We start from the raw sequence: 57671 nt of genomic DNA on the forward strand, positions 1-57671 counted from the left end.
ATCTCCCCCTCTCCCCATCTCCCCCTCTCCCCATCTCCCCATCTCCCCATCTCCCCATCTCCCCATCTCCCCCTCTCATCTTCCGCCCTGGATAATGATGTATGCGCCCCAAACAGCAGCAGCAAAAGCCAAAATCGCAGACCAAATCGGATGTCCGCTATCACTGACTTTCCCTTCTTGACTGCGAAGAGTTTCCAGGTCGATCGCCACAGTAGCACCTCGGCGCAGCCAACCAGTCGCCACAACGGGTTTTCCGATCAAATCGATCGGGCGAGTCGTCTGTTTGATCAAAAATGGGTATAAAGAACCGATCGGGCCAATCCTCGAAACATAGTGCAACCTCACCAAACCCGTCGCCGTTTGCAAGATCAAATCTTGTCCCAGCCAATTCTCAATACCAGCCCTACCCAAAAGTTGCCCGGAAAGCTGCACAGGTTGAGCATCGACGGGCCAAGTCTCAGAATTTGACAAAATCTCCGGTAAACTCGGTGAAGTGGTTTCTTGTGGCGTAATGTCGGGGAAAAAATAGTTAATCCGGATCAAAGTACCGAGACAAAATCCGATCGGCAAACAGCCCCAAAAGATCGATCGATCGCCCAAAAGCCAATCGAGTTGCCAAATACTCGTCTTGGAAAACAGCCAGCCAACCATCCACAGCAGCCCGACAATCCCCAAACCCATCGGAATCCCAAAAAACGGCGCACCCTGTAAAAATAGTGTTGAGTCTTTAAATTCGAGTATTGATTTAAGAGACAATTTTGCTTTCTTGGGTTGTTCCGGCGACAGACTCGCCAAATCCAACTCAGTCTCCAGTTTCCAGAATTGAGCGTAGAGTTCCAATAGCTTGAAACGCTCTCCCAGCAAAGGATGCGCGCTGTTAATTGTCAACCAAGTGCGGTGAGGATTGGTGACATCCCACAGCAAAATTTGTGCTAGTGGCGCGCGTAATGCAGCACCACCAAGGGTTACAGCTTGTGCGACGCCGACGGGTAACAATAAATCGAAACTTTCGAGGAAAAAGCTTGTTTGTTTTTGCTGTTCAATATTTGCAGCAATCCCAATCGCAATTTTAGCGATAGCCCGCGTCAAACCGTTGGGATTGCCGGTAATTTCTGCTGAAGTTCGATCGCTAAAATACACTCTACGGCGCGACAACCACAACATCGGCCAGCGCAACAACTTATAAATCCCGTAACTAATAGCAGAAATTGCAGCGGTTATAAATCTGACAGCAGAACGCAAAAAGTCGATCGTCATTAAATCACACAACCGCTCGCCCCAGTAAGCAGTCTGCCAATATATAAGGTAAGGAATCTGAATCACCAACATCGCCAGCGACATCGGCGCAAAATCCCAGTGAGAAATATGGGCTAATTCCCGCGCGAAAATAGTAGCAATTTCATCATCCGTCAATTGATCTAACAGCCCTTGACTGACAGCAATCCGAGCAAAACGGGGCAAACAGCCGTAACTGAAAGCCACAGGAACATTTACTGGTAATAGTTTCAGCACCGGTACCGGCATATTTTGCTTGGTACAAAAACTTCGCAGTACGCGGCTAGCTTCCTTGCTGTGTTTGGATAAAACTGATCCGCGCAGGGTTTCGATGCCGCAAAATAGTTTCAGCAGCGCGTCTGTCAGCCAGGGAGAGGAGGCCAAAAGCAATCCGAAAACAAACTGGAGGAAGGGAGTTGGATCGCGGTAAAAAAGCTGAATCGGCTGGAAAATTGGCAATCTAGTAAATATGAAAAGCTGAACTAATAGAGAATTAGTGTTTGTCAGCAGGAATTGTAGGACAAATCGGGCTAGGAAAAATAGGGCGATCGCACTTGCAAAAGCTTCGATCCGAAACTCCAGCAACTTCAGCGGTTTGAGGGGACGCGGGTTTTTCGCGGTGCGCGCTGCTTCGCGCCAAGTTAGTTGGTAAGTATCTGTTGGGGAACCGGGACTATTTTCGTCGCTAGTTTCTGTATCGGGTGTGGTTTCTGTGGATATTGCCGGTTTGGGGGGTGGAGGTGGCGGTGAAATATGTGGCGATTTGGTGTTTCCTGGCGTGGCAGTCGGCTCTAAGGGTGAAAATCCGGTTTTTTGGTCTGCGGTTGGTCGTAGCGTAGCGGGGCGTAAGCCATCGCCCTTAACCATTTTTTTCGCTGATTCCGTTGCTGAATTGAAGGCGACAAAGCCTGTTTTTGGGGGAGTTTCCGGGGGTTTTGGGGGGCGAGGTGGGGTTAATTCGGTTAAAGTGCGATCGGCCCAGGTTTTGATTTGGGTGTTGGGGATTTTGGTGAGGGATGTGCACAGGGCGATCGCGCTTTGGAGATTTCCGGTTGCTTTGTACGCCGCCACTAACCCCATTTGGGCGCGGATTCCGGGCGGTTGATTTGCTGCGGTTTGGCTGACGGATTCTAAAAGGGCGATCGCGCTTTGGTAATCTTTTTGTTTCAAAGCCGCTAACCCAGCCTCTAGAGACTGTTTCAGAGATGAATCCGCCGAATTTTGATTGTTTGGAGATGCCATAACTGTGATTGCGCTTGTGTCTTGTCTAAGATAACCTCACCCAAAGGCAATTCGGCAACTATAGCCTTTCTCATAAAAATGAGTCGTACGGTGCGTCGCCTCGCGAAAAATCCCTGGATGCGATCGAGAATTTCATAGCGACGCACCGGGAAAACAGGACTCGCAAAACAAACAACACTTAATTTGTAGGATTACTTTTTGCAACTGGCATAAGGTGCGTCAGAATTGGTGTATGCAAAACAATTAGGTTTTGCCGTCTGACGCACCCTACTCCTTTATCTATGATCTCAAACTTTGCTTTCTAGCAAGATCGCACTTTAGAGGTCGGCTCCAACGCATTGTTAGACTGTCTTTACTTTGCATATTTCAACGTGCCCTCCTTCAAAAACTTGAACCATAAGTTGAAAGCCTTCCATCAATGACATTCCAACAAGAGGTTCTGAATCAGCTTCATCGATTGGGATAGTTATATAATCTCCATCCCAAACCAAAACTGCTTCATAGACATTAAAAACGCATTCGCTACCATCACCAAGAATAGCTCGTCCTCGTCTTTTCCATTTCAGATTTAATCGAGCAATTAGGTCTGGTGGTAATGAAAGCCAACCATTAAAACCCGTATCGATAATTGCCTCTTGATTGTAAACTTTACCCTCAGAATCAGATATCGAAAGCGTGATAATTGCTTCAAAATCACCATTAACGACTCCTGCGATCATACTAATCTCTTGGTTCGTCCACCAAATCGACGAACGTGTCGAGAGCCAATACGCACAATCCAGATTTGAGCGTCTGGGTGGCGAGTTTCAAGGCGATCGCAAGCAGCTATTTCACGCGCATCAACTTCAAAGTCTCCTGATTCGAGGTCGATCGCCACAATCTTTCCGTGATTACCTGCTTCAACTTGTGGACGTATTTGGGTTTGATAGATGAGATCGCCACGTTGAGCGAATTCTTCTTTACTATAGCGAGGCTGACGGACTGCCATAATTGTGATTCCTCTTTAAACCGCTACGTCCTTAGACATTATAATCGACAGACAAGCAAGTCTAAATATTGTATACGTCCAAACAACAATAAGGTGCGTTACATTTCATTAACGCACCCTACAAGATTAGCGATCGCACTAAGGGTTCGCAATGACATTAGCAGATTAATCCATAAACCACCACCAAACCCCAACAAATATGCCCATTGACGACGAAGACTTTGAAAGCCAATCGATCGCAGACGATCGCAAACTGCAACTTTTCACCGACAGACACGAATTTACGCGCCGATTTGCCTTTTATTTAAACGAAGACCAGCCCCGCGAACAAATTTTGTATTTTTACGGAGATGGAGGAAACGGCAAATCCTTGCTGTTAAAACACTTGCAGTTTCACTGCTGCAAAAAATTCCCCCCGCAGGTGTGGCAAGAATTGCGGGAAATCCCAGAAGCAAAAGCCGCCCAAGTTGCCGATTTTGTCCGCTACGCAAAACCCAAAACCTACACTCCCATACCCGTAGTGCGGCACGACTTCGGCTTGATACCGATTAAGGAAGATAAACCGCAAGATAGATTTTACGGTTTGCTGATGCTGCGGCGCAATCTGGCAGAATCAGCCAAGAAATATAAATTTAAATTTCCTAATTATGATTTTGCTTGCTTTTGGTATTTGCTCAACAAGGGCGAGTCTGACGCAACTCTCAATCAACTTTTCCCCAACGATTTGATTGACTTTTTGACACCTGTAGTGGAAACCTTTGCCGGATTTCCCGTGGTGTCGCAAGTTGCAGCGGGGCTGAAATTGATTGATAAATTCGGCGGCATTAAGCGCACGATGAAATTAATTCAAACGCGCCTTGGTGTCAGCGATGAAAAAGCAGATGAAATTCGCCGTAAAGATATTGATATTGAGTTAATCGACTGTTTGCCGAAATTGTTTGCGGCTGATTTGAATGCGGCAATGGCTGGGAAACATAAACCAGATCGCCTGGTGATGCTGTTTGATACCCACGAGAAGTTGTGGGATGAGAAACGGAATTCCCAGGGTGAAAAGTTTTGGTATCAAGATGAGTGGTTTCGGCGGTTGCTGAGGGCATTGGATTACAAATTGGGGATTGTGGTTGCTGTGGCGGGGCGTGATTCCCCAGTGGCACAATTGCGGTGGCCCACTGCGTCGAGGTTTCCAATTCCTGAACATTATATCGATGCACAATTGGTTTGGCATTTGTCTCCGGCTGATGCTAAGGACTATTTGCATAAAGTGGAGATTGATCTGCCGGATTTGGCGGATGCTGTGATTAAATATGCCAGCGTTAATCCTGATGAGAGTTGGGAGAATTTGCAGGTGCATCCGTTTTATTTGGGTTTGTGCGCGGATGTGGTGTTGGCTGAAAGGCGCAGGGGGATTGAGTTGCTGTCGTCGGATTTTGCGCGGATTCCGAAGTTGGAACATAAGACGGCGGAGTTGACGGATCGTTTGTTGATGTATGTGGATCGCGAAGTGCGATCGGCTGTGCATTCTTTGAGTGCTTGTCGCGCTTTTGATGAGGATTTGTACATGAGATTGGGAGCAGGTTGTCACTTCCAGGCTAGCAGTGCAAATTTTGAGATTTTGACGAGTTTTTCGTTTGTGTGGAAATCGGAAAAATGGGGGGATAATTGGTATCGGATTCACGATTTATTGCGGCGCTTGGATGCGGATAGGGATAATGAGAAAACTCGCAGGGCTCATGGAGTTTTAGAGGGGCATTATCGGGAATTGGGGAATAAGGCTGAGGCGATTTATCATGCTAATCGCTTGGATTGGGAGCGGGGTGTGAAGGAATGGGTAGAGGTGTTTAATGGAGCTTTGAACAAGAGTCGTTATGGGGAATGTGAGTCGCTGCTGGAAGTTAGGAGTGTGTTGTGGATAAAAAGCGATTTTTGGCTTGGTATCATTTCAGAATCAGAGGGAAATTATTATGTTCAGTTGGCTCGACGCGCAGAGGCAAAACAGGAATATTTAGAGGCAATTGAAGCTTACGATGGCCAACTCATCCTAGCTCCCGATAATAAAGCTACGATCAACAACAAAGGGATAGCGCTAAAATGTTTGGGTGAGTTACAGGCAGAGCTAAGTGAATTTGAGGCGGCAAAACTATCTTACTCTGAGGCGATCGCTGCCTGCAATTCAGCTTTACAAATTGCACCGGATGATAACTCAGCTCTCAACAACAAAGGGAATGCGCTACAAAGTCTGGGTAATTTACAGGCAGGGTTAACTGATTTTGAGGCAGCCAAACTATCTTACTTTGATGCGATTGCTGCCTTTGATTCTGCTTTAAAAATTATATCGGATGATATCTCAGCTCTGAACAACAAAGGGAATGCGCTGACAAGTCTGGGCGAGTTACAAACCCAGCTAAGTGAATTTGAGGCTGCCAAACTTTCTTTTTCAGAGGCGATTGCTGCCTTGAATTCTGCTTTACGAATTGCACCCGATTCTAACTATGCTCTCAACACCAAAGGGGGTGCGCTGGCAAGTCTGGGTGATTTGCAGGCAAAGCTAACTGAGTTTGAATCTGCAAAACTTTCTTTCACAGAGGCGATCGCTGCCTATAATTATGCTTTACAAATTGCACCGAATGACAACAGATTTTTTAACAACAAAGGGCTTGCGCTGCTAAGACTGGGTGAGTTACAAGCACAGCTAAGTGAGTTGGAGGGTGCAAAACTATCTTACTCTGAGGCGATCGCTGCCTGCAATTCAGCTTTAAACATTGCACCGGATAATATCAGTGCTCTCAACAACAAAGGGTTCGCGCTGCAAAGTCTGGGTGAGTTACACTCACAGCTACATGAATTTGAGGCGGCAAAACTTTCTTTTTCAGAGGCTATCCTTGTCTACAATTTAGCTTTCAACATTGCACCGGATCACAGATTTTTTAACAACAAAGGGATTGCGCTGCGAGCTCTGGGTGATTTACAGGCAGGGCTAAGTGAGTTTGGGAGGGCAAAACTATCTTACTTTGATGCGATCGCTGCCTTTGATTCTGTTTTAGGAATTTCACCGCGTTATAACTATGCTCTCAACAACAAAGGGGTTGCAATGAAAAATCTGGGTGATTTGCACGCACAGCTCACTGATTTTGAGGCGGCAAAACTTTCTTACTCAGAGGCGATCGCTGCCTATGATTCTGCTTTAGGAATTGCAGCGGATTATATCTTAGCTCTCAACAACAAAGGGATTGCGCTGATCGCTCTGGGTAATTTGCAATCAAACTTATCTGAGAAACAGGAAGCACTCAAGAATTGGCAACAGGCACTGGAAATATTTAATCGCTCGTTAGGCATTGCTCCTAACAACGATCGCCTTCGCAATAACCGTGATGTGCTGCAAGAATTTCTCGATAATTTGGGTGAGGATACTGCCAGCAGTTAGCTTGATGGGAAAGAGTGAATCAGACAAAGAAACCGGGTTTTTTCCCAAATCTGCGAATCACCACCAAGTATTCAAGGGAAAAACCCGGTTTCTGGCCACCCCTGCGTAAGTCCTAAATTTGCTAAAATAGACCCAGAAAATATCAAAATATCAAAAACATGAACGATAATTTGGGTGAAAATACTTGATGTAATATCGTGTTATATCGATCGCAATTCCTGTAGGGGCGGGTTCACCAACAATCGAAGATTCACATCGCAAATATTCATAAACCCGCCCCCACCCAACCAACCAACCCCGATCGCATAAAATGTTTATTGGTATTTGCGTTGAGAGGGGGCGGGTTTTTAAGATTGTCAATTATTGGCCGATATTGTTGGCTCACGGGCCCCTACAATATTGCTTAATCACTAACAAAACTTACCCACTCCGACAAAGAAACCGGGTTTTTTCCCAAATCTGCGAATCACCACCAATATTGTCATACAAACCCGGTTTCTGGCCACCCGCGCCAGACTTACCCACTCCGACAAAGAAACCGGGTTTTTCCCCAAATCTGCGAATCACAACGAAGTATTCTCGAAAAAACCCGGTTTCTGGCCACCCATGCACGACTTACGCACTCCGACAAAGAAACCGGGTTTTTTCCAAAATCTGCGAATCACCACCAACATTGTCATAAAAACCCGGTTTCTGGCCACCCATGCAAAACTTACCCACTCCGACAAAGAAACCGGGTTTTTTCCCAAATCTGCGAATTTTGTATCATTGTGAATTAACATGATATGGATAACTGCTGAATATAATTGATAACTTCATCTTTACTAATTATTTCAGAAGTTGGCACACAATAAGAAGGGTAAATATAATGAGTTTCACCTGTCGCTGCTGTTTTGCGTTTGTCTATTTTTGTACCATACCTATCTGGATAAATAATCCACTTTGTACTGGGACGTGTTGGCGTTATTGCTCCCCAAGCTGTTTTGGTATTTCGACAGTACCAGATAACTACTGCTGGCGAGTTTACCCATTGTTTACTTTCTACTTCACCGCACATCCAACCTTTATAACCGGGCGGTATTTGTCGAATCGGATCTGTAATACGGTGAAACACTGTTTTTACAGATATCCAAAAAATTTTCTTGCCTAAATCATCATACACAGGAATATCTTCGTCAGTATTAAACTGAGTAACAAAAGACTCTCCTGCATTAATTCCCCGTTTCCTCAGTCCATTGCGAATAAGTGTTACAGCATAATCTCCTTCAGCTAAAAATTCTTTCCAAGTCATAAATACTTAATCATACTTTTTCCTTAAAATATTATCATCAAAACTCATCTAACATTTCCTTATTTATGTCAGGCGAGGAATTTTTGATTTGATTCATTTGTTCTTTCACCATTTCTATTAAAAGATCGTTGCAGTATTCAGCAATTTCTGGATAGTTGTCTGCCATCTCTTCTAAAGGTGTTACCACACACGGGTCGCTAATATCTATACCCAATTCCATCCACTTCCTAGTTTGCTCCACAGCTTTATTTACCACCCCTTCTACTCCGGGTAGGTAGTTACTTATCTCCTCTAAGGAATTTAATTTGGAACTTTCCTCTACAGAAATAGAAAGATTTTCTAGTTGCTTTTTCTTAAGTATTTGAAGGTCTTGATCTTGTTCAAATACGGAAAGAAGTGAAGATGCTTCAGATTTGAGAATTTTCCTATGAGGAATCAATAAACTTTTTACTAAAAAGTAAGCAATATCTGCAATAAATTTTCGAGCCTCAAGCGGAATATGATCCCAATAATTAGTAGCAACTTCTCGAAATAGCTGATATGCTCTAATATAATGTACGTACCTATCTATGGGATCTTTTGTAGTTTTATTCCCACCTAAAATCATCAAGTTAAAAGCCTCAAAAGACATTTGAAGAGCCTTTAATTCATTGCTAAAATCTTTGATTATATTGTTTACTTTTTCATCTGAATCAACTTTTTGATAATTGTTGGCTATATCAAGTAGGAGTTCATGCGCTTCTTGAAACTTCTTTGAAATCAGAAATGGATCTTTAGAATTGAAACCTTCATCTACTAAACGATTTATTTCATCTATTTTGATATAAACTTTCAAATTTAAAGTGTAAAATTCAGAAGTAACAAATTCCGCTTCAAACTTTTGCCGAGCTTCCTCTATTTCGCTTTTAAAACTAGAGCTGAAAGCTTCAAATCTATCCAAAACAAACTGTGTCATAGCATTTAACCTCGCAGCAGTTGGCTGACTTGCACTAATCAAAGTTAGTTTACTTGCATTCTATCACAACCACACGAATAGTGCATCAAAGACTGATCGCACTTCCCGTACCTCCTCCAAGACTTAAAAACAGAAAGTCCGCCTGTGCGGACTTCGTTTGTCTAGCGCCACACATCAGTCTCACAGACTAATCACTCCAAATTCAACACACAATAAGGATAACGAGTCGTCACACAAACTACTGGCCCCACATAAAAACCCGGTTTCTGGCCACCCGCGCCAGACTTAACGCACTCCGACAAAGAAACCGGGTTTTTTCCCAAATTTGCGAATCACCACCAAATATTCAAGGGAAAAACCCGGTTTCTGGCCACCCGCGCGTCAGTCCTAAATTTGCTAAAATATCCCCATAAAATATCAAAATATCAAAAATATGAACGAATCCCAAATACCGCAAATACCTTGGCTACCCTTAAGCCGAGAAGCGCACAAACTATCAGTTACCGACAGATTAGCTCTAGTCAATGCGATTGTTGAGTCCATCAGACGGGAACTAAAACCCCCACAATCTTTACCAGATAACTTCGTGGAACCCATGACGGGGCTAGCAAAAACTGATGCACTACCGCTAACAAATACCGAAGTTAAAATTAGATTGCACCCCGATCGCCAAGGTGCAGCCAAGCGACTCAGAGGACTAGCCAAAACAGATATGCCACCGCCTACAGATGCAGAAGTTGCACTCATGTTAGAAGAACGTTTGGTGGAGAAGTACCTAAAATGAAGGTATTAGTAGACACCAATATTATCCTCGATAGTTTGCTAGAGCGAGAACCATTTGTAGAGGATGCTGATGCTTTATTTGAGGCGATTGAAAATGAGGAAATAGATGGATATGTAACAGCAACAACCTTAACAAATATCTTCTACATTGTCAGAAGACAAACTCGCAGCCTCGATCGCGCTAGGCAAGCTATTTCTGAAACACTAGCATTAATGAAAGTCTCAGCCGTCGATCGCGAGGTTTTGGAAATAGCATTTGCATCTAATTTAACCGATTTTGAGGATGCCGTACAGTTAGCTTGTGCGCTGTCAGATAACCTGGAGGCGATCGTCACCCGCGATGCAGAAGATTTCGTCGGTGCTACCTTATCAATTCTATCACCTAGAGAGTTATTAAAACGTTTGGAATAATATTAGCAGGATTTACGCACTCCGACAAAGAAACCGGGTTTTTTACCAAATCTGCGAATCACAACGAAGTATTCTGGAAAAAACCCGGTTTCTGGCCACGCGCGCAATCCTGGACGCACTGCGACAAAGAAACCCGGTATTTCCCCCAAATCTGCCAATCACAACGAGTATTCTCGAAAAAACCCGGTTTCTGGCCACCCGCGCGTAAGTCCTAAATTTGCTCAGAAGGACTCAACCTCTCAGCTTACCTTCCCGGCGGTGTACCATCAGCCGATCGCACTCGCCCGGTCTTATTTGTTTTGATGCGGGATTGGATAGTTATAATATGAGAATCAATTCAACAAGTGCGATCGAACCCGCTATCATCAGCCGAAAACTTGCACTCAAGGATAATTATGCTGAACAATCTTCAACAAGATCACCAACAAGACATACAGACTATTACTCAGGTTTTGGCAAAAATCACCAGTCGCACGCCGGATCAGATTAAACCCTTACTAGATGCGATGCTCAAACGGCTAATAGAATCTCAACAACCTCCATTTTACGAAACAGCTACTACAACAGAATGGTTAATAGCATTTCAAGAATGGGTTGACAGTCATCGTAGCCTAAACCTCCCCAATCTTTCAGATGAAGCTATTAGCCGAGAGAGCATTTATGGAGACAGAGGTTAAATGCCATTCCTCCTCGATACAAACATACTGCTGCGTAGCGTCGATAGCACACACCCAATGAATCCTGATGCTGTCAATGCCATCATTACTTTGCGTAATCGCGGGGAACAACTTTATATCGTACCCCAAAATTTGATAGAGTTTTGGAACGTCTGCACCCGCCCAATCCAGAGAAATGGATTAGGACGTACTGCAACAGAAGCAGAGGCAGAAATTAATCGCTTAAAACAGATTTTTCCTCTTTTGTTGGATACAGAAGCAATTTACCAAGAATGGGAGCGACTGGTGATCACATATAAGGTTATAGGTGTCAACGTTCATGATGCGCGGCTAGTTGCGGCTATGATCGTTCATGGTTTAACCCATATCCTAACTTTTAATATTACTGACTTTGCTCGTTATTCAGAAATTACGGCTGTTAATCCCCCAACTTTAAAGATGTAGACGGCGGTTGAAACCGCGTCTACACAAACGATGTCCGGATGGTGCGCGGACTAAAGAAAATAACGTAATTTCAACGGAATTTCAACTATCGTGTTTTCTTCAACCCGCGGAGGCGGGTTTTGTTTGTGTCGCCGCGAATTCCATTCGCCCGGTGTAGGGTTTCCCTACTCCGCGCTAACGGCCAAACCAGAAACCACAGGCGCGATCGCATTTAGCTTCAAAACAGGATGCTCACCTTCCACCTGACGGCAATTCCAGTCATTCCTAAACAACAAAACCGGCCGCCCCCAACTATCCTTCACCGTCACAGTATTAAACAACCGCCCAACCTTAGCCAGCGCATCCCAACCGCCATCAACCCAACGAGCTACACTATAAGGCAACATTTCGATCGCAGTTTCCACATTATATTCCGACTGCATTCGGAACTGCACAACCTCAAATTGCAACTGTCCCACAGCCGCCAAAATCGGATCCCGTTTCGACTCATCCACCGAATACATAATTTGCACAGCGCCCTCTTCCTGCAACTCCGAAACACCTTTGCGGAACTGCTTAAACTTAGAAGGATTCGGATTTCTCAAAACAGCAAAAAGTTCCGGCGAAAAACAGGGAATCCCTTCATATTCCAGCTTTTGACCAGTGTAAATAGTATCCCCGATCGCAAAAACCCCCGGATTGTTCAAACCAATCACATCACCCGGATACGCAACCTCGATCGACTCCCGATCCTGAGCAAATAACTTTTGAGGCCTTGACAAACGCACCGTTTTACCAGTCCGAGCGTGAGTCACGTTCATATCCTTTTCAAACTTACCCGTACAAACCCGAATAAACGCCACGCGATCGCGATGTCGCGGGTCCATATTCGCTTGCAACTTAAACACAAACCCGGTAAAATCTTCATAAGTTGGCGGAAGTTCCCCGACGCTGCTGTTGCGGGCGATCGGCTTCATCGCGTAATCTAAAAACGCATCTAAAAACAGTTCAACCCCAAAATTGCTCATCGCGCTACCAAAGAAAACCGGAGTCATTTTCCCAGCCCGAACTAAATCTAAATCGAGTTCAGTTCCTAACTCATCCAGCAGTTCCAACTCTTCTTTAAGCTGATAGTAAAGGTCTTGTTCCAACAAATCCTCAATCCGCGGATCGCCCAATTCAATTACTGTATCCACAGCCGCGCGAGAACCGTGTTTAGTCCGCTCGAATAAGTGAATTTTGCGCCCTCTGCGATCGAAAACACCCTTAAAGCGATCGCCCGTACCGATCGGCCAATTCACCGCATAAGTCTGCAACCCCAATTCCTTCTCAATTTCGTCCAATAAATCCAAAGGATCTCTGCTAGGGCGATCGAGCTTATTAAAGAAAGTAAATATAGGCAAACGTCGCAGCTTACAAACTTCAAATAACTTGCGAGTTTGCGGTTCCAAACCCTTAGCAGCATCCTCAAGCATCACCGCATTATCAGCCGCCGCCAGAGTGCGATAAGTATCTTCACTAAAATCTTGGTGTCCCGGAGTATCGAGCAGATTAATGTGATAATTTTGATACTCAAACTGCAACACAGTAGAAGTAATCGAAATTCCCCGCTGCTGTTCCATCGCCATCCAGTCAGAGGTAGCGTGTCGCTGAGCTCGCCGCGCTTTCACAGAACCTGCTTCGTGAATCGCACCTCCGTAAAGCAGCAGCTTTTCTGTCAAAGTAGTTTTCCCCGCGTCGGGGTGAGAGATAATCGCAAAGTTGCGCCGGCGCTCAACAGCAGCTAGCAGTTCAGTTTCGAGTTCTGTTGTCATCACAAATTAGGTAGGGGAATCATCACCCGATCGCCATTATAGCCTGTGCTACAGTTGCTATTAAAGGTAAAATTATCGGTAAAGTCAAGGAATAAAACTAATATGTACGACTCCGACAAGCGGAAGCTGCTATCACTGGTGTGTCACGGGGCAATTTTTTTCAGTACCTTAGTGTTCTCGATCGGAGCGCCGATCGCTGTATTGTTAGTATCAGATGACCCCGTTGTCAAAGAAAACGCCACAGAAGCCATCAATTTTCACCTGAATGTATGGCTGTACAGCACCGTGATTGTGGTGTTAACTGTCGTCACTTTTGGGCTTGCAGGCTTTATCCTCGTGCCGCTAGGTTATCTCCTGCACTGGGGACTGACAATTATGGCTATCCTCCACGTTTTGCAAGATCCTAACCAACCTTATCGGTACCCTTTTATTTTCCGAATAGTTTAGACAGCAAATCGCTCTTCACCATCGATTTAAACAACCCGATTTCTTGTAGAAACCGGGTTTTTAATTGTTTGATAGAAGAAGGAAGAAGGAAGAGAAAAGAAGGAAGAAGGAAGAAAAGAAACGGTTTTAGCTTAGCAATTCGTAAGGAAGAAAAGAAACGGTTTTAGCAATTCGTAAGGCGCAGTACGCATTTTACGGGAGAAAAATTGTGCCTACCTAATTGCCGCTCGAATAAAACACAATTCCCAATTCCCAATTCCCAATTCCCAATTCCCAATTCCCAATTCCCAACTTTCATCGCATTTCAGCAACTCTAGCAGTCTCTGTCGGTGGCATAACCGCTTCTTTAGCATTCAACTTTATATTCAACTCACGAATCCGGCGCGACAGCAAGCGAATAATATTAACAGCAATTCCCGGCGTTTCATCGATCGCATCATAGAGCTGCATTTGAGTCAGCATCAAACACTCCGATTGTTCCAGAGTAGAAATAGAAGCCGATCGAGGTTCCGCATCAAACAGCGACATTTCCCCGAAACAAGCCCCGGCTTTCAACTGTGCCAAATCCCGATCGCCTATATGCACCCGCACCGTACCCGATACCAAGATATAGAGCGATCGACCTTCCTGTCCTTCCGTAAAAATCCTATGCTTAGAAGGAAACGAAAGTTCATCCATCACCGATGCTAGACGCACGAGAAAATCATCCCGCAGTTCCTTAAAAATGGGAACTTCCCTGACAAACAATAGGCGTTCGACGCTGGTTAACATAATGCGATGCAGTGATTAATTTAAACTTTCAAAGGAGAAGAAAAAGGGGAGAGGGGGAGAGTGGGAGAGGGGGAGAGTGGGAGAGGGGGAGAGTGGGAGAGGGGGAGAGTGAGGAGTTGTTCTTGTTTTTTCCCTCTTTCTTCTTCCCTTTTCTTTCTTCCCTCTTCCCTTTTCTTTCTTCCCTCTTCCTTCTTCCTTCTTCCCTCTTCCTTCTTCCTTCAGAATGATAACTTTACCTTTTTGTGCTATTCCCCAACTCTGCCATCATCTCTTCAACTTGAGCTGATACCAAATTATCCGGGTCATTTTGCAGCCTCGGCAACAATTCGAGCAAAGCCCGCGGCGAAGCTATTTTCAAATAGGCTAACACTGCTTCGCGCACAAAGCCCGTCGGGTGTTGCAGACAGACAAGAGTTTGTTGGGCGGTAAGACTCCAACGCGCTTCCCTCGCCAAGTGAAAGCAGCAGGCTAAGGCCCAATCCGAAAGGAAATGGCGCAATTCTAGCAAGCGGCGCAAACGATCGCTAGGGGATAGAGGTTTGTACACCATCAATTCGGAGAGATTGCTCAACTTCTCTGTTTCTGAGTGCTGATCCAACAAATTAATCAGCGATCGCTTCTTAGCGATATCCACAGTATTGTCGAGAATTTCCAATCCCCTAGCCACCAAAGAAGGTTGGCCAGAAGCAATGTTGAAAGCAGCAGCTTGTACGGTGTCCAACGCATAAAGAAACTTCATCAGCAAAAAACATCGCTCCTTAGCATCAGCTTCCAGCCCAGCCAAAGCCCGCTGCAACAATTGAGCCGTATCGTTATCCTTCGCAGGTGCGGGGCTATTTACATCTCGCTCTGAGAAATTGCTGTAGGTTGTTACCCCAGACAAATCTACCAGAGCCGCATAAATTTGACCGATAAACATCAACTCCTGTTCGATGAGAGTTTCCAATCCGCTGCGGCCAATGCGGTCTAGAACCCCTTCTATCCCCGCTTCCGAGGGCATTTTCAATAGGATGCGGAGGATGTTGCGCCTGGTAGTTCCCCAAGCCGTCATCAAATTGCTGACTAAAATGTCGATCGCCTCCACAGTCCCAATTTGACCGAGAGCCGTCCAAGCTTGCAATCTGACCAAATCCGACTTGTGGATGTCCTCAGCTAAATAGACGAGCAAAGGAATCGCATCATTGTGAAGTTTGACGATCGCCTGCAAAGCCGCTTCCCTAGTCGATTTGTAACCGAGTCCGCGCAGCAGCGAAGGATAATATTCTTCCGAATGAGTAGAAGAAATCACATCTAACAGAGCACAGCGCACTCGCAGAGATTCATCTTGCAACAGATTGGGAATATACAGCCGCAGTCCTTGCAAATAATCAGCCTCTCCTAGAGCCCGCGTCCCCATCACCCGTTCTCGTTCCAGCTTGTGGGTGAGCATTTGGCGCAGCGTATTAGTAGCTTCTGCCTTTTGCTGGCGATCGCCCCTTCTCATAATTAAAGCAGCCGCCGTACCTCGTACCACCGGATCGACGATCGGCTGCAAATAAGGCCGCAAGCTGTCAATATTCGGTTCAGCCTCCGTCAGCCAGATGTAGCGCAAAGCCAAAGCTAGCACCTCCGGCGGCAAAGATTGCTCCGACAGTGCGCGGACAGCTTCTAAATATTCCGGGTTCGGATGTTGCAGCATGGTTTCCAAGCTCTGGCGCTGCAAAGCCGAAGGCAAAACTTCCAGGATAGGCGCCAAAACTTCTCCGACATTTTTCGGGTCAATTTGCGTCAGCAGTTCTATGCAGGAGCGCTTTTCATCTTCGCCCCCCGGCTTTTCCAGAGTTTCCACCACTGCGCGTTTGAGAGCTTTCAGGTCAACGTCGGTGACGCCCAAGCGCCCTCGTTCCGCACTTTTGACCAACAAACCCACGTATTGAGAGCGGATCAGCCAGACTACAAACAGCCACACCAAAGCCAAAAGTACGATCACGCCAATAAATATCAAACTTTGGTTGTCGTGAAATAGCTTGTCCTTTTCGTCTTGGTGGGGCAGTATCTTGTCTGTCACCCACAGCATAATCAGGATGCCAACTCCTGTCACTCCGCAGGACAGAGGTTCGCCCACACCGTTGACTAGAGTTTGAATACCCGATCGAATATTGTCAGGAATCGGTTGGAATAAAACCGGGCTCACAGTTTCCAACAGCGTGTAGTGCAGCAGTTCGTCCAGAAATCTCAGCAATATCAGTCCGATGAACACAGAGACTAGCTGGCCCAGAGATGCTCCTATCGTCAGCACGCCGAGGATCGCGATACCCGCCGGCAAAATCATCGCCGTCACAAATACACCGATTCGTTCTACCAAGCGACTGGAAGCAAACCACTGAGTCGCGACTTGAAACAGACCTTGTATACCTTCGTAAATCCCCAAAAAGCTAGCAATCCAGCTAGCTCCATTGGCACCGTCCGAAGGGTTTTGGTATTCTAGCTGGCTGTAGAATTGAAAATCTACCAACACATAGAGGACTTCTGCAAGGACGAAAAAACTGACTAGAGGTATGGCATATTTTTGCAGAGGGCCTGTAACTTTGCGGGCGGTAAATTCTTGTTGGTCGTCTTCGTCCTCGTCATCTGTCCAGTGAGCCGTTTCCGGGAATGCTTGGCGGTATTTTTCCGTGAGGTAGTACAGTAACAGCGAGCCTGTCGCCACCATTAACCCCGATATCAGAGTAACGTTTTTGAGTCCGACTACGTACAACAAAACCGGCAGAGAAAACCCGCTGACTACTCCAGCCACTAGATAACCACTGCTGACTAGCGGATAGGTGCGCTTGATTTCTCTAATATTAAACAGTTGGTTGGAAGTAATGGAAGTATTCAGGTCATTGAGGACATAGCAAGCTTCCACCCACAGCCACATCAAAAAAATAGTAATAAAAGCGATGCTGATGCCAGCTATCTTAGTATTTTCATAGCCGATGCCGAATCTAAACAAAAATAGCGGTACCGACATCATTGCCAAAACCACTACAACGGTGCGCCTCAGTGGCAAGATTTTTTGCAGCCACGAGTAGACAAATCCCAAACCAGAACCTATAAAGGCGCTGGCTATATAGATATAGGGCATTTTGTCCGCACCGAATTCGTCTAAAAACAGACCTACCGTGCTGAGTTCCAGCCAGATCAGCCCGACGGAGGTGAGAGTGTAGACGAGGAACATCAGTACGGTTCGCTCTACTTCTTCCGATCGCAGGTTGAGCGATCGCAGCACTCCTTTTCCTGCTCCCGCCCAAGCGCTGATTTGAAAATTTTCCATGCTTCTGATGCGTAGATATCCCGATTTGAAATTTAAGATTTGAGATTTGAAATTTACTCCACAGATGCCATCTAGGAGCTGGAACTTTGGTCTAAAATTTTTGCTTTGACCCTCCACGACTATAGTCGGAAACCTATATCCGTTTTGGGGCGTGGCAATTAGTCTACCGTCACCAGTCTATTAATATTGACTGATGACTGATGACTGATGACTAATCACTCATAACTATTTTTTCGGCGACAGCAGCATCATCATACTGCGGCCTTCTTTTTTCGGCGCTTGCTGCACCTCTGCGATTTCCTGTAAATCTGTGGCCATGCGCTTGAGCAAGTCCTCTGCTAGGTTACTGTGTTGGATTTCCCGACCTCTGAACATGATCGTGGCTTTTACTTTGTCCCCAGATTTGATAAAGCGGTCTGCTAGTTTGAGGCGCACTTGGTAGTCGTGTTCTTCAATTTTGTAGCGCATCTTCACTTCCTTCACGTCAGCAGTGTGTTGCTTCCGCTTTGCTTCTCGCGCTTTCTTTTCCTGCTCGAATTTGTACTTCCCGTAGTCCATGACGCGACATACAGGCGGGTCAGCTTTGTCACTGACAAGTACGAGGTCGAGTTCTTTTTCTTCTGCCAGACGCAGCGCTTCTGCGGGCGTCAATATCCCTAGTTGCGCGCCGTCGGTATCGATCACCCGGATTTTGGGGTATCGAATATTTTCGTTAATCTGGGGTAGGTTGCGATTTTGTCTTCTTTCAATCACAGGCATGAATGGTTTTACAATCAGTAGTTGAATATTGAAGCTTCTTGATAGTTACAGGTTCGATCGACCAATATTTCAATTGTCCGAGCGAGCTATTTTGTAAGGTGTTGCCCTTACCGGACGTACTACCGCGCCCTCTCTCCCCTCAGCTCAAGCTTTAGGGAATATTTGGACGATCGTAAATGAATTCTTACAATACCTGTTATTCTACTCAGTCTGGCTAAGTTTCTGCGTAGTTTTATTTTAACTTCACACACGAGCGTCCGCCCCCGTGTCAGATTGATGACAAAACGGTCGAAAATTCCCGGTCAATCGTTAAAAATGAGGTAAAACGGCTTTTATTACCGCATATAGCCCAGTCTGGCAAGTGCCCCAAGTCCCCCAAGTCCCCTGATTTGCCTTGTAGAATAGGTATAACCAAGTGTAAATTTATGTTACGAGCTGAGGCAAAATTGACAAATTCTCTGCTGTGGCACCAACGGGTGGGAACTCAACGAGACTGGGTGTGGCGTGGTTGGCAAACTCGCTACACTTATTTACGGCCAGCTTTGGGACAAAATCAAGGCGCGATCGCATTTCCCGATTCTGCGGACAAACCAATCACCTCCGCCACATCAAGCACCCCGATTATTTTACTGCACGGATTTGGAGCTTCGATCGGGCATTGGCGCCAAAATTTCGCCCCACTCGCCGAAAACCATACAGTTTACGCCTTAGATTTGCTGGGGTTTGGCGCTTCTCAAAAAGCTCCCGCCAACTACGATGTGTCTTTGTGGGTCGATCAAGTTTATGATTTTTGGCTGACTTTTATCAAAGAGCCCGTAGTATTGGCAGGAAATTCGATCGGCTCCCTGATTTGTCTGGCCGCCGCCGCCGCTCACCCGGACATGGTGGCTGGTACGGTAATGATTAGCCTCCCAGACCCCTCTGTGCGAGCCGAGGCGGTGCCCGGATGGCTGTTACCGGCGATCGAAGCTGTAGAAAGTTGGTTTGTTTCTCCGCTCATCCTCAGACCTCTGTTTGCTTTCGTCCGCAAGCCTGCGGTTGTCCGCCGCTGGGTTGGCTTTGCCTACGCCAACCCGGAAGCTATTACCGACGAATTAGTGGAAATTCTAGCAGGGCCTGCGGGCGATCGGGGAGCCGCCCGTGCCTTCTGCGCTGTATTCAAAGCTGTAGGAAGTGCACAAGTTGGCCCCGGTGTCAAGACTGTGCTGCGAAATTCCACAATCCCAATGCTGTTAATTTGGGGCAAACAAGACCGGATGATTCCCCCTCGGTTCGCCCGCCCCCACCAATTTGTCGAATGCAATCCCAATTGTGTAGAGCTAGTGGAATTAGACAATGCCGGCCACTGTCCCCAGGATGAATGCCCGGAACAAGTAAATCAAGCAATTTTGAACTGGATGAGCCGGAATTTTGCAGCTAGGGGCAAGAGTCAATTGCAGCGCAGTTGATTAGACACGGGCAGTGCGTTGCTAATTAACCAAAATAACTTGCAGGTATCGATCCCGCTCAAAAATAAAGTTGTGATAATTCGATCGCACGCGGTGGTATGGTATTACAGAATTTCCCTCACTCGTTGACACAATCGCCAAGATAGTGTATCTTTTCTAACTGGTAGCATACATACAAGTTATGTAGTTAGTCGAAAAGCGAGTCATCAAACCAAATTACAGGTTTTATCGAGCAGCCCATCGACTGTTTTTACTGTCCCAAAAACTTGACAACTGCCCTAACTATATTTGCCGCCCAAAATTTTATCCGCGTCAATCAACCAATGCTCTGGCTGTCCATCGTGCACTCAAAAAGAGTGTTAATAATGACAAAGCATAGCCCGCAAAGGTAACAGAAAAAACTCTCCGGTTACTGCTGACAGCATCGACTAGCGATCGTAGTGTCAGGAAAATCGCGATCGCCCTACTAATTTTCGATCATCGCCGAAAATTCATGAGTAAAAAAAACCAGAAAAAAAGAGAGCAGGGACGCTATGTAATTGTATTTAACTGTCAAGCTGTCAGCAAAAATGTTTGTCCCCAAAAATATGCCACTTTGTCGGAGACTAATATTTTGTAGCCATCAAAAGTCAGCTAAATCTTGAAAATCTGGATTCTTTTCAAGATCGGTTGTTAAGTTGTCGGTATGGTATAAAAAATTAGAACGAAACACAACAGTCAAGCGGATTATTACCCTTGCCGTAACAAGCTGCGCCAATATTAAAGAGCGATAAAACCGCTCCCTTGAAGAACCTTCATTCAGTTGACAGTTGACAGTTAACAGCGACCTCTAATTGAAAGGAAGAGGATTGGAGTAATGAATAGTTTTTTTTAATTTTTCCCCGATCAGGGTTCCGGCTTTAAACCAATTCTTTCTGGTAAAATTTGACCTTATAACTTGTATCTTCTAACTTCAAGAAAGACATTGTTTTTTGCTCCTAAAAATAAATACCTTCCCTTGTGCCAACAATTTTTCAGTCAGCTTATAACCGATCGCCCCCAAATATACGGGCAAGTTCCAAAATGCCATGATTGGGCATTTTGTAGGCTGTTAACGCATAAATAAAGTCAATGAGAGCCAACAACTGACGGTCGGAAGTCCCCAGTCGGCTAATGGCTCACCGCTGAAAGCCGATCGGGCAAGCGGCACCCTTCCACCTTTTAGCAGTAACGCAAACGAGGAAAAAACTGTCGTGAAATTCCACTGGCTACTACCGAGTTTCTTAAGTGTATTTTTGCTCGCTGGAGCCGCCGAAGCAGCGAGACTGCAATCTTGGCGGTTTGATGCTTCAGAGAACCGGCTTTACATTAGAACAGAGGGGGGAGTTCAACCCAAAGCTCAACTGATTTTCAACCCCACGCGGTTGGTAATCGACTTACCGGGGACGAGTCTGGGACGTTCTGCGGTCAGCCAACCGCTCTCAGGAGCGATCGAATCTGTGCGAGTAGGACAGTTTGACGACGATACCACCAGAATAGTTGTCGAACTCAGAGACGGATTTACCCTAGATCCGCAGCAAGTAAAATTCCGGGGAATTTCTCCCAGCGAGTGGACAGTAGATTTGCCAACGCCAGTGCGGGGAGCAACTCAAAATCCGATTTCAGAACCAGGGGGAGAAAGATTATCGGTTGAACCTTCAGCAACGGAAACCCAATCTGCTGAAGCGACTGTAGTTCAGAACGTTCAGGTGACGGCGGACGGTTTTTTAGTCCGCACTGCGGGCGGGCGCCCCCAAATTAATTTTCAACAAAGTCGGGCCGGGGACATCGCCACCCTCGATATTGAAGGAGCTACTTTAGCTCCGGGCGCGGGCGGCCAACAGCCTCAAACGAACGGCAAGTACGGAGTTGACAAGATTGAAGTGCGGCAACTGCCAACAGATCCGCCCGTTACCCGCGTGACTTTGCGGATGAAGAGTTCTAATACTCAGTGGCGCGCTTCTGTGAGCAATTCGGGCTCTGTTGTGCTATCGCCAGGGGGCACGAGGCCGCCAATCCTCACGGGCTCCCAACCTGTAACTGTTGGGAGACCAGCTCAAGCAAGTTTAGCGAGAGTTCAGTCCATTGATTTAGCCAGTAATGGCACGCAATTTGTGGTGAGAACTGACCGCCAAGTCTCCTATACCAGCGGGTGGGATCAGTCGTCGAAATCTTACTGGATTCGGCTCGCTTCTAGTTCTCTGACTGGGCAAATTCCTCAGCTCGATGGGAACAGTCCTGTATCGTTTACTGCCAGTCAGGAAGACGCGGAGACTGTGGTGATTTGGGTGCAGCCGCGATCGGGGGTACAGGTAGGCAGGGTGACGAGACCTAACCCGCAGTTGCTGTCTTTGCAGTTGCGATCGAGTGCTAGCGCGCAGCCACCTGTGACTCGCGATCCAAATCCGCAGCCGTTGCCGAGAAGGACTATCGGAGCGGGTGATTTGCCCCAAGCTTCTAACCGCCGCGTCGTAGTAGCGATCGATCCAGGCCACGGCGGCCGCGATCCGGGTGCAGTCGGGATTCAGGGCATTCAAGAGAAGGAGATTGTTTTAGATATCTCCTATCAGGTGGCGAGGCTACTGGAACAGCAGGGAGTGCAGGCGGTGCTGACTCGGACTGATGACAGCGAAATCGACCTGGAACCGAGAGTTTCTTTGGCAGCACGGGTGAATGCTACTTTGTTTGTCAGCATTCACGCTAATTCGATTAATATGAGTCGCCCGGATATTAGCGGGATTGAGACTTATTATTTCGATAGCGGACAAGATTTAGCTCGCGTGATTCACGCCAGTATTTTGGATGGGACGGGAGCGACTGACCGCCGGGTGCGGCAGGCGAGATTTTATGTTTTGAGGAAGAGTTCTATGCCTTCTGTTTTGGTGGAAGTCGGTTTTGTCACGGGTGCTGAGGATGCTGCTAAACTTTCTGACCCAGCTTACCGCAGTCAAATGGCCGCTTCGATCGCTCGCGGCATCTTAGTTTATCTTCAACAAAGATAATGGGCATGGGGCATCGGGCATGGGGCATGGGGCATGAGGCATTGGGCATTGGGCATTGGTAATTGGGCATTGGGCATTGGGCATTGGGCATTGGGCATTGGTAATTGGTAATTGGGAATTGGTAACTAATGACAACAGACAACAGACAACAGTTAACAGTCAACAGTCAACAGTCAACAGACAACAGACAACAGACAACAGACAACAGTCAACAAAGAATCGGTATTTTTGACAGTGGCGTGGGTGGTTTGACTGTTTTGACGCAGTTATACAAACAATTGCCGAACGAATCAATACTTTATTTTGGAGATACGGCGAGACTGCCTTACGGGACTCGCGCGGCGTCGGAAATTGTACATTTTGTCCGGGAAATTATGGCCTGGCTGGTCGAACAAGATGTGAAAATGGTGATTATGGCCTGCAACACCAGTTCTGCTTTGGCGATGGAGATGGTGCAGGCTGAGTTTGATATTCCGGTGCTGGGAGTAATTCTGCCGGGGGCGCAGGCTGCGGTGCAGCAAGGTAAGCGGATCGGAGTCATTGCAACTCCTGCTACTGCTGCTAGCAATGCTTATCGAAATGCGATTTTGGAAATGGACGCTTCTTGTCGGGTATGGCAGGTTAGCTGTCCGGCTTTTGTGCCGCTGGTGGAGCAAAATCGGATTCACGATCCTTATACTTCTGAGGTGGCGCGGGAATATTTGGCTCCTTTGATTCAGCAGCGCATCGATACGCTGATTTATGGCTGTACTCATTATCCGCTGTTGGCTCCCGTGTTGCGATCGCTCTTGCCTGCTGGGGTAAATTTGATCGATCCTGCGGTGCGCGTGGTGGCTGCTGCGGCGAGAGAATTGGAGGTTTTGGGGCTGCGGAATGCTGGTGTGGCGCTGCCGACTCGTTTTTGTGTGAGTGGCCCTCCGCAGCAGTTTGCGGACTTGTCGGTGCAGTGGCTGGGCTGTACTCCTGCGGTTGAGAAAGTATCTCTGCCGGCTGTTGTACGTAGCGAAGCGGGGCGTAAGCCATCGCCCGTATCCCTGGAATCTGTCGAATAAGCCGGCCAATTTATCGATCGCACGGAGCGCGTTGCTTGCATTCGAGGATCGCACAAATATTACCCCCACATCCCAGACACTTAGGGATTTGGGGGTTTAATTATGGCGATCGAAGGTAGCAATCAATCTACGATCTGTAATAAAATGCAACAAAAGCTTTGATGAACAATGCAAATAACGTCCTATATCTGCTGGAGATCTTCAGCCTTGAACCATGTCAACCTATATATCGCAAGCAGTGTTACTTGTAGACGGCTATAACATGATTGGACTGTGGCCTCGACTCCGAGAGAAGCGCGATCGCGACGAACTCGAAACAGCTCGCCGTGAGTTAATTGAGGTTTTAGTTAACTACAGCGCCGTTCAAGATTTTGAGGCTCGACTCGTGTTTGACGCTCACTATCGAGATACTCCCAGCGTTAAAGAAATTATTACTAAAAATTTATCAGTGCACTACACTGACTTCGGTCAGACAGCAGATACTTATATTGAAAAGTCTTGTGCTAATTTGCGGTATGAGTTGCGATCGATCAAAGGCAAAGGGCGCATGATTGTCGCCACCTCAGACAGAGCGCAGCAATTGACAGTAGTCGGCTACGGTGCCGAATGGATGTCCGCCGAACAACTAGCCGCTGACGTAGAATCCACCGCCCGCCGCAGCGAGCGCCAGCACAAATCCCGCAAAAAAACTTCTAGTCGCTTTCTGGCCAGTTCCCTCGATCCAGAATCCCAGCAGCGCCTCGCCAGAATGAGAATGGGGCTGCATTAGCTGCCTAAACCCGCTTGGTGTATGAGAAAAAAAAAAGTTTGCAAAAGGCCTTGCCAAATCGAATCGGTTCAGCTACTATTAGTAAATGTGGGTGACAAAAACCACGCAATCCTCGGTAGCTCAGTGGCAGAGCGATCGGCTGTAATGAATGCAAGCCTTTGGTATTAACCAAAAGCCCTAGTGACATAGCAGCTTTATCCGGTAACGGGTACTGAAAAATCGGGTGAATTCAAGGAAACCGCAGCTCTTCGGGTGGCGGCAATCTTGAGCCAAGTCTGGCGAAAGGCAGTGGTTTTGACCACAAGTAGCCATAAAGGTGCAGAGACTAGAGATGAGGAGCCTAACCAATAAATCTCACAGCGCCCGACATCCCGCGACAGATATTAAATCTGCGTTCTAGGGATGATGAAATAGTCCACGCCCTTCGGAAACGTTGGGATAAGTGTAACCGATTGGTCGTAGGTTCAAATCCTACCCGGGGAGTTAGTAAAAGTCTGAAGTTGGAATTTTCCAGCTTCAGATTTTTTTTGTGTTTAATTATGGTCATGAATCCCAAGCCGATTCTGGTCAGATTCAAAACATCCGTTGAGAATCCCCACGAATGCAAGACCAGCAAGAGATCAAACCTAAAATATCCTTGTGGGGAACTGCATTTGCGAAGCCCAAAGACCGTTCAACTCCCGAAACCATCTCTTTTCGATGCTTTCACGGAGTCTTTACAGAATTTCTGAAAAATAAAGTGAGATTTTGCATAAAACTACCGAGTCGGCCCCGATAGATAAGTATGAGGGACAGTTAGGCGGTTGGGTCGATCGCCCTTCAACTTCCAAAACCAACTCTTTCGGTACTTTCACGCAGTCTTTACAGAATTTCTGAAAAAAAATTGAAATTTTGCATAAAACTACCGAGTTAGCCCTGATAAGTAAATGTACGAGACAGTTAGGCAGTTGGGGCTATTTTTCGCACAACGAAGTCGATCGCGCAATCCCGCAGTCCGAAAGTCCGGGAGGTAATTAATTACCTACCGGGCTGGGGGGAAAGCGCATTATTCGATCGCGCTTCAACTCCCAAAATCCGCTTTTTGCAGTGCTTTCACGTAGTCTTTACAAAACTTTGCCAAAAAAAAGTTGAGTTTTGCATAAAACTACCGAGTCGGTCCTGATAGATAAGTATGAGGGACAGTTAGGCGGTTGGGGCGATCGCCCTTCAACTCCCAAAACCAACTTTTTTCAGTGCTTTCACGGAGTCTTTACAGAATTTCTCAAAATAAAGTGAAATTTTGCATAAAACTACCGAGTCAGCCCTGATAGATAAGTATGAGGGACAGTTAGGCGGTTGGGTCGATCGCCCGTCAACTCCCAAAACCAACTCTTTCGGTACTTTCACGCAGTCTTTACAAAGCTTTACAAAAAAAACCGTAGAGTTTTGCATAAAACTACCGAGTTAGCCCTGATAGATAAGTAAGGAGTTACGCAGCAAGCTCAAGAAACCGGGTTTTTCGCAGAATCCTCTGGTAACAGCGAATAACTTTCGCAAAAACCCGGTTTCTGGCCACGCATAAATCCTGTGGCGCGATCGCCCTCACGGCCTTTAGGTCGATCGCCCGTCAACTCCCAAAACCTGCTCTTTCCGTACTTTCACGCAGTCTTTACAAAGCTTTACAAAAAAACCGTAGAGTTTTGCATAAAACTACCGAGTTAGCCCTGATATATAAATAAGGACTTACGCACCAAGCTCAAGAAACCGGGTTTTTCGCAGAATCTCCTGCTAACAGCGCATAATTTCGCAAAAACCCGGTTTCTGGCCCCGCATAAATCCTGTGGCGCGATCGACCTCACGGCCTTTGCGGCGCCCTTCAACTCCCAAAACCAACTCTTTCCGTGCTTTCACGCAGTGTTTACAAAACTTTACAAAAAAAACCGTAGAGTTTTGCATAAAACTACCGAGTTAGTCCTGATAAATAAGTAAGGAGTTACGCACCAAGCTCAAGAAACCGGGTTTTTCGCAGAATCTTCTAGTAACAGCGAATAGTTTCGCAAAAACCCGGTTTCTGGCCCCGCATAAATCCTGTGGCGCGATCGAATTTATTAATTTCAGGGAGTGCATTAATCTATGGATTTTGAATCGGGCTTTAGCGGTTGTTTGCAGTGTTGGCGGGCGATTCCCTAGGGGATAGCTTCGCTTCATGAAGTTTTTCACAATACCTTAACTGACTTGAAGGGCGATCGACCCTAATTTTCAGGCGAGCAAATTCGGTAAATGTGACACGTCTGTGCGTGTCGGCGGAGTCTTTTTGTCAATTTTCAGCACACATTGTATCTACCAAAAGAGGACATTAATCATGGCTACTCCTAAAGAATTTGATTTCGATAAAGTTTACGATCGACTCATTGAAGATGGCGGTAAAACTCAGGTTGTTTATATCAATGGAATTAGGACTACTTCGGGTAGTTTTGACAACGACATAAAAGGATTTGAGGATTTATGGAAACTGCCAGGAAACCTTTGGCTTCCCAATAATAGTTCAGTTACAAGAGGATCGATTCAGCTCGATAAGAAATATCGCAACACTACAGATAGCACTGGTAATGATTTAGCAGATGCAGGAGTTTTTGTAGGGAAGTTTTTGTTCAATTATGCTCTCGAATTACTTGACATTACAAGTATCATTAAAAACGCCATAAAATATCCTGTTCTTTTAGTAGAATATGAAGCGCTAAAAGCAATAGATGGTGACACGACACAGGTCAAAGATCAACTTGACAATCTTTACAAAGATTTCGATTTTGTAAACTTGATTCAAAGTGGTTACGATTTTGCAAAAAGTTTTACTCAGATATCAGATCCAATTAGTTTGGTGACCAATGATGATTTTACGGCTAAAGCTATCCTCTTCCTTCAACAAGTTGCTGGATATATTCCCGCTTTTAAAAATATTTCCACTCTAGTTGATAGCTTAATTGCAGCAGCACCGGCTGACTTGAAAGAGGCACTGGAACAATACTGGTATGCAGAAAGTAAATTCCAAGATATCAATAGTGACTGGACACAATCCGCGAAAGATTGGTTTGCTTCAAGTGAGCAAAATCCTTTTCAAAACAACTCTTTGATTCTGCTAGGTCATTCTCAGGGTAATTTCTTTGTTGAGGATGGATTAATTGATATGGGTGCACCTGGTAATTCTTTACCTCGGACAAGTGTTCTCGCAATGGGTTCGCCAACAAGTTATCTATATGCTGGCGGAATTAATAAGTATAAAGTAGGAAGTATCTCCGATAATAACATTAAAAATTCCGGAGATCCCGTGACTTTACTTCAATTTGATTCACAGCCTTTTGTCTGGGATAAAATTGGTAAAATTTTTAGTATGCTTCCTACGATAGGAGGCATTACGGAGGCGCACGTAATTAAAAATTATTTTAGCCGTCCTGAAGTTCAAACTTTTTTCCAAGACACAGTGTACGAACTGCATCCCAAAGGATTCTATTTTCCTAAAGGATCGATTGCTGCAACTCCTACATCAGATGATGACTGGATTAAAGGAGATGGTGACATTCAAGGAGGCTTACGCAACGATGTTCTAAAAGGTGGAAGTACCAATGACAACTTAAGCGGTGACTCTGGCTTCGACTTTTTAGATGGTGAAGGAGGAACTGATACTGCCACTTACTCGGGCAGTCCAATTGGAATTAAAGTTTGGGCAGACAAAGTTGGCATTTATGATGTTTACAAAGTTGAAGATGGCTTTGTTGTCAAAGGCGAAAAGACTGTAGATACTCTTGGCAATATCGAAATTGTCAGCGGCTCAAATTTTGCTGATACAATGACCGGCGGTGACTACAGCGATATCTTCTACGGCCAAGGCGGAAACGATCTTTTTCGGGGACAAGGAGGAGACGACAAATTTTACGGTGGTACTGGTGAAGATACAGCTTACGGCGGCGAGGACAATGACGACCTCAGAGGCGAAGACGGAAATGATGAATTAAGAGGAGAAAACGGCCACGATTCTCTTTACGGTGGCACTGGCAATGACTTCCTTTACGGTGGTGATAATAATGACGAACTCCGAGGCGAAGAAGGAGACGATGAATTAAGAGGAGAAAACGGCAAAGATTTGCTTTACGGCGGAACTGGCAATGACTTCCTTTACGGCGGCGAGGACAATGACGAACTCCGAGGCGAAGAAGGAGACGATGAATTAAGAGGAGAAAATGGCAAAGATTTGCTGTACGGAGGCAGCGAAAACGACAAACTTTACGGTGGTAACGACGACGACAAACTCTACGGCGAAACTGGCAATGACCTACTCTTCGGAGAAGCAGGCAGCGACACCCTAGAAGGAAACGAAGGCGAAGATATCCTCGATGGCGGCATCGATAGCGACTTCCTCTACGGCAACGCCGGCAACGACATACTCTACGGCCGCGAAGGCGACGACATCATCGATGGCGGCAGCGAAAACGACCAACTCTACGGCGAATTCGGCAACGACAAACTCTACGGCCAAGCCGGCAACGACTTCATCCAAGGCAACGCAGGTGAAGACTACGCCGAAGGTGGCAGCGGCCGCGACCTCATCCAAGGCAACGAAGGCGACGACATCCTCTACGGACAAGACGGCAGCGACACCATAGAAGGCAACGCAGACGATGACTTAATCGATGGCGGCAACGGCCAAGACTCGCTTTCCGGCAATACCGGAGATGACATAATTTACGGACAAGGTGGCAACGATGTCATCTCCGGTAACGAAAACAATGACTGGCTGGAAGGCGGCGACGGCCAAGACATCATTGATGGAGGTGCCGATGATGATGATATTTACGGACAAGCTGGCGAAGACTACCTTTTCGGCAGTCAAGGCCAAGACTACATCGATGGTGGCGACGGCAAAGATACCCTGTTTGGCGGCACCGACGATGACGTACTTTTAGGACAAGCCGGCGACGACACCCTCAACGGCAATGCTGGCAACGACGAACTTTACGGCGGCACCGGCAACGACTCGTTAATCGGAGAAATCGGCGATGATTTAATTGACGGCGGTGAAGGAATCGACCTCGTTAACTACATCAATTCTCCCAGCGGCGTTATCGTTAATATTGACGAAAGTAGCGACTACGAAAATAACACCAGTCAGCGTTTCAAACAATTTGTTAACGCAGCTAATCCCACCGAATACTACACAGAACTCGAACGGGATTTTGAAATTGCGGCCGGTACTGGTAAAGATGGTTTTGGCACTACCGATGCCCTCAGAAATCTCGAAGATATCATCGGTACTCGCTTTGAAGACATCTTGATTGGCAACGAAAAAGATAACCGAATTTGGGCATTAGAAGGCAACGATTTATTAATTGGCAATGCCGGCAATGACTCATTTTACGGCGGAGAAGGCATCGACATTCTCAGCTACCGCCGCGACCCCAACGGCGTTACTGTCAACTTACAAACAGGCGATGCTACCGACGGTTGGGGCGACCGAGACCAAATTACTGGCATCGAAAATGTCGCAGGTTCTACTCACAACGATGATATTACTGGCGACGATAGCGTTAACGTTATCACTGGAGATGCTGGGGACGATCGCATCAACGGACTCGGAGGCGACGACAAACTCTACGGCGAATTCGGCAACGACGAAATTTACGGAGGCGACGGCGGCGACAGCATCTACGGCAACCAAGGCCGAGACACCCTTTACGGCGAAGCAGGCCGAGACTACATCCGAGGCGGCGATGCCGACGACCTAATCTACGCCGGTAGCGATGACGACACCGTAGCCGGAGATGCGGGCTACGGCAACGACACAATCTACGGCGAAACAGGCAACGACAGCCTCGAAGGCGGTGCCGGCGATGACAACATCTACGGTGGCGCAGACAAAGACACAATCTACGGCGAAAGCGACAACGACAAACTCTACGGAGAAGGAGACACCGACCTCATATACGGCGGCACCGGCGACGACGAAATGTCCGGCGGCGACGACAAAGACACCCTCTACGGCGAAGCCGGCAACGACACCCTCAGCGGCGATGCAGGCGACGACATCCTAGACGCAGGCCTCGGCAACGACTACCTCTACGGTGGCGACGGCAAAGACACCCTCGATGCAGGCGACGGCAACGACAACCTTTACGGTGGCGACGATGCCGACATCCTCCTAGGAAAAGAAGGCGACGACAACCTGTTTGGCGAAGGTGGCAACGACAGCCTTGATGCAGCCGAAGGCAACGACAACCTCTACGGCGGCGACGGCAAAGACTTCCTAGATGCCGGCATTGGCAACGACCAACTCTGGGGAGGCCAAGACGATGACACCTTACTCGGCAAAGCCGGCGATGATAACCTCTACGGCGAAGGCGGCAACGACAGCCTCGATGCAGCCGAAGGCAACGACAGTCTCTACGGCGGCGACGGCAAAGACTTCCTCGATGCCGGAATCGGCAACGACTATCTCTGGGGAGGCCAAGGCGAGGACACTTTATTCGCCCAAGCCGGCAATGACAAGCTGTTTGGAGAAGCTGGCAACGACAGCCTTGATGCAGGCGATGGCAACGACACCCTCGAAGGTGCCGACGGCCAAGACATCCTCGATGCCGGAAGTGGCAACGACCTACTTTATGGAGGTCAAGACAATGACACTTTACTCGGTAGAACTGGCGATGACAAAATGTTTGGGGAATCTGGCAACGACAGCCTCTACGCAGCCGAAGGCAATGACAGTCTCTACGGCGACAACGGCAAAGACTTCCTCGATGCCGGCAGTGGCAACGACTATCTCTGGGGAGGCCAAGACAATGACACCTTATTAGCCCAATCTGGCGATGATTACCTCTACGGCGAAAACGGCGATGACATCCTGAATGCAGGCGATGGCAATGACAGTCTCTACGGCGGGAACGACAAAGACACCCTCGAAGGCCTAGGTGGCGATGACTTATTAGAAGGCGGTTCCGGCAATGACTCGCTGTTGGCGGGCGAAGGCAACGATACCCTTCTCGGTCAAGGTGACAGCGACACCCTCTACGGAGGCGGTGGCGATGACATCCTCGAAGGCAACTCAGGAACTGACCGACTGTTTGGCGAACTAGGTAATGACTCCCTGGATGGCGGTAGCGAAAATGACACGCTTGAAGGCGGCGACGGTAACGACTTCCTAGACGGCGGCGAAAATAATGACAGTTTGTTCGGACAGGCTGGTGATGATACGGTTCTCGGCAGTCGTGGCGATGACATTGCCGACGGCGGTTTAGGGAATGATTTGCTACAGGGCAATGAAGGGCGCGATCGCCTTTACGGACAAGCTGGCCTCGACACTCTCCTCGGTGGCGACGACAGCGACACCCTCTGGGGAGGCGATGACGGCGACAGCTTGCTAGGAGAATCCGGCCGCGATACCCTGTTCGGCGGCACCGGCGACGACGTTCTAGACGGCGGCGATGACAGCGACAGCCTTTACGGTGAAGCGGGTAAAGACACCCTCTCCGGCGGTAGCGGTGACGACATGGTTGATGGCGGTACCGAAAACGATACTCTCTTCGGCAACGACGGCCGCGATAAATTGTACGGCCGCGCAGGCGATGACCTTTTAGAAGGCAATGCCGACAATGACGAACTCTGGGGCGGCGATGACAACGATACGCTGTTGGGACAAACGGGAGATGACATTCTCCGAGGTGAAGCCGGCAACGACAGCCTGGATGGTGGCGAAGGGGACGATCGACTTTTCGGTCAAATCGGTACTGACAGCCTCTCCGGTAATAACGGAGACGACTACTTAGAAGGCAACGCAGGCGATGATAGCTTGAGTGGTGGTGAAGGGCGCGATCGCATTTACGGCAACGACGGCAACGATATCGCCACAGGCGACGGCGGCGACGACTACATCGACGGCGGCGCGAACAACGATACTTTGTCTGGTGGTGAAGGGCGCGATCGAATTTTCGGACAATCCGGCAACGACAGCATCGAAGGCAACGAAGACAACGACTTCATCGATGGCGGAACCGGCAGCGACACCCTGTGGGGCAACGACGGCGACGACGAAATCTACGGCCGCGAAGACCAAGATTCGATCGACGGCGGCCGTGGCAACGACCAAATCTACGGCGGAGATGCAGCCGACACCATCCTCGGACAAACTGGCAACGACAACATTGATGGCGGTTCCGGCGGAGACTCAATTTCCGGCGGCGACGGCAACGACAACATTTGGGCCGGGGCCGGCGATGACTTCATCAACGGCGGCGCGGGCAACGACAACATTTGGGGTAACGAAGACGACGACACCATTATCGGAGAAGCCGGCAACGACAAAATTGACGGCGGTTCCGGCTACGACAGCATCGACGGCGGCGCTGGCAATGACGAACTGTTCGGCGGTACTGGCAACGACCAATTACTTGGAGGTGCCGGCAACGACCAAATCGACGGCAGCATGGACGACGACAAACTCTTCGGAGGCGCCGGCAACGACTTGATGTTTGGCAGTCAAGGGCAAGACACGATGTTAGGCGAAGTCGGAGAAGACACCCTCTACGGCGGCGACGAAACTGACTTGATGGACGGCGGGGCCAGCAACGACTTGGTTATCGGCGACTCCGGCGACGACACCATCACCGGCGATTCTGGCGACGACACCCTCGTCGGCGGCAGCGGCAACGACTGGATGGGAGGCGGCAACGGCGATGACTTGATGTTCGGCGAATGCGACGACGACACGATGCTGGGCGGCGCGGGTAAAGACACCCTTGACGGCGGTTGCGGCAACGACTTGCTAACCGGAGAAGCCGGCAGCGACAATCTGTTGGGCAACGAAGGCGATGACAGTCTCGATGGTGGCAGCAGCGATGACACCCTTGACGGCGGTAACGGCAACGACTTCTTAAATGGTGGCAGTGGCAATGACAGCCTGAACGGTAACGAAGGCGATGACAGTCTCTACGGTGGCGAAGGCAACAACATCCTCAAAGGTGGCAATGGCCAAGATACGCTGATTGGAGGCAGCAGTTCCGACATATTTGTGATATCACCAAATTCGGGACTGGATAACATTTTCTACTTCCAAGCCGATCGCGATTACCTCGGACTCGCACAAGACCTCACTTTTGACCAATTGCAAATCGTTCAAGGCGGTGAAAATTATACTAACGATGCCTTAATCAGCATCGCAGGCACCGGCGAACACTTAGCTTGGCTAAAAGACACTCAATTCAGTGCGATCGACAGTTCTCGCTTTGTCCCCATCACTCCCGGAGGCCCGCTGCCCGCAGCCTTCAATACTCCCTCGACGATCGATGATTTAACCGGTGAACCTGTTGAGAGTGATGATGATGAGTTGATTGATAACAGTTCTACCGCTGGCTTATCAAACACGACTGCAACAGTAATGAGTCAGCCCAACAGCACGACTACTGCATCAATTAGCCAGCCAAACAGCACGACTACTGCAACAGTAATGAGTCAGCCAAACAGCATGACTACTGCACCAGCAGCCATAAGTTTCCCAGCGCTAACAACAGCTACTAATCCAGGTACTTTGACAGTAACTTCTGTCACAACTACTACCGATGACATCTTGCTGAATGGCGGTTCAATTCCAACGATGAACAGCTTTAATGGCATTGATGATGACATTCTCATCTACGACTATAACAGCTTGTTAACATCTCTAACCAGTGCTCAAACTCAGCCAATTCTTCCTTTGCCAGCCGCGAGTGTTGGTAGTGCGATCGATCCTACTGCTAATCCTTCTACTAAGGACAGCGACCTCTTAATTACTCCGGCTGCAAGTCCCAGCAACCCACTCGCAAATAGCGATCTAACTGGCACTCCTACCTTGTAGTCATTGTAGGTTTGGCTGAGGGCGATCGAATACATTAAAAACCCGGTTTCTTCACGAAACCGGGTTTTTTGCAGTTTTTGCAGTTGGTAATACCAAATCCGGGTTAGCTTTATCATAACCGATCGATTCTCGGTGGTCGGTGTGCATGGGCGTTGTTATCTTGCTTTGTGCGCTCTGGGGTGTATTGCCTTTAATATAAGCCTCCTAGGGAATTTGAACCGAGCCACCAGCTACCCATGTAGCCGATAGGGCTTCTGCTTGCTGCAATACGTTTTGAACGGCTGCAGCTTGGAGGTCGGGGGGGTAGCCGTATTTTCTCAGGATGCGCTTGACGGTGCTGCGGAGGCGGGCGCGGGCATTTTCACGATGCGCCCAATCAACGGTGACATTCGATTTCAGGCTCATCAGCAGTTCGTGGGCAATAATTTTCAGGCTATCGTTGCCCATAACCTCAACGGCGCTTTCGTTCTCTGCTAGGGCATCGTAAAAGGCGATTTCATCGGCGGAAAGTCCTTGTTCTTCGCCTCGTTGTCTTGCGGTGCGGATGTCTTTAGCAATTTCAATTAGTTCTTGCAGAACTTCGACGGTACTAATAGCGTTGGTGTGATACCGCGCGATCGCCTTTTCCAATCGCTCCGAAAACTTTTTTTCCTCTGTAACATTCGTGCGGGTGCGGGAATGAATTTCGTCATTGAGCAATCGTTTTAGGGCTTCTAAGGCGAGATTTTTCTTCTCCATTTGCTGCACTTCTAGCAAGAAGTTATCGGAGAAAATGGAAATATCGGGGGAAGATAGCCCTGCGACACTGAGAATATCGACGATCTCGGTGGAAACGACGGAACGATCGATAATTTGTTGTACAGCAAATTCTTTTTCAACCGTGGATTGTCCGGGGGTGGTTGACGATTTCACTAGGGCAGCGCGGATGGTTTGGAAAAACCCTACCTCATCGCGGATGGTGCGGGCTTCATCGCTGGCTGCTGCGAGGGCAAAGGCTTTAGATAAGGCTAGAACAGCATCTTGATAGCGGCGGTGGGCTTGTTTTTTGCTGTTGTCGTCGGTTTCCTGCTGGGCTGCTTGGTGTTGCTGTTCCAGAATCCAGTCGATCGCCTCTGCCATCACCACCAAGCGTTCCTGTGGAGTACCTGCCAAGCCGCGCTGGTAATTGAAGCCTTGAAACATGGCTCTAACCACATCGTATTTTTCCAGCATCACGGCGATCGCTTCGGCTGCGTCGATGCCCGCCTGTCGTCGATCTTGGGTGGAATAGTCGCGCAGGGCTTCTTTTAACCGTTGCCCGATGCCGATGTAGTCCACTACCAAACCAGCGGGTTTATCTCGAAAAACGCGGTTAACGCGGGCGATCGCCTGCATGAGACTGTGCCCTTTCATGGGTTTATCGACATACATCGTGTGCAGGTTGGGCGCATCAAAGCCTGTCAGCCACATATCCCGCACGATGACCAGTTTGAGCGGATCGTTGGGGTCTTTAACCCGTTTGGCGAGGAGATCGCGGCGGGCTTTGTTGCCAATGTGCTGCTGCCATGCGGACGGATCGGCGGCGGAACCTGTCATGACGATTTTGATCGTGCCGTCAGTGTCGTCTTCGGAATGCCAGTCGGGGCGTAGGCTAATAATTGCTTCATACAGCGCCACGCAGATCGATCGACTCATGCAGACTACCATCGCTTTTCCCTGCAAGGCAGCAACGCGGTTTTCAAAGTGGCTGACGAGATCGGCGGCGATTAGCTTCAATCTGGGTTCTGCACCGACTAATGCCTGAATGGTTGCCCATTTTTGATTGAGCCTTGCTCTGTCGGATTGCTCCTCAGCTTCGGTTAATTCCTCGATGGCAGCGTCAATCTGCGGTTTTTGGTCTTCGGGGAGTTCGATCCGGGCGAGGCGGCTTTCGTAGTAAATGGGAACGGTTGCGCCATCTTCTACGGCGCGGCTGATGTCGTAGATGTCGATGTAGTTGCCAAAAACAGCGGGGGTGTTCACGTCGGTTTGTTCGATCGGGGTTCCGGTAAAGCCTATAAAGGAGGCGTTGGGCAGGGCATCGCGCAAATATTTAGCGAACCCATAGGCGATTTCTCCGGTTTTTTGTTCGATTCTTGCCTTAAATCCGTATTGGCTGCGGTGGGCTTCATCGGCGATGATGATGATGTTGCGCCGATCGCTGAGGATGGGATAGGTGGTTTCCCCTTTGGCGGGGGCGAATTTTTGAATGGTGGTGAAGACTACGCCGCCGGAGGCACGGTTGAGGATAGCTTGCAAGTCTTCGCGATTCTCGGCTTGTTGGGGGGTTTGTCGGAGCAAATCGCGGCAGAGGTTAAAGGTGTTAAAAAGTTGATCGTCTAGGTCGTTGCGATCGGTGATGACGATGATGGTGGGGTTTTGGAGTTCGGGGCGGCGGACGAGTTGCCCTGCATAAAAGGCCATCAGGAGGCTTTTGCCGGAACCTTGGGTGTGCCAGATGACCCCGGCTTTGCGATCGCCCGTTTGTTTTGCAGCCGCTACTGTGCTTGCAAGGGCTTTTTGGACGGCGTGGAATTGGTGGTATCCGGCGATGATTTTGGTGATGCCGGAACCAGAGTCACCAAAGACGATAAAGTTTTGGATTAAGTCCAGAAATCGGGTTTTCTCAAATACGCCCTCGATGAGAACTTGCATTTCGGGTGTGCCTTTGGCTGGGGTTTCGCCATCGATCGTGCGCCAGGGCATGAAGCGTTCGAGCTCGGCGGTGAGGGAACCGATGCGGGCCATCAAGCCATCGGTGGTGATGAGGGCGGCGTTGGTGCGGAAGAGGGCGGAAATTTGGGTTTTGTAGGTTTGGAGTTGGTTGTAGGCGGCGGTGAGGGTGGCTGTGGCGGTGCTGGGGCTTTTGATTTCGATGACGGCGAGGGGAAGTCCGTTGATGAAGACGACGACATCGGGGCGGCGGTTGCGACTGTTTTCGATAACGGTAAATTGGTTGAGGATCAGCCAATCGTTGGCTGCGGGATTGGCAAAGTCGATCGCGTATACTTTGTCGCCGCGAATGGTGCCATCTTCGGCATAAAATTCTACATCGATGCCTTCGATGAGGGCGCGGTGGAGGCGGCGGTTTTCTTCGATGAGAGACGGTTTTTCGGTGGCGATGATTTTTTTGAAGGCATCATCGCGGGCATCGGGGGGAATGGTGGGATTGAGTCGATCGAGGGCGGCGCGGAGGCGTTGGGTAAGGATTGCGTCGCTGTAGGATTCTCGTTCGGGTTGGGAACCGTCGGGAGAAACGATGACATCGGCGAGGTAGCCATAGCCGAGGCTTTGGAATTGTTCGATGATAATGTTTTCGATGTCAGCTTCGGTGAGGTAGGGCATTTTAAGGACTCTCCACTGATTCAGGTTTCATCAATTCGGCATCTTTACAGGCATCGAGTGCTGCCTTATAAGCTTGGCGATCGATGCCAAATAACAGCCGGGATGGTTCGATCGATAGTGGGATTTCATCCCCATTGGGCAACAAAACAATTAAGGACAGAAACCCGTTTTCTTGGTCTTCATCTACTACCAATGCAGTGTGTTTGTCGATCGCTTCGTTGGATAGTGCAAACCGATCGTAGGGTTCGAGGGTTAGCAAGGGATCTAGTTCTCGATCGAGGTAGGCTTCGTGTAAAAAAGTGACGATCGCATCTGCTGCTAAAATTGCTGCTCGTCGATGATGAATTGAGAGTTTGGAGATAAAGCCCTCCTTACCGTGGCTGACTGTTCCTGCTTTATCTCGCAGTGCGCCTAAAGCCTTTGTAAGGTTATGGTGTTCTGATATGAGCTTCTGAAAGGCACTATCACGTACTTCGCCCAGTTTCAAAACACGTACCGCTGCGCTCAACCAATCCCCAATAGAGGGATGGTTTTTTACTGGTTTAAGAGATGATATAGGGTCGTCAAGATTTGCAATAATGACCCTACAAGCACACTCAACCATTGCTTTAGCAGCATCAATACAAGCGTCCTGCTCTTCTGCAAAGGTTTGTTCTAGGGTTGCAAAGGTATTTTGCAGGGTTTGGGCATGGCTCCAGTGCTGGCAAAATGCCCGAATGCCGGGATACCAATCTGCACTCATAAAGCCTCCTCTACGATTTTTTCTGCTTCTTTGATGCGGATTTCGCCGGACATTAATTTGGGTAAGAGGCGATCGCGCATTTCAGCAAGAGTGCGAGATTCTAAACCATAAGAACTAACTCGATCGAATATGGGATTAATGATTGATGCTAGACATTCCCATATTTTGGGGTCTGGGTTACAAAAAATATAATTTTCCAAAGCTTCCGTTCGTACCCTCTGTCTTCCCGATGAGCCAGTCATGCTTTGAATGGCTGTTGCTCGAAAATCTGGATGACGAGAGATTAGATAAGAGAAAGCTTTTGGAACAGGAGGAATACATCGCATCACAATAAATTCAGTTGAACCCCAGCCAATTTCGTCAGGCATAAGATTTTGTATGAATGCTGTCTTTCCATTTTCTAAACAGGGGGTAATACGTCCAAACAAAGTATCTCCGTTACGGAAACGCATTCCTGAAGTAAACGCTCTTAAAGTGGGCGGATCAGCAATTGATCCTTGAGTTGGTAATGCGCTCATACCTAAGTATGGAGCCTCGACACCTTTTTTTAGACTTTCATTAGGATTAAATTGAAGATGATGATTTAAGGGGACTTCTTCCCATCCCTCCGGCAACCCCGTCTCATCATCGATCGCCCCTGGAAACAGCGACCAGATATGCTCCGGCAGGTAGGGGGCGCGGCCTTCTTGTTTAGCGCGGGTGGGGCCGAAGTCCACAAACCAATCCTTGAAAATGGCCCTTGCCATTTCCTCTAAGGTTTCATTCATCCGCCGATTCAGTTCGATTTTGTCGTCTAGGGATTTGAGAATATTGCTAATTGCCAATTGCTCATTTTTTGAGGGGACAATAACACTTAGCCTTTCAAGCATTTCATTATTTAGGCTAGCTCTCGTTGATAACGATGACATCGCCGTAATTTTCTGACGAAACCTAGGACTACGGAAAAAGTAACCTATATACTCAGGTAAGATTTCCGTTTCTGGTTTAGGTCTAAGTCTCTTTGTAAAGCCATTAAAAGTTGCATTTTCGTAGTTTTTTAGAGCTACACAACTCATGCCTAGCTCATCTTGAGTTTCACTTGTTCGAGTAAGAAAAACATCTCCTCTCTTGATAGAGCAGGATTCACGTTCTTTTGGTGTTGAATTGACAAGTTGAATAAGTTTTTCGGGTACAAATGTATTATAGAAAACCTCCTTAAATGAAAGAAAAGGATATCCAGTACCAAAATCGGAACTTGGCTTTGAAAGTCCTGAACGTATTTCATATAGTTCTCCAAGAGTTAGCTCTTTCCACTCACTCATCGCTCGCCACCTCCGCTAACATTTGCAAAACCAGAACAAGTTTCACAGACAATTGAGCCTCAACAATAAACTTCATAAGGCAATCTTGTAAATGCTTTTGACTTGACTTAACCATCTCACAAGTCATAGCCCAAACCCCGCAAATTCTCCCGAATCGCCGCCTCCAACCGTGCCGACTCTTGGAACTGTTCCCCCAACTTCGCCGTGAGTTGCTGCATTCTTTCCTCAAAGGGCGTGTCGTCCTCCTCCACCGCTACCGCCCCCACATACCGCCCCGGAGTCAGCACGTAGTTATGCCCCCTAATCTCCTCCAAACTCGCCGACTTGCAGAACCCCGGCACATCCTCATAACCGTTCCCCTCCCGCCACTGGTGGTAAGCCTCCGCAATCTTCGCCACATCCGCATCCGCAAACTCCCGCCGCGTTCTATCCACCATATAGCCCAACTTGCGGGCATCAATAAACAAAATCTCCCCCCGGCGATCCCTTAACTTCTTATCCCGTGCGATGCCATTCGATTTATCCTTAGCCAAAAACCACAGACAGGCGGGAATTTGCGTTGAATAAAACAACTGCCCCGGCAACGCCACCATGCAATCGATGACATTGCCCTCGATCAAATTGCGGCGAATCTCCCCCTCGCCACTCTGCTGAGACGACATCGACCCATTCGCCAACACTACCCCCGCCGTACCCGTGGGCGCGAGATGGTGCAGAATGTGTTGCAACCAAGCATAGTTAGCATTGCCCGCCGGCGGAATGCCATACTTCCACCGTCCGTCCTCCCGCAGCCTGTCCCCGCCCCAATCCGAGATATTAAAAGGAGGATTCGCCATCACAAAATCCGCCCGCAAATCTGGCAATTCGTTCTTGTGGAAGGAACCCTCGGAATTCCAGCGAATATCCGAATCAATCCCCCGCACTGCCAAATTCATCTTGCACAGCCGCCAAGTGGTGTAATTGCTTTCCTGCCCGTAAATCGCAATATCGCCGATGCGCCCGCCGTGGGTTTCAATAAATTGTTCTGACTGCACAAACATTCCCCCCGAACCGCAACAGGGGTCATACACCCGCCCTTTGAAGGGTTGCAGCATCTCCACCATCACCCGCACCACGGATCGCGGCGTGTAGAATTCCCCGCCCCGCTTGCCCTCAGAACCCGCAAACTGCCCCAAGAAATACTCATACACCCGACCCAACACATCCCGCGCCCTGTCCTGGGCTTCTCCCAAGGCAATATTAGAAATCAAATCGATTAACTCGCCCAACATCACCGCATTCAAAGCCGGACGGGCGTAATCCTTCGGCAGTACCCCTTTTAGCGAAGGATTGACCTTTTCGATCGCCAGCATCGCCTCATCGATCGATTTACCGATCGATGGCTGCTTGGCGTTGGCTTGCAAGTGCGACCACCGCGCCTCCTTGGGCACCCAAAACACATTTTGGGCCGCGTACTCATCCGGATCTTCAATGCCTTGGGGATATTCTGCCTCTAGTTCCCTCTGCCTAGCCTCAAAGCGCTCGGAGATATGCTTGAGGAAAATCAGCCCCAAAGCAACGTGCTTGTAATCCGATGGTTCCATGTTGCCGCGTAATTTATCCGCCGCCTTGAAAAGTTCGGATTCATAACCGAGATGTGGGCCGTTGTTGGTTTCATTTTTGACTGATTTGGGCATGAATATCTAGAGCTCACGTTTACCAAGGAATCATTATATTAGATGTAAGACAATCACCTTCGCTTTTTGCGATCGCGGCAGCAAGATAACGATAGTGACACGATTTTGTAAACTTACGTAAATTACCTTGATCGATTAAGGACCGTATATCTAGGGCTGTCGATCGAAAATAATTTCCTCATATAATTGCTCGATAGGCAAACTTAGATTGATACTTTGAAACTCAACCCGATCGCCCGATCGATAGCTAATAATCACCCATTCACCAGCATCATTTTTATGATAAATATCGATCGCAATTTCATCAGAACTGACTAACACATAATCAACCAGATTCGGATTGCGGCGATACTTTTCAAACTTCTTCCCTCGATCGTAAGCTTCGGTGCTATCCGATAAAACCTCGACTATTAAACAGGGATAGGTAATGTAGAGAGGATGCTCCCTATCTCGATCGTCACAAGTCACGCTTAGATCGGGATAGGTATAGTTGTGTGTATTGAGAATGTTAACCTTTAAATCTGAATTAAAAACACTGCATCGACCGCCCCGCAGATGAGAGCGAATTAACAACAAGAAATTAATTGCGATCGCACTATGATTTTTAGTGCCACCAGTCATCGCATAAACCCGACCATCGATCAGTTCGTGCTTTTCCAGTTGTTGCTCCTCCCAACTAAAATACTCTTCGGGTGTAAAAGAGCGATCGTTATCTCGTGCTGCTATCACAACCATAAACTCCCTAATCCAACAGTAATAACACTAATTCTACCTCTAAAAATTCAGCATTCACGAGTTCCCTCGCAGGCTTGATTAGATCGTCTCCTTGTCTGAGGATTTGATTATGCCTTGTTTATAAGGCCCCATCAGGTAGGCCTTGAAACGACGGGATGCCATCATAAGGTTCATGCCAAGTCGCTTTAGACTCCACATTTACATGAGCCGAAGGACGGAAGTCTATGGGGGTATCAACTGTGGAAAGAACAATCGCAAGATACAACGATTTATCTTGCGGATAATTCATTAGCCTTGTTCCGCAGTTTGAGCAAAATGCTCTAAAGCCACCCAAATCGTTTTTGTGTTCTTTGAATAAATGTTCACCTTTTGTGATTTTGAGTGTATTCCCTTTTGCAAGAGTTACTGTAACAAAAGCAGAACCATGAGCCTTCCTACAGAAAGAACAGTGGCAATTAAATGTTTTCTCCGGAATTAGTTCTACTTCGTATTCAATCTGACCGCAAAGGCAGCTACCTTTTACCATTTTCTTTTCCTAAAGGCATAAATTATAATTGTATCGCAGATGCGGTACAATAGTATTCCTAGTTGGCTGATATCGCACATTTGTGGTTTAACTCCGAACATTCTGAACAGCTTGTTGTCTGCTTTAACTCAAAGAATAAAACACCCCGATCGCCCTGTTGGCGATAAAAAGTGACATGATTTTGTAAACTTACGTAAATTACTTCGATCGATTTGAGCTTTGAGATTTGAGATTTACGATCCTTAAGTAACAAATTCTCCTGTGAGACAGCGAAACCCCTGTTCTCGGTTCATAAGTTCAGGGGTAAGAGGTTCGATTGGAATCTGGGAAAAGTCGATTCCTTCAAATTTTTGACTGGGCATTCTTTTTGGCTTAGCGACGACGAGCCGCAATCCGTTTGGCAAGGTTGAGGACAGGTTGATTGGTGATGGCTCGACCGGATTCGATCGGTTCTATTAGCTTTTTTGCTGCTTCGCCAACGACGGGCTGAGATTGGGTGTGAAGGGGATACTTCATGATGAACGATCTGGGACACCTCAATTATAGCAAGTTTTTGTCACCAGCTACAGTAGCAGCTTAAATTAGGACTTACGCATGGATGCCCAGAAACCGGGTTTTTTGCCGCATCTCCCGGTAACACCGAATAATTTTCGCAAAAAACCGGGTTTCTTTGGTCTGAGTTACCCATGAATGACCAGAAACCGGGTTTTTAACGAAAAGACGTGTTGCAGTCCACAAATTCGGTAAAAACCCGGTTTCTTCGATCGGAGTTGGTAAGTCCTGTAATGAATCGAGCCCAAATGTAAAATATTGTTATAAATTACTTGACACCAGGAACTAAATCTCTATGATCAGTGACTATAATTGGGTAAAAAATAATTTCCTAGGGAAAATTCCATGAAAAAACTAACTAGAATTTTATTCACTACAGCTTTAACTCTAAGTATCTTCTGTTTTCCCACAGCAGCTTTCGCTAAAGCAAAAATTCAGATAGCCATCCTTTTAGATTCTAGTAATAGCATGGATGGACTCATTGACCAGACTCGCAATCAACTTTGGCAAATTGTGAATTTTTTAACTAAAGTCACGAAAGATGGCGAAGTGCCAGAGTTACAAGTCGCTCTCTACCATTATGGTAATGACAGCTTACCTTCTGAGGAAGGTTTTGTCAGATTGTTAACTGGATTTACTCCTGAATTAGATGTAGTTTCCGAAAAGCTATTTAGTATCAAAACTAATGGCGGCCAAGAATATGCTGGCTGGGTAATTCGCTCCGCCATGCAACAATTAAACTGGAGTAAAGATCCTGCTGATTTTCGCGTGATTTTTATTGCGGGTAATGAACCCTTCGATCAAGGCCCAATTGTTTGGACTCAATCTGTCAATCTTGCTGTGAAAGGAGATACTCTCGTTAATACTATTTACTGTGGTTCAGCAGAAAGTCAGGAGCGACAACTTTGGGCATCTGGAGCTACTGTAGCAAAAGGCAGTCACTTTAATATCAATCAAAATCAAGCAATTGTGGTAATTAAATCCCCTTTCGACGACCAGATTTCGACTTTGAATACTAAACTAAATCAAACCTACATTCCCTATGGTAGAGAAGGCAAAGTAGGACAACAGCGTCAAGCAGTTGAAGATAGTAATGCTGGCGGAAATTTGGTTATGCGTAGTAGCTCCAAAGCTTCTGAATACTATGATAATGCTTCTTGGGATTTGCTCGATGCTCTCGAAAACGGCAGAGTTACAATTGAGTCACTCTCCAATGATGCCTTGCCAGAAGTGATGCGTAGTATGGCTTTAGCCGAAAAAAAAGCATATGTAGCTGCTAAGAAAGCCGAAAGGGAGAGCATTAAAAAGACGATTCGCGAATTGTCTCAAAAGCGAAATGAATATGTTGAACAACAACGTAAAGCTAGTGCCAATAAAGGCGAGAATACGGTCGATAGCGTCATCATTCAAAGTCTCCGCCAACAATTAGCTGCTAAAGGATTTAAACTTCAGTAGTTACTGAAATACTCGAACAGATGAATGCAGATATAATTATATCTGCATTCATCCCTGTTCATCCGCTAACATCTGCGTATCTCAACTCCCAATCTCACTACTTAGCAGCAGGTAAAGACAACTGAGGCGAAGTTTTAGGATAAGCTGCACTCTCAGGAATTGCTGCCGGTTTCTCGGAAAGCAAAAACTCCCTAATTAACCTAGCAACTGCTCTTTGAGCTAAACCGCCTACGACTTGCTGGCCCATGTTCTGCACTTCTGGTTTTACTAATAACTGCGGAATTAGCTGCAATACTTTCATGCTGTCAAAACCCGGAGTTGATTGCAAAATATCCCAAATTCGCTTGATATGTTCCAAGTTTTGTTGTTCGGTTGGTGAAACAACGGGTAGACTCGCTTTGACTCCAAACCATTCGCCGACAACTGCTTTGGCATTATCAAAAGCTTTGCTGGAAAGTGTGTCGAGACTTTTTACCAATTCAACAACAATCCGATCGCGAATGAAATCTCCTCTTTGAGAAAATAAATACTCTAACGCTTGGTTGAGGATTTTGCTGACATCGTAATCGTCGCTTTCGCGGGCATTGTTCAGTAAATTTTCTAAGCGGTTCCAGCGGAATTCGCCTTGTTTGAACAATAAATCTTGCAAAGATGCTCTCAATTCCGGTGCGGGGTCGCTCAACAGCCGTTTTGCTACGTAAGGATAGGCTTTGCTGAGCACTTTGAATTCTGGATCGACATTAATCGCAATCCCTTCTAGGGTGACGAGCGATCGAATAATCAAAGCATAGTAAGCTGGAACTCGGAAAGGATATTCGTACATCACCGCCGAAAGTTCGTCAGTAATGCTTTTGAAATTGAGTTCGGCAACGCTAGCACCCAAAGCATTGTTAAACACGCCGGCCAAAGCTGGAATAATTGGCGTTAAATCGGTGTCTGGCGTTAAAAACTCCAACTTGACGTAATCTTTTGCCAAACCTTCAAAGTCGCGGTTTACCAAATGCACCACAGCTTCCAACAAGCCGTACCGCTGATAAGGTTTTACTTCGCTCATCATCCCGAAATCGAGATAAGCCAAGTGACCGTCAGGAGTTGCCAAAAGATTGCCGGGATGCGGGTCTGCGTGAAAAAAACCGTGTTCTAGAAGCTGTCTGAGGGAACACTGCACCCCCACTTCAATTAAGTAAGGAGCGTCGATTCCTTGAGCCTTGACGGCTTCCAAATTAGTGAGTTTGACGCCGGTGATCCATTCCATTGTCAAGACGCGACGGCGGGTATATTCCCAGTAGATTTTGGGAACGTAAATATCCTTCAAATTCCCGTAAAGTTCGGCAAAGCGTTCGGCGTTTTGTCCTTCGTGGGTATAATCCATTTCTTCGTAAATGCGCTCGCCCAACTCGTCCATAATTCCTGCTAAATCGCTGCGAATTATTTTGAAGTTATTTTGTGCCCAAACTGCGACGCGCCGCAGGATATAAATATCTAAGCCGATGTTTTCGGCTAAACCCGGTCGCTGTACTTTGATGGCGACGATTTCCCCTGTTTTGAGTTTCCCTTTGTAGACTTGTCCGAGGGATGCTGCTGCGATCGGATCTGCGGTGATTTCGGCGTAAATTTCGTTGGGGGGTGCGCCCAATTCTTCTTGTATAAATTGATATGCTACTTCGTTGGGAAATGCTGGCAATTGGTCTTGCAGCGTTGTTAGTTCTTCTAAATATGCGGGGGGTACTAAGTCGGGGCGGGTGGAGAGTGCTTGTCCGATTTTGATGAAAGCTGGGCCGAGTTGGCTGAGAATGTCTCGCAGGCGGGCGGCGCGGCGCTTTTGGTTGGCTGCGGTGCGCCCTCTTTTTTTGTCCCACCACAAACTGAGGGCAAAGCTAAAAAATGTCCAAACAACACTCGACAGCCGTCCCCAGACTTGCAGGGGACGATCGCGATACTGGGCTGCGATCGCCACTGGATCGTAGCGCACGGCTTCTCCTGCCAACTCGTAAGCGATATCTTTGGCTGATTTGAGCGGTTCGGGAGTCACCGCCACTGTCTCTAGTTCTACTTGTATTGCTTGCAGGGGAACGGTTTCTACCTCTTGGAGATTGCCGAGTGCAGTGTGAGTCCCTGAATTTGAGTAAGTTAGCGGGGTGGCTGGCGATACTGTCTTGACATCCATAAACTCAGACCTAGTGTGAAGCATTGTAAACTAATTGTAACAATTTGTCGCCTTCTCACCACTGCTTTTAGATAGAGAAAACCGAAGGCATGGGGCATGGGGCATGGGGCATGGGGCATGGGGCATGGGGCATTGGGCATTGGGCGAAGCGGAGTCCAAGACTTATGCGCTATGACCAAAGAAACCGGGTTTTTTACTGGATCTAGGGTTGTAACGAAATATTTTAGAGAAAAACCCGGTTTCTGGCCACCCCCTCTCCCAATCTCCCAATCTCCCAATCTCCCAATCTCCCAATCTCCCAATCTCCCCCTCTTTACTCCCCGCCGGTTCTCTGGAGTCGATCGCGAATGCCTGAAAGTTGTGATTTTGTACTGACGGGCGATCGAGGTTGTGGCATTTCAGTATTGGGCCAGTTCGCTAAGTCGTGACAGGGACAGGACTCCGGCGGCATTCCGTTTTCGTGAAAGACTACGGGCATGGCGCAGCGGGCGCAGGGACTGATTTCCCATCCTGATGTCAGTAGTTCGGCAATTGTTTCGTTTGTGCCTTCCAGGTAGCAGTCTCCGCTGTCGGGGGAGATGATTTTTTGCCAGCAGTCTTCAAATTCGTTGCTGTAGCGATCGCCCGCAATTACCGATTTTGGTAGCAGCGCTGCGGAACCGTTGCGAATTAATACTTTTTTGCCTAACTGAAACCAGTAAGCAATATATTTTCTCACTTCATTATTGGATGCCATAACTTTTAGTCAATCCTGCAATTGATTAGCAATTTTAGACTTTAAACTTTAAACCTACACTCTATCCAAAAAGACATTTTATATTTTACATATTTTCAAAACTTGGCTATTTTCCGTGTCCAATTGTGGTGTGGGTTTCCCAATAGAGTAGTTCCTTGGAGTAATTTATGTAAGTTTTGAGTTTTCAATCTTGGTTAGAATTATACCTAATTTTTAGCTAAAATTGTCTACCGGGAAACCTGGATTTTTTCTCAGAAAGTCGATCGCACTTCCGGCTGATTAATTCTTGGCTAGTGGCAGTCGCGTACCCAAAGTGCTGAGATTTAAGGCGTAACCTCCGGTAGCGAGATAAACAGCATCGGCGATCGCCCCGATGTGGCGGACGAGAGTGCCGAGGCGATCGCGAAACAGCCGCCCCGCCGGATAAGCAGGCACAACACCCCATCCGGTTTCTTCTCCTACAAAAATTACATCGGCCGCCGTTGACTTCAAACTAGCGAGCAAATCTTGCTGCGTAGTCGCCCAAACTGCCGCTTCTTGTTCCAAAAGATTTGCTGTCCAAGTTCCCAGGGAATCAATTAATAAGCAATCCGACGGTTGGCCGGCGCGCACAACTGTCGGTAATTCGATCGGCACTTCGAGAGTTTTCCAATTAACTGGACGGCGATTTCGGTGCTGTTCGAGGCGACGAACCCACTCCAAATCCGCTTCATCAACCAAGCCGGTAGCCACATAGATTACTTGTTTTCCAGAACCCTCAGCCAGAGTTTCCGCCCATTCACTTTTGCCACTGCGGGCCGGCCCAGTTACTAAGATTATTTTAGTCATTTATGGTTGGTTATTGGTTGTTGGTTATTGGTTGTTGGTTATTGGTTGTTGGTTATTGGTTGTTGGTTATTGGTTATTGGTTATTGGTTATTGGTTATTTGATTGCCAATTATTTTAAGGCGATAATAGCATTAATGGGACAATATAGCGGTTCTCAAAAAAGTGAGGTATGCCATATCCCCGATGCCATATCCCCGATGCCATATCCCCGATGCCATATCCCCGATGCGTACCTGATCTTTCTGAGAAAGGCTATATCAGAGTCAGTCGATCGAGCTTCCAAGCATAGCCGTTTTCTTTTCAAGTGAGGTACTACTAATTCGCAATTCAGGTAGAAGAAGCAAGAATCTGAAACTATTCCCAATGCTCAATGCCCAATGCCTCCGCTTCGCTTCGCCCAATGCCCTGTTTGGCCAATGCCCAATGCCCAGTATTTCCCAAGCTGTTATTTATGCCAAAGCATCCTCAGATATCAGCGATTATTTGCACCCACAATCGCGCCGCCTATTTAGCTGGGGCGATCGACAGCTTGCTGGTACAGGATTTTCCCGACAACTTTGAAGTAGTAATAGTCGATAACGGTTCTAGCGATTATGCGACTGCCGAAAGTTCCATTTCGCGCACCCGTGAGGTGGTAGAAGCGAGACTAGGCGATCGACGGCTCAAGTACGTATGGGAACCCGAAATCGGTCTGTCAGTAGCCCGCAACACTGGCGCAAAGGCAGCTCGTAGCCAAATATTGGCTTATCTCGATGACGACGCTATTGCTGAGCCGAATTGGCTCAGGGTGCTGCACGCGGCTTATCAAAGCAATCAAAAACTAGCCATAGCCGGCGGCAAAGTTAACTTGCTGTGGCCTGCTGGAGTCTCCCCGCCAGACTGGCTGTCGCCCGGATTGGCCCAGAATTTGGGAGTTTACGATTTAGGCGATACTTGCGTGTATGTAACTGCTGCCGGTTTGACTCCCAGGGGTGTAAACTACTCAATCCGGCGCGCTTTTCTCGAACAAATTGGCGGCTTCGATGTCAAACTCGGTAGAGTCGGCAAAAAGTTGCTGTCAAATGAAGAATTGCGCGCCACAGAATTAGCATTAGAGTTAGGTTGGCAAGTAATTTATCTGCCGTCCGCGTTGGTGATGCACAATGTTGCCCCAGAACGGCTCAACAAAGCTTGGTTTCTAGAGCGCGGTTGGTGGCAAGGCATCAGCGAGTGCTATCGGGAACAATTGTGCGATCGAGCGGGTATTGCTCAGCTTGGACGGGGCGGTGAAAGAATACTGAGGGGTGTCTACAAATCTTTGAAATACATCAGAGATCCAGGGCTGCGCTTTGAAAATTTCGTTTTTGCTTGGGGTCAAATCGGTTATTTGAGTGCAGCCCTCCGCGGCCTGATTTTTCTACCGAAATCGACCAGCAGGCATTAGGCTATAAGCAATATCCCTCACTGTTCCAGTCGTCGGCTCAACTGTGCCGATCGCACTTCATCCACAATAACTCGACCGCATTCAGATTCAAGCACTCGATTATGACATCTAGTTCATCCAAGATTCCGGTTTCAGTTCTCATTCCGGCCAAAGACGAAGAACTTAATCTACCTGCGTGTCTGGCCAGCATTGCCAGGGCGGATGAAGTTTTTCTGGTAGATTCCCAAAGCAGCGATCGCACCGTAGAAATTGCCATCAGCAGTGGTGCAAAAGTAGTGCAATTCTACTTCGACAACCGCTGGCCAAAAAAGAAAAACTGGTCTTTGGACAACCTACCCTTTCGCAACGAATGGGTATTAATTGTCGATTGCGACGAGCGCATTCCGCCGGAACTTTGGGACGAAATCGCGCAGGCGATCGAAGACCCCAATTTTGACGGCTACTACCTCAACCGCAAAGTCTTCTTTTTAGGTCAATGGCTGCGTTACGGCGGTCGATATCCGGACTGGAATTTGCGTTTGTTCAAGCATCAAAAAGGCCGTTACGAAAATCTCGGCACTGAATCCGTCCCCAATACTGGCGACAATGAAGTTCACGAACACGTCATTTTAGGTGGTCAAGTCGGCTACTTAAAAAATGACATGATCCACGAGGATTACCGCGATTTATTTCACTGGATAGAACGGCACAACCGCTATTCTAATTGGGAAGCTCGCGTTTATTACAATATTATTGAAGGGCGCGACGACAGCGGCACTATTGGTGCTCACTTATTTGGAGATGCCGTACAGCGGAAGCGATTTCTCAAAAAAGTTTGGGTGCGGCTGCCTTTTAAACCACTGCTCAGATTTATTTTATTTTACTTCATTCAGTTAGGCTTTTTGGATGGAAAAGCTGGCTATATTTATGCAAGACTATTGAGTCAGTACGAGTATCAAATTAATGCAAAACTTTACGAGTTGCGTTGTTGTGGCGGTCAGTTGAATGTGGCAGAACCTGAAGCTCCTATATCGCCGCCTGTAGCGATCAATCAGGAGATGGAAGAAGAAGACCGAGCAGTTGAAACCGCGTCTATAAAAACAAAACCCGCCGACGCGGGTTGAAGATCGAGCAGTAAAAATTACTTTATTTCTTCAGTCGGATTGAAGTGTACTTCGTTTCAGTAAACCTGGTCTCAACCACCGTCTTGTTTTTATTTAATAAGTTCTTCTAGTGAGGGAAAAAGTAATTTTTCGGCGCTGATTTTTTCGCAATCGCAAGGCTGTTGAATGGCGGCAATAGCAGAGACATTACCTAACAGTAAACGGATGCTTTCAATTAATAGTGGTAGAGTTAATAAAACGATCGCCCCAGACACCAGCAAGCTAATCAAGCCGTCGGCCCAATTCCAGTGCAGCCAAGCCACGGCGATGGCTGCGACAATTACCCCAACCGAGGAACAAATGTCCGCAACTGCGTGCAGAAAGGCGCTTTTAAGGTTGAGGTCGCCGTGACAGCAAGAATGCAGACAAAAAGCATTAATTGAGTTGATGCTTAAACCGACTATGGCGGTAATTAACATCGGGAGTCCTTCTACTTCGGGAGTTGGGGACAGCAATCGGTCGATCGACTCTACTGCAATCCACAGGGCGATCGCCACTAAACTGATACTATTAACTAAGGCAGCAATGATTTCTGGGCGATCGGGAATTGGCGATTGTGCGATCGTACAATCTACGGATTTACTTTTGCGTTTGACTGAGGAGTACCAAGTCGCTGTCAAAGTTATTGCTAAAGCTGCTACATCTGAAAAAACGTGACCCGCATCTGCTAATAGGGACAAACTATGAGAATTAAGTGCGGCGATTAACTCTGCTACAAAAAAGCTGCTAAGCAGTACCAATGCTGTTTGTAAAAGTCGAATTTTGCCAATTCTGGGATTTATATTCTCGCATTGTGCGATATCCTTGGCGTTTTTCGAGTCAAAATTGTCCCTAACTAGAAATGTCATGCAGCAGTCCTTAAGGTTAAACTCGATTTTAAATTAAATAATAAATTAACTATCAGTGACCGATTATATACCAAATACGAACCAAGATCAGGAAAATTTGATCGCAAATTCCCCAAATTCTCAAATAAACGATCGTCCAATTAGCGACAATCACGCAAATACTTTGACAGGCGAATCTTTAGTTGATTTGCGCCGCTACGATCAATCAAAGTTCGATCGCGGAAGGCCTGGTTGGCTAATTTTGCTGTGGTGGTTCGTCCAGGCGATCGCCTTTCCCCTCACTCCACACCCTTGTAATAGCATCAGGAGCGGGCTGTTGCGGTTATTTGGAGCCAAAATAGGTCGAGGTGCAGTAATTCGCCCCACGGCTCGTTTTACCTATCCGTGGAAAATTGAAATCGGAGACTACAGTTGGATCGGCGACGATGTTGTATTGTACAGTTTGGAGCGAATTGCGATCGGTAAACACTGCGTCATTTCCCAAAAAAGTTACCTTTGCACCGGCACCCACGACCCTCAAGACCCAGCCTTTGGCTTAATTACAGCATCTGTGATCATTAATCATGGCGTTTGGATTGCCGCCGACTGCTTCATTGGCCCCGGTGTCGAAATCGGTGCCAACGCTTTAATTGGAGCTCGCAGCAGCGTCTTTAAAAATATGCCCGCAGGCTTTGTTTGTACGGGAACACCTTGTCATCCCCGCTATCAGCGAGAAATTAACCAAAGTTCTTGACATACTCCCCGACGTGAACGTGCGGGGATTCTAAATTCAAACAGCGATCGCAGGCAAAGCCCGTCTTACATCACCTAGTTCAATGGTTGATGCCCCAACCATACAGATATTTTTAGCGGCGTTTTCGTCCCGATCGTTAACTGAACTACAAGACGGACAACGCCAAATGCGAGTAGAAAGGTCTAATTCTTTTAGGACGTGACCACAATGATTGCAAGTTTTGGAGCTTGGATACCATTGGCTGATATAGGTGACGATCTTGCCTTTCTTTTTAGCGACCCATTCTAAGATTTGCATAAATTCTCGGAACGCAAGATCATTAATCTTGCGACCCCAAAGTTTCTGCATCCCTTTCAGGTTAAGCGTTTCAAAGCAAAGCAGATCAAACCGATCCGTCAATGTGTGAGCAAGTTTCCAGAACCAATCAGAGCGCCGATTAGTTACATCTTCATGCCGTCGTGCTAAATTTAATCTAGCTCGTTCACGATTGGCTGAACCTTTCTTTTTACTGGAAAGTTGCCGTGAAGCTGCTTTGATTTTGTTGAGTGACTGCTTCAAGAATTGGGGTGATTCAATTTTGGATCCATCCGAGCAAGTGAGAAAAGTTTTCAACCCAAAATCAAAGCCAGCAATTTTACTTGGCTCGACTTCGACTACTGCTTGGGAACTATCAACGACCACGATCAAAAACACGTCTCCTAATGGAGTTCGTTTAATTGTGAGCGTCTTGATGATTCCATCAATTTCTCGGCTGTTCCAATATTGATAAACCTGGCTCCCAATTTTGACGCGATTGCCGCCCAAAAATTTATATCCAGCTTGTTTCAACGTGAAAGATTTGTACTTGCGAACCTTCTTAAAGTTCGGTGGTCTGACTCCTTTCTTGTGGTGTTTGAAGAAAAGTTGGTATGCTTTCTCAATGCGTTGACAGATATTCTGAACGGCTTGAGATCCGACAGACTGCCAGAACTGACTTCGTTTCCGAAGTTTAGCAATATGAGCTTGAAGTTTGGCACAATTCAGATGCTTTTTAAACATCCGGTAGTACCGTTTATGCAGCGCAATGCAATGGTTGTAGATTATTCCCGAAGCGTTAATTTGTCGCTTTAGAAATCTATTCCGCTTGTGCTGATAAAATTTAAACTTCAATGTTCTCATGCTACTATTGTACAGCATAACCAACGGTATTAGTATGAAAAGACGATTAGATTTTAGGGTTGAAGATTCCGAATTTGATTTTCTTGAAGCCCATTGCAAAAAAATGGGACGAACTAAGACAGATGTTCTTAGAGAATTCCTGCGATCGTTGGCTAAGAAGAAGCCGTCCTAGAAGGACGGGGCTTTAAACCCAATTTTCAGGTAAAACACATTGCACCGGGAAACTAAGCAACTTTACCAGCTTGTTGCCGAATTGGAATTTCAATGACGAATTCTACTCCCTTTCCTACTAATACAGGTTGACAGTATAATCTTCCCCCATGCTTTTCAACGATAATTTGGTAACTGATAGATAACCCCAATCCAGTTCCTTTACCGATAGGTTTGGTGGTAAAAAAGGGGTCAAATAGCTTTTGTTCTATGGTTTCGCAAACTCCCCGACCGTTATCACTAATATAAATAGCAACCCAATTTTCATCAATTACTTTTGTACAAATCTGAATGCGGTTCGGGTGTTGTTTGATGTCTGCAAAGGAACGCTGCTGATTAGATTCATCCAAAGCATCAATGGCATTTGAAAGAACATTCATGAACACTTGATTGAGTTGTCCGGCATGGCATTCTACTGGTGGAAGCTGACTGTACTCTTTTATTAGTTCTATTTCAGGATGCTCTGGTTTTGCTTTTAAACGATGATGCAGAATCGTGAGTGTACTATCAATTCCTTCATGGATATTTACTGCTTTCACCTCTGCTTCATCCACACGAGAAAAGATTCGCATAGACTTGACAATCTCCTCAATGCGTTGCGTTCCTAAGTTGATTGATTTAAGAACTTTGATAAAATCTTCCTCCAAAAAGTCCAGTTCTACTTCATCCATTGCTGATTGAATCCGAGGAGTTGGATTTGGATAATCTTCTTGATACAGGTGTAAAACTTTTAATAAGTTTTCCGCGTATTCTTGGGCATAACCCAGATTGCCAGATATGAAATTTATAGGGTTGTTTATTTCATGAGCAATCCCAGCCGCCATTTGCCCTAAGCCGGACATTTTCTCGCTTTGGATTAACTTAAGTTGCATTTGTTGTGAATCTTCATAGGCTTGGCTGACTTCTAAAACTTTTTGCTCCAATAAGGTATTTTTTTCTTCTAATTTATCAGCTAGAACATGAAGCTTTAAATGCAGTTTGACGCGAGCTAATACTTCCTCCTGTTGGAAGGGTTTGGTAATATAATCTACAGCCCCAAGCTTAAACCCCTCAACTTTATTAGCCGTATCCGAGAGAGCCGTCATAAATATAATGGGAATCTGTTTAGTTTCTGGATTAGCCTGTAATCGACGACAGGTTTCAAATCCATCAATTTCTGGCATCATGACATCTAGCAAAATTAGATCGGGTAGAGCATATTTAACTCGCTCTAGTGCCATTTTTCCAGATTTCGCGACCCGAACTTCAAATCCTTCCTGACTTAAGGCATCAGATAAGACACCCAAGTTGGCTGAATTATCATCAACTATAAGAATCGTACCATTGGCTTGAATTGTTGAATTCATAGACCTTACTTGTAGGAGTGAATAAACGTTAAAATCTCTTCGTCTTGAAAGTCCTTTGCCATCTGATGCAATTTTTTAGCAAAGGGAATGTATTTGGGATCTATTTCTTCAAGTAATACCGCCTGTTTAACTATTTCTAGGAAATTGCCTTTCATCGCCAGCTCGTATAGGATTTCCATTTCTGTAGCAGGCGGGGAAATTAGCTCAGTGGTGTCTGAGGCGATCGCCAGTGGAGCTTCATTGGCTTCGTAAACCCATTCCAAATCAAGATACTTTTGCAATTTTTCCAGGAGTTCCGTGGCTTGAACAGGTTTGGGAATAAAGGTGTTGCCTCCTGCTTCTAAACTTCTGTATTGATCGGTTTCAAATACGCTGGCAGAAGAGACAATAATCACGATGTCTTTGAAATTTTCCGAGTCTCGAACCCGCTTAATCAGCTCGTAGCCATCTAGTTCGGGCATTAATAGGTCGGTAACGATTAAATCGGGCTGCACCTCTACAATTTTTTCCCAGCCTTCTTGCCCATCGTTGGCTTCAGACACCTCAAAGCCGATCGGACTAAGCAAATTGCTAATTACTGAACGGTTAGCCCATTTGTCATCGATCACCACAATTTTAGGTTGGCGGTCTTTGATGCCGATTATCTGCCCGCGATGGTCGATTTGAGACGTTTTCACCCATTCCTCGGCTTGATACAGATCGACATCAAACCAGAAAATACTGCCAACATTCATCTCACTTTGAACCTGAATGGTACTACCCATTAATTCTACAATCCTTTTGCTAATTGCCAATCCCAGCCCCGTGCCTTCCGTCTGCCGTCTGCGATCTCCTACCTGCTCGAAGGGCTGAAAGATAGCTTGGAGTTGATCTTGGGCAATGCCGGTACCTGTATCGCGTATTTCAAAGCGAATTTTTTCTTCTGTGGCAAAACTGACTATAAAAGTGACAGTGCCCTCATCCGTAAATTTAATAGCGTTGCTTAAAAGATTAATTAACACTTGTCGCAAGCGTTTTTCATCTGCACGAATGCCGATCGGGAGTTCGGGACTTGATGGAAAATGGAAGTCAATTCCCTTAATTTCAGCTCGGATGCGACACATCTCTGCTACACCTTGCAGGAAGGCTGGGAAATGAAAATCGGTGGGCTGGAGTTCCACTTTCTGTGCTTCAATCTTCGACAAATCGAGAATGTCATTGATTAAGGTTAATAAATGGGAACCGCACTGATAAATGACATCAATGCGCGATCGCTCTTCTTCATTCAAGACTTTGGAACGCTGAAGAATCTGCGCGTATCCCATGATGCCATTCAGGGGAGTCCGCAATTCGTGGCTCATGTTAGCAAGGAATTCACTTTTTGCCCGATTAGCTGCTTCTGCGGCTTCCTTGGCTTTTGCCATTAGGAATTCTGCTTGTTTGCGATCGTGGATATCGGTGCAAGTGCCAACCCACTCGCGAATGCTGCCATCTTCATTCAGAATGGGTACCCCTCTAACTTGAAAATAACGATAGTTTCCATCTGCTCCCCGAATCCGATATTCTATGTCATACAGGCTTTTCGTTTGCACTGCTTCCATCCACACCTGAGCCGTTCGTTCGCGATCGTCCGAGTGAATTGTATCTAACCAGCCCAAACCAACCACCTCAGCTACGGTTTGTCCAGTATAAGCTCTCCAAGTTGGTAAATCGGGCGATCGCCCTTCAGAATCGGCTGTCCAGACAATTTGGGACGTGGCAAGGATTAGCGATCGATAGCGTTCTTCGCTTTGTTTTATAGCATCTTCTGCTTGTTTGCGATCGTGGATATCGATGCAAGTGCCAACCCACTCCCGGATGCTGCCATCTTCATTCAGAATTGGCACACCTCTACATTGAAAATAACGATAGTTTCTATCCGCCCCTCGGATTCGATATTCTATGTCATACAGGCTTTTAGTTCGCAATGCTTCCATCCAGACTTGAACCGTTCGTTCGCGATCGTCCGGGTGCATTACATCTAACCAGCCAGAACCAGCCACTTCCGCTTCGGTTTG

The 57671-nt window shown here is 47.0% G+C and carries 40 protein-coding genes (1 of these 40 running past the window's edge); 16 read left to right on the forward strand and 24 right to left on the reverse strand.

The genetic code is table 11. From position 1 onward, the window contains the following. Nucleotides 1-75: 75 nt before the first annotated feature. The 3 genes from QUB52_RS17045 to QUB52_RS17055 form a co-directional block, all read right to left on the reverse strand. Nucleotides 76-2517, reverse strand: a complete 2442-nt coding sequence (locus QUB52_RS17045) for a zinc metalloprotease HtpX (protein WP_332974076.1) — start codon at nt 2515-2517, stop codon at nt 76-78. Between the two features lie 341 nt (nt 2518-2858). Next, nucleotides 2859-3236 carry a clan AA aspartic protease gene (locus QUB52_RS17050; protein ID WP_332969986.1) on the reverse strand — a complete coding sequence of 126 codons (378 nt, stop codon included), beginning with the start codon at nt 3234-3236 and terminating at the stop codon, nt 2859-2861. Beyond that, a complete protein-coding gene (locus QUB52_RS17055) occupies nt 3233-3505 on the reverse strand; it encodes a hypothetical protein (RefSeq protein WP_332969987.1) in 273 nt (90 codons plus the stop codon). The genes QUB52_RS17050 and QUB52_RS17055 overlap by 4 nt, the downstream gene beginning before the upstream one ends. Nucleotides 3506-3704: 199 nt before the next feature. Between QUB52_RS17055 and QUB52_RS17060 the strand changes: the two genes are divergently transcribed. Continuing rightward, complete coding sequence (locus tag QUB52_RS17060) at nt 3705-6926, forward strand: tetratricopeptide repeat protein (protein WP_332974077.1); 3222 nt, start codon at nt 3705-3707, stop codon at nt 6924-6926. A 775-nt stretch (nt 6927-7701) separates the two neighbouring features. On the opposite strand, the gene QUB52_RS17065 is transcribed toward QUB52_RS17060, so the two are convergent. Further along, nucleotides 7702-8217: a hypothetical protein gene (locus QUB52_RS17065; protein ID WP_332974078.1), complete on the reverse strand. Its 516-nt coding sequence runs from the start codon at nt 8215-8217 to the stop codon at nt 7702-7704. A gap of 37 nt (nt 8218-8254) precedes the next feature. Beyond that, on the reverse strand, nt 8255-9172 hold the full coding sequence (locus tag QUB52_RS17070; RefSeq protein WP_332974080.1) for a hypothetical protein: 918 nt from the start codon (nt 9170-9172) through the stop codon (nt 8255-8257). 433 nt (nt 9173-9605) lie between these two features. Between QUB52_RS17070 and QUB52_RS17075 the strand changes: the two genes are divergently transcribed. The 4 genes from QUB52_RS17075 to QUB52_RS17090 all read left to right on the forward strand — a co-directional run bounded on the left by QUB52_RS17075 (nt 9606) and on the right by QUB52_RS17090 (nt 11487). After that, nucleotides 9606-9956 carry a hypothetical protein gene (locus tag QUB52_RS17075; protein WP_332974081.1) on the forward strand — a complete coding sequence of 117 codons (351 nt, stop codon included), beginning with the start codon at nt 9606-9608 and terminating at the stop codon, nt 9954-9956. Next, complete coding sequence (locus QUB52_RS17080) at nt 9953-10366, forward strand: PIN domain-containing protein (RefSeq protein ID WP_332974082.1); 414 nt, start codon at nt 9953-9955, stop codon at nt 10364-10366. Before QUB52_RS17075 ends, QUB52_RS17080 begins: the two co-directional genes overlap by 4 nt. A gap of 395 nt (nt 10367-10761) precedes the next feature. Further along, complete coding sequence (locus QUB52_RS17085; RefSeq protein ID WP_332967976.1) at nt 10762-11043, forward strand: hypothetical protein; 282 nt, start codon at nt 10762-10764, stop codon at nt 11041-11043. Further along, on the forward strand, nt 11044-11487 hold the full coding sequence (locus tag QUB52_RS17090; RefSeq protein ID WP_332967975.1) for a type II toxin-antitoxin system VapC family toxin: 444 nt from the start codon (nt 11044-11046) through the stop codon (nt 11485-11487). A gap of 164 nt (nt 11488-11651) precedes the next feature. On the opposite strand, the gene prfC is transcribed toward QUB52_RS17090, so the two are convergent. Then, entirely contained in the window at nt 11652-13280 is a 1629-nt protein-coding gene (gene prfC / locus QUB52_RS17095; RefSeq protein ID WP_332974083.1) for a peptide chain release factor 3, read from the reverse strand. A 102-nt stretch (nt 13281-13382) separates the two neighbouring features. On the opposite strand from prfC, the gene QUB52_RS17100 reads away from it, so the two are divergent. Then, on the forward strand, nt 13383-13727 hold the full coding sequence (locus tag QUB52_RS17100) for a DUF4870 domain-containing protein (RefSeq protein WP_265239581.1): 345 nt from the start codon (nt 13383-13385) through the stop codon (nt 13725-13727). A 294-nt stretch (nt 13728-14021) separates the two neighbouring features. Here QUB52_RS17100 and QUB52_RS17105 read toward each other — a convergent pair whose 3' ends face one another. The 3 genes from QUB52_RS17105 to infC all read right to left on the reverse strand — a co-directional run bounded on the left by QUB52_RS17105 (nt 14022) and on the right by infC (nt 18552). Next, on the reverse strand, nt 14022-14498 hold the full coding sequence (locus QUB52_RS17105) for a Crp/Fnr family transcriptional regulator (RefSeq protein ID WP_265239582.1): 477 nt from the start codon (nt 14496-14498) through the stop codon (nt 14022-14024). 232 nt (nt 14499-14730) lie between these two features. Then, nucleotides 14731-17793: a HEAT repeat domain-containing protein gene (locus tag QUB52_RS17110; protein WP_332967973.1), complete on the reverse strand. Its 3063-nt coding sequence runs from the start codon at nt 17791-17793 to the stop codon at nt 14731-14733. Between the two features lie 225 nt (nt 17794-18018). Then, on the reverse strand, nt 18019-18552 hold the full coding sequence (infC, locus tag QUB52_RS17115; RefSeq protein WP_265239585.1) for a translation initiation factor IF-3: 534 nt from the start codon (nt 18550-18552) through the stop codon (nt 18019-18021). A gap of 425 nt (nt 18553-18977) precedes the next feature. Here infC and QUB52_RS17120 point away from each other — a divergent pair, with 425 nt between their 5' ends. The 5 genes from QUB52_RS17120 (at nt 18978) to QUB52_RS17140 (ending at nt 24841) form a co-directional block, all read left to right on the forward strand. Further along, nucleotides 18978-20000 (forward strand): alpha/beta fold hydrolase, encoded by a 1023-nt coding sequence (locus tag QUB52_RS17120; RefSeq protein ID WP_332967972.1) that lies wholly within the window; start codon nt 18978-18980, stop codon nt 19998-20000. 493 nt (nt 20001-20493) lie between these two features. Then, entirely contained in the window at nt 20494-20619 is a 126-nt protein-coding gene (locus QUB52_RS17125; RefSeq protein WP_332967970.1) for a hypothetical protein, read from the forward strand. Nucleotides 20620-21232: 613 nt separating this feature from the next. After that, entirely contained in the window at nt 21233-23020 is a 1788-nt protein-coding gene (locus QUB52_RS17130; RefSeq protein WP_332974085.1) for an N-acetylmuramoyl-L-alanine amidase, read from the forward strand. A 128-nt stretch (nt 23021-23148) separates the two neighbouring features. Further along, nucleotides 23149-24072 carry a glutamate racemase gene (murI, locus tag QUB52_RS17135; RefSeq protein ID WP_332974086.1) on the forward strand — a complete coding sequence of 308 codons (924 nt, stop codon included), beginning with the start codon at nt 23149-23151 and terminating at the stop codon, nt 24070-24072. A gap of 214 nt (nt 24073-24286) precedes the next feature. Next, entirely contained in the window at nt 24287-24841 is a 555-nt protein-coding gene (locus QUB52_RS17140; RefSeq protein ID WP_265239589.1) for an NYN domain-containing protein, read from the forward strand. Nucleotides 24842-26608: 1767 nt separating this feature from the next. On the opposite strand, the gene QUB52_RS17145 is transcribed toward QUB52_RS17140, so the two are convergent. Further along, nucleotides 26609-26731, reverse strand: coding sequence for a hypothetical protein (locus tag QUB52_RS17145; protein WP_332974087.1), 123 nt, complete (start codon nt 26729-26731; stop codon nt 26609-26611). Between the two features lie 451 nt (nt 26732-27182). On the opposite strand from QUB52_RS17145, the gene QUB52_RS17150 reads away from it, so the two are divergent. Then, on the forward strand, nt 27183-34694 hold the full coding sequence (locus tag QUB52_RS17150) for a hypothetical protein (RefSeq protein ID WP_332974089.1): 7512 nt from the start codon (nt 27183-27185) through the stop codon (nt 34692-34694). Between the two features lie 204 nt (nt 34695-34898). Here QUB52_RS17150 and QUB52_RS17155 read toward each other — a convergent pair whose 3' ends face one another. From QUB52_RS17155 to QUB52_RS17185, 7 genes are all read right to left on the reverse strand, one after another. After that, complete coding sequence (locus QUB52_RS17155; RefSeq protein ID WP_332974090.1) at nt 34899-38057, reverse strand: type I restriction endonuclease subunit R; 3159 nt, start codon at nt 38055-38057, stop codon at nt 34899-34901. Between the two features lies 1 nt (nt 38058). Next, the gene (locus QUB52_RS17160) at nt 38059-38799 is read right to left on the reverse strand and encodes an abortive infection family protein (RefSeq protein WP_332974092.1); all 741 of its coding nucleotides are present in this window, start codon (nt 38797-38799) and stop codon (nt 38059-38061) included. Then, on the reverse strand, nt 38796-40100 hold the full coding sequence (locus tag QUB52_RS17165; protein WP_332974095.1) for a restriction endonuclease subunit S: 1305 nt from the start codon (nt 40098-40100) through the stop codon (nt 38796-38798). The genes QUB52_RS17160 and QUB52_RS17165 overlap by 4 nt, the downstream gene beginning before the upstream one ends. Before the next feature lie 116 nt (nt 40101-40216). Next, nucleotides 40217-41776 (reverse strand): class I SAM-dependent DNA methyltransferase, encoded by a 1560-nt coding sequence (locus QUB52_RS17170; protein WP_332974097.1) that lies wholly within the window; start codon nt 41774-41776, stop codon nt 40217-40219. Between the two features lie 150 nt (nt 41777-41926). Then, nucleotides 41927-42505 (reverse strand): Uma2 family endonuclease, encoded by a 579-nt coding sequence (locus QUB52_RS17175; RefSeq protein ID WP_332974099.1) that lies wholly within the window; start codon nt 42503-42505, stop codon nt 41927-41929. Nucleotides 42506-42629: 124 nt separating this feature from the next. Beyond that, nucleotides 42630-43037, reverse strand: a complete 408-nt coding sequence (locus tag QUB52_RS17180; RefSeq protein ID WP_332974100.1) for a GFA family protein — start codon at nt 43035-43037, stop codon at nt 42630-42632. Nucleotides 43038-43409: 372 nt separating this feature from the next. Next, entirely contained in the window at nt 43410-43553 is a 144-nt protein-coding gene (locus QUB52_RS17185; RefSeq protein WP_332967959.1) for a hypothetical protein, read from the reverse strand. A gap of 381 nt (nt 43554-43934) precedes the next feature. Here QUB52_RS17185 and QUB52_RS17190 point away from each other — a divergent pair, with 381 nt between their 5' ends. After that, nucleotides 43935-45044: a hypothetical protein gene (locus QUB52_RS17190; RefSeq protein WP_332974101.1), complete on the forward strand. Its 1110-nt coding sequence runs from the start codon at nt 43935-43937 to the stop codon at nt 45042-45044. Between the two features lie 97 nt (nt 45045-45141). Here the strand turns inward: QUB52_RS17190 and QUB52_RS17195 are convergent, their stop codons facing one another. The 3 genes from QUB52_RS17195 to cobU all read right to left on the reverse strand — a co-directional run bounded on the left by QUB52_RS17195 (nt 45142) and on the right by cobU (nt 48775). Further along, nucleotides 45142-47211: an ABC1 kinase family protein gene (locus QUB52_RS17195; protein ID WP_332974104.1), complete on the reverse strand. Its 2070-nt coding sequence runs from the start codon at nt 47209-47211 to the stop codon at nt 45142-45144. A gap of 313 nt (nt 47212-47524) precedes the next feature. After that, a complete protein-coding gene (locus QUB52_RS17200; RefSeq protein ID WP_332967955.1) occupies nt 47525-47947 on the reverse strand; it encodes a hypothetical protein in 423 nt (140 codons plus the stop codon). A gap of 279 nt (nt 47948-48226) precedes the next feature. Beyond that, the gene (gene cobU, locus QUB52_RS17205) at nt 48227-48775 is read right to left on the reverse strand and encodes a bifunctional adenosylcobinamide kinase/adenosylcobinamide-phosphate guanylyltransferase (protein WP_265239598.1); all 549 of its coding nucleotides are present in this window, start codon (nt 48773-48775) and stop codon (nt 48227-48229) included. A 451-nt stretch (nt 48776-49226) separates the two neighbouring features. Between cobU and QUB52_RS17210 the strand changes: the two genes are divergently transcribed. Together QUB52_RS17210 and QUB52_RS17215 are read left to right on the forward strand one after the other, a co-directional pair. Then, nucleotides 49227-50198 carry a glycosyltransferase family 2 protein gene (locus tag QUB52_RS17210; protein ID WP_332967987.1) on the forward strand — a complete coding sequence of 324 codons (972 nt, stop codon included), beginning with the start codon at nt 49227-49229 and terminating at the stop codon, nt 50196-50198. Nucleotides 50199-50299: 101 nt separating this feature from the next. Beyond that, a complete protein-coding gene (locus tag QUB52_RS17215) occupies nt 50300-51301 on the forward strand; it encodes a glycosyltransferase family 2 protein (RefSeq protein ID WP_265239600.1) in 1002 nt (333 codons plus the stop codon). 89 nt (nt 51302-51390) lie between these two features. Here QUB52_RS17215 and QUB52_RS17220 read toward each other — a convergent pair whose 3' ends face one another. Then, complete coding sequence (locus QUB52_RS17220; RefSeq protein ID WP_265239601.1) at nt 51391-52188, reverse strand: cation diffusion facilitator family transporter; 798 nt, start codon at nt 52186-52188, stop codon at nt 51391-51393. 163 nt (nt 52189-52351) lie between these two features. Here QUB52_RS17220 and hpsU point away from each other — a divergent pair, with 163 nt between their 5' ends. Further along, nucleotides 52352-52921, forward strand: coding sequence for a hormogonium polysaccharide biosynthesis acetyltransferase HpsU (gene hpsU, locus QUB52_RS17225; RefSeq protein ID WP_332974106.1), 570 nt, complete (start codon nt 52352-52354; stop codon nt 52919-52921). A 36-nt stretch (nt 52922-52957) separates the two neighbouring features. Here the strand turns inward: hpsU and QUB52_RS17230 are convergent, their stop codons facing one another. The 3 genes from QUB52_RS17230 to QUB52_RS17240 form a co-directional block, all read right to left on the reverse strand. Next, a complete protein-coding gene (locus QUB52_RS17230; RefSeq protein ID WP_332974107.1) occupies nt 52958-54097 on the reverse strand; it encodes an RNA-guided endonuclease InsQ/TnpB family protein in 1140 nt (379 codons plus the stop codon). Between the two features lie 206 nt (nt 54098-54303). Beyond that, complete coding sequence (locus QUB52_RS17235) at nt 54304-55635, reverse strand: hybrid sensor histidine kinase/response regulator (protein WP_332974102.1); 1332 nt, start codon at nt 55633-55635, stop codon at nt 54304-54306. A gap of 5 nt (nt 55636-55640) precedes the next feature. Beyond that, nucleotides 55641-57671: the 3' portion of a PAS domain S-box protein gene (locus tag QUB52_RS17240; RefSeq protein WP_265239603.1), read on the reverse strand. 1323 nt of this gene lie beyond the right edge of the window; 2031 of the gene's 3354 nt are visible here — the last part of the coding sequence; its start codon lies beyond the right edge, outside the window — the gene reads right to left on this strand; its stop codon occupies nt 55641-55643.

The sequence above is a fragment of the Microcoleus sp. A6-C6 genome (assembly GCF_036705955.1).
Taxonomy (GTDB): Bacteria; Cyanobacteriota; Cyanobacteriia; order Cyanobacteriales; family Microcoleaceae; genus Microcoleus.

What these genes read in the sequence shown, in the direction of transcription:
- QUB52_RS17080 (WP_332974082.1), top strand. Translation starts at nt 9,953, where the DNA reads ATGAAGGTATTAGTAGACACCAATATTATCCTCGATAGTTTGCTAGAG.
- QUB52_RS17160 (WP_332974092.1), bottom strand. Translation starts at nt 38,799, where the DNA reads ATGAGTGCAGATTGGTATCCCGGCATTCGGGCATTTTGCCAGCACTGG.
- QUB52_RS17060 (WP_332974077.1), top strand. Translation starts at nt 3,705, where the DNA reads ATGCCCATTGACGACGAAGACTTTGAAAGCCAATCGATCGCAGACGAT.
- QUB52_RS17210 (WP_332967987.1), top strand. Translation starts at nt 49,227, where the DNA reads ATGCCAAAGCATCCTCAGATATCAGCGATTATTTGCACCCACAATCGC.
- murI (WP_332974086.1), top strand. Translation starts at nt 23,149, where the DNA reads ATGACAACAGACAACAGACAACAGTTAACAGTCAACAGTCAACAGTCA.
- cobU (WP_265239598.1), bottom strand. Translation starts at nt 48,775, where the DNA reads ATGACTAAAATAATCTTAGTAACTGGGCCGGCCCGCAGTGGCAAAAGT.
- QUB52_RS17200 (WP_332967955.1), bottom strand. Translation starts at nt 47,947, where the DNA reads ATGGCATCCAATAATGAAGTGAGAAAATATATTGCTTACTGGTTTCAG.
- QUB52_RS17050 (WP_332969986.1), bottom strand. Translation starts at nt 3,236, where the DNA reads ATGATCGCAGGAGTCGTTAATGGTGATTTTGAAGCAATTATCACGCTT.
- QUB52_RS17235 (WP_332974102.1), bottom strand. Translation starts at nt 55,635, where the DNA reads ATGAATTCAACAATTCAAGCCAATGGTACGATTCTTATAGTTGATGAT.
- QUB52_RS17165 (WP_332974095.1), bottom strand. Translation starts at nt 40,100, where the DNA reads ATGAGTGAGTGGAAAGAGCTAACTCTTGGAGAACTATATGAAATACGT.
- QUB52_RS17150 (WP_332974089.1), top strand. Translation starts at nt 27,183, where the DNA reads ATGGCTACTCCTAAAGAATTTGATTTCGATAAAGTTTACGATCGACTC.
- QUB52_RS17125 (WP_332967970.1), top strand. Translation starts at nt 20,494, where the DNA reads ATGAGTAAAAAAAACCAGAAAAAAAGAGAGCAGGGACGCTATGTAATT.
- QUB52_RS17215 (WP_265239600.1), top strand. Translation starts at nt 50,300, where the DNA reads ATGACATCTAGTTCATCCAAGATTCCGGTTTCAGTTCTCATTCCGGCC.
- QUB52_RS17075 (WP_332974081.1), top strand. Translation starts at nt 9,606, where the DNA reads ATGAACGAATCCCAAATACCGCAAATACCTTGGCTACCCTTAAGCCGA.
- QUB52_RS17110 (WP_332967973.1), bottom strand. Translation starts at nt 17,793, where the DNA reads ATGGAAAATTTTCAAATCAGCGCTTGGGCGGGAGCAGGAAAAGGAGTG.
- QUB52_RS17155 (WP_332974090.1), bottom strand. Translation starts at nt 38,057, where the DNA reads ATGCCCTACCTCACCGAAGCTGACATCGAAAACATTATCATCGAACAA.
- QUB52_RS17195 (WP_332974104.1), bottom strand. Translation starts at nt 47,211, where the DNA reads ATGGATGTCAAGACAGTATCGCCAGCCACCCCGCTAACTTACTCAAAT.
- QUB52_RS17065 (WP_332974078.1), bottom strand. Translation starts at nt 8,217, where the DNA reads ATGACTTGGAAAGAATTTTTAGCTGAAGGAGATTATGCTGTAACACTT.
- QUB52_RS17220 (WP_265239601.1), bottom strand. Translation starts at nt 52,188, where the DNA reads ATGACATTTCTAGTTAGGGACAATTTTGACTCGAAAAACGCCAAGGAT.
- QUB52_RS17085 (WP_332967976.1), top strand. Translation starts at nt 10,762, where the DNA reads ATGCTGAACAATCTTCAACAAGATCACCAACAAGACATACAGACTATT.
- prfC (WP_332974083.1), bottom strand. Translation starts at nt 13,280, where the DNA reads ATGACAACAGAACTCGAAACTGAACTGCTAGCTGCTGTTGAGCGCCGG.
- QUB52_RS17170 (WP_332974097.1), bottom strand. Translation starts at nt 41,776, where the DNA reads ATGCCCAAATCAGTCAAAAATGAAACCAACAACGGCCCACATCTCGGT.
- infC (WP_265239585.1), bottom strand. Translation starts at nt 18,552, where the DNA reads ATGCCTGTGATTGAAAGAAGACAAAATCGCAACCTACCCCAGATTAAC.
- QUB52_RS17230 (WP_332974107.1), bottom strand. Translation starts at nt 54,097, where the DNA reads ATGCTGTACAATAGTAGCATGAGAACATTGAAGTTTAAATTTTATCAG.
- QUB52_RS17120 (WP_332967972.1), top strand. Translation starts at nt 18,978, where the DNA reads ATGTTACGAGCTGAGGCAAAATTGACAAATTCTCTGCTGTGGCACCAA.
- QUB52_RS17185 (WP_332967959.1), bottom strand. Translation starts at nt 43,553, where the DNA reads ATGAAGTATCCCCTTCACACCCAATCTCAGCCCGTCGTTGGCGAAGCA.
- QUB52_RS17190 (WP_332974101.1), top strand. Translation starts at nt 43,935, where the DNA reads ATGAAAAAACTAACTAGAATTTTATTCACTACAGCTTTAACTCTAAGT.
- QUB52_RS17055 (WP_332969987.1), bottom strand. Translation starts at nt 3,505, where the DNA reads ATGGCAGTCCGTCAGCCTCGCTATAGTAAAGAAGAATTCGCTCAACGT.
- QUB52_RS17045 (WP_332974076.1), bottom strand. Translation starts at nt 2,517, where the DNA reads ATGGCATCTCCAAACAATCAAAATTCGGCGGATTCATCTCTGAAACAG.
- QUB52_RS17140 (WP_265239589.1), top strand. Translation starts at nt 24,287, where the DNA reads ATGTCAACCTATATATCGCAAGCAGTGTTACTTGTAGACGGCTATAAC.
- QUB52_RS17090 (WP_332967975.1), top strand. Translation starts at nt 11,044, where the DNA reads ATGCCATTCCTCCTCGATACAAACATACTGCTGCGTAGCGTCGATAGC.
- QUB52_RS17180 (WP_332974100.1), bottom strand. Translation starts at nt 43,037, where the DNA reads ATGGTAAAAGGTAGCTGCCTTTGCGGTCAGATTGAATACGAAGTAGAA.
- QUB52_RS17070 (WP_332974080.1), bottom strand. Translation starts at nt 9,172, where the DNA reads ATGACACAGTTTGTTTTGGATAGATTTGAAGCTTTCAGCTCTAGTTTT.
- QUB52_RS17105 (WP_265239582.1), bottom strand. Translation starts at nt 14,498, where the DNA reads ATGTTAACCAGCGTCGAACGCCTATTGTTTGTCAGGGAAGTTCCCATT.
- QUB52_RS17100 (WP_265239581.1), top strand. Translation starts at nt 13,383, where the DNA reads ATGTACGACTCCGACAAGCGGAAGCTGCTATCACTGGTGTGTCACGGG.